The following is a 55,441-nucleotide window of genomic DNA, read 5'->3' on the forward strand; positions in this document are numbered from 1 at the left end:
AGGCAGATCAGCGACTCTGGGCCACTGCCTCGATGAACCGCTCCAGCACCAGGTTCGGCCGGCGGCCCTTGCGGGTCACCACGGTCAGCGGGATGTCGTAGTGGAAGCGCTCCGGCCGCAGCGCGCGCAGGCGGCCCTGGGCGACCCAGTCGGCGGCGTAGTGGTCGGGCAGGTAGCCGATGTAGCTGCCGGTGAGGATCAGGAAGGCCATGCCCTCGCGGTCGGAGGCGTTGGCGCTGCCGGACAGCTCCTGGTGGCGCTCCTGCGCCTCGGCCGGGATGCGGTAACTCGGCGCCACTGCGTCGCAGGCGTGGATTTCCGCCACCGTGATGCTCGCGTCGTCGCGCTCGAACAACGGGTGTTCCTGGCTGCAGAACAGCAGCGAGCGTTCTTCGTAGAGGGCGGAATACTCCAGCCCCGACAGCGGGCTGATGAGCGGCACCACCCCGACATGCAACCGTCCGTCGAGAACTCCCAACTCGATCTCGTTGGGCGTGGTCATGCCGATGTTGATCCGCACGCCCGGCCCGCTGGCTTTCAGCGCGCGCAGGGCGTGGGTGATGCGCATCTGCGGCAGGGTCACCAGGTTGTTGATGATGCCGATGTTCAGCTCGCCGCGCAGGTGCTGGTGCAACTCGTTCACTTCGGCGCGGAAGCCCTCCAGTGCCGCCAGCAGCGACTGGGTCGCGCGGTACACCTCGCGGCCCTCGTCGGTCAGCGCAAAGCCCGCCCGGCCGCGCTGGCACAGGCGCATCCCCAGGCGCTTCTCCAGGTCGCCCATGTGCAGGCTGATCGCCGAGCGGCTGATGCCCAGCGTGCTCTCGGCGGCCGAGAAGCTGCCGCACTCGACTATGGTTTTGAAGATGCGCAGCAGGCGGATCTCGAAGTCGCTGACCTGGCCCAGGGAAGGCGCTCGTTGTTTCGCCATTTTAGTTTTACCAATCCGAAACTGAACGTAAGAAGAATAAGCTTTAACTCACGTTAAGTCAGGCCCAATCTACGAGCATCGCACCAGGCCCGACGCGGCCTGCGCGCCCAACAAGACTGTCTTCGAGGACAAGCTGCATGAACCAGCAAGTGAACGTCACCCCGTCGGTGGCCAGCGAACTGAACCTGAAGGCCCACTGGATGCCCTTCAGCGCCAACCGCAACTTCCATAAAGACCCGCGCATCATCGTCGCCGCCGAAGGCAGCTGGCTGGTGGACGACCAGGGCCGCAAGATCTACGACAGCCTGTCGGGCCTGTGGACCTGCGGCGCCGGTCACTCGCGCAAGGAAATCGCCGACGCGGTGGCCAAGCAGCTGACCACCCTCGACTACTCCCCGGCCTTCCAGTACGGCCACCCGCTGTCCTTCAAGCTGGCCGAGAAGATCACCCAGCTGACTCCGGCCGGCCTCGACCACGTGTTCTTCACCGGCTCGGGCTCCGAGTGCGCCGATACCTCGATCAAGATGGCCCGTGCCTACTGGCGCCTGAAAGGCCAGGCGCAGAAGACCAAGCTGATCGGCCGCGCCCGTGGCTACCACGGCGTGAACGTCGCCGGCACCGCCCTGGGCGGCATCGGTGGCAACCGCAAGATGTTCGGCCAACTGATGGACGTCGACCACCTGCCGCACACCCTGCAGCCGGGCATGGCCTTCACCAAGGGCATGGCCGAGACTGGCGGCGTCGAGCTGGCCAACGAACTGCTGAAGCTGATCGAGCTGCATGACGCCTCCAACATCGCCGCCGTCATCGTCGAGCCGATGTCCGGTTCCGCTGGTGTGCTGGTACCGCCGAAGGGCTACCTGCAGCGCCTGCGCGAAATCTGCGACCAGCACAACATCCTGCTGATCTTCGACGAAGTGATCACCGCCTTCGGCCGCATGGGCAAGGCCACCGGCGCCGAGTTCTTCGGCGTGAAGCCGGACATCATGAACGTCGCCAAGCAGGTCACCAACGGCGCCATCCCCATGGGCGCGGTCATCGCCAGCAGCGAAATCTACGACACCTTCATGGGCCAGAACCTGCCGGAATACGCCGTCGAGTTCGGCCATGGCTACACCTACTCCGCGCACCCGGTCGCCTGCGCCGCCGGTATCGCCGCGCTGGACCTGCTGGAAAAAGAAAACCTGATTCAGCAGTCCCTGGAACTGGCTCCGCACTTCGAGAAGGCCCTGCACGGCCTGAAGGGTGCGAAGAACGTCGTCGACATCCGCAACTGCGGCCTGGCCGGCGCCATCCAGATCGGCGCCCGTGACGGCGACGCCATCGTGCGTCCGTTCGAAGCCAGCATGAAGCTGTGGAAAGAAGGCTTCTACGTGCGCTTCGGCGGCGACACCCTGCAGTTCGGCCCGACCTTCAATGCCAAGCCCGAAGACCTGGACCGCCTGTTCAGCGCCGTCGGCGACGCCCTTAACGGGGTGGCGTAAGTGAGCGAACGTCCGAAGGCCGTCCCGACGGTACAGATCGACAACGACAAGGTCCTGGTCACCGAGTGGCGCTTCGCCCCCGGTGCCGAGACCGGTTGGCACCGCCACGGCATGGAATACGTCGTGGTTCCGGTGACCAACGGCGAGCTGCTGCTGGAAACCCCCGAGGGCGAGCGCCGTGCGCCGCTGGTCCTGGGCGCGAGCTATACCCGCCAGATCGGTACCGAGCACAACGTGATCAACCCTTGCGATCACGAAGTGGCCTTCATCGAGATCGAGCTCAAGAGCGACGAACACTCGCACAGCCACTGAGCGCGCGGGCACGCGAGAAGGCATGCCGGCGGATGTCACCGTAGAGTGACCTTCCCGGCGAGCCTCGACGCCCGACCCGTGCACCGTACAAATCCCCTCTCCCTTCAGGGAGAGGGCTAGGGAGAGGGGCTCTTGAGAGGGCCCACCCCCACACTTTCAGCGAGAAGAGACTTCCCATGACCACCGTCAAGCACCTGATCGGCGGCGAGATGATCGCCGACACCGGCCGTACCGCCGACGTCTTCAACCCGTCCACCGGCGAAGCCATCCGCAAGGTCCCGCTGGCCAGCCGCGAAACCGTGCAGCAGGCCATCGACGCCGCCAAGGCCGCCTTCCCGGCCTGGCGCAACACTCCGCCGGCCAAGCGTGCCCAGGTGCTGTTCCGCTTCAAGCAACTGCTCGAAGCCAACGAAGCGCGCATCAGCCAGCTGATCAGCGAAGAACACGGCAAGACCCTGGAAGACGCCGCCGGTGAACTCAAGCGTGGCATCGAGAACGTCGAGTACGCCAGCGCCGCCCCGGAAATCCTCAAGGGCGAGTACAGCCGCAACGTCGGCCCGAACATCGACGCCTGGAGCGACTTCCAGCCGATCGGCGTGGTCGCCGGCATCACCCCGTTCAACTTCCCGGCCATGGTGCCCCTGTGGATGTACCCGCTGGCCATCGCCTGCGGCAACACCTTCATCCTCAAGCCGTCCGAGCGTGACCCGAGCTCCACCCTGCTGATCGCCGAACTGTTCGAAGAAGCCGGCCTGCCCAAGGGCGTGCTGAACGTGGTGCACGGCGATAAGACCGCTGTGGACGCGCTGATCGAGGCCCCGGAAGTCAAAGCCCTGAGCTTCGTCGGTTCGACCCCGATCGCCGAGTACATCTATTCCGAAGGCACCAAGCGCGGCAAGCGCGTGCAGGCCCTGGGCGGCGCCAAGAACCACGCCGTGTTGATGCCCGACTGCGACCTGGACAACGCCGTCAGCGCCCTGATGGGTGCGGCCTACGGTTCCTGCGGCGAGCGCTGCATGGCCATCTCCGTCGCCGTTTGCGTGGGCGACCAGATCGGCGACGCGCTGGTCGAGAAGATCGTTCCGCAGATCAAGGCCCTGAAGATCGGCGCCGGCACCTCCTGCGGCCTGGACATGGGCCCGCTGGTTACCGGCGCTGCCCAGCAGAAAGTCACCGGCTACATCGACGCCGGCGTCGAGCAGGGCGCGCAGCTGCTGGTCGACGGCCGCAACTACAAGGTGGCTGGTCACGAGAACGGCTTCTTCGTCGGCGGCACCCTGTTCGACAAGGTGACCCCGGACATGACCATCTACCAGGAAGAAATCTTCGGCCCGGTGCTGTGCATCGTGCGCGTGAACAGCCTGGAAGAAGCCATGCAGCTGATCAACGACCACGAATACGGCAACGGCACCTGCATCTTCACCCGCGACGGTGAGGCTGCCCGCCTGTTCTGCGACGAAATCGAAGTCGGCATGGTTGGCGTCAACGTACCGCTGCCGGTACCGGTGGCCTACCACAGCTTCGGCGGCTGGAAGCGTTCGCTGTTCGGCGACCTGCACGCCTACGGCCCGGATGGCGTGCGCTTCTACACCAAGCGCAAGGCCATCACCCAGCGCTGGCCGCAGCGCAAGTCGCACGAAGCGGCGCAGTTCGCCTTCCCCAGCAATGGCTGATGGTGAATAGCTGAAGAAAAAGGCCGGTCCGTTGACCGGCCTTTTTTGTTTCAAGCGGCAGAACTTGTAGATCAGTGGCGCTGAAAAGATGGTACGTAGTTAGGTACAATGTTGCCTCGCTCGCCACTGTTCGCCATCGGCGGCAAGGATGACCTTTCATGCAAGTACTCACCTTCACCCAGGCCCGCGCCGACCTGAAACAGACCATGGACGATGTGTGCCGGGATCACGAACCGGCGGTCATCACGCGCCAGCGTGGCGAACCGGTGGTGATGATTTCGTTGGAGGACTACAACGGCATGCAGGAAACCCTCTACCTGCTGAGTTCCACTGCCAACGCCAAGCGGTTGCGCGAGTCTATCGACGAAGTGCGCACCGGCAAGGCTCAGGTCAAGGAGCTGACCGTTGAACGTGAAGTCGAAAAGCCGTAACAAGACGACCGCCCGGGGCTCCATCAGCGTTGCCTTCACCAGCCATGGCTGGGAGGACTATCAGTTCTGGGAGCAGAGCGACGGCGAGGTGTTTCGCGTCCTCAACGAGCTGATCGAGGAATGCCGGCGGACGCCGCACAAGGGCACGGGTAAGCCGGAGCCGTTGAAGGGGGATCTGTCCGGGTTCTGGTCGCGGCGCATTACCCGTGAGCACCGGTTGGTGTATTTCTTCGAAGCGCAGGTACTGACGATCCTGCAGTGCCGTTACCACTACGACAAATAGGGCCGCTGAAGCGGCCCTTTTTCTTTTCCGGCTAGTCGGCCCAGGCAAGTCGGGGGACTTCTTCCCAGCGCATCCACAGGTCGCCTTGCCAGTTCAGCAGCATCAGGCGGCGGGCGTCCCAGGTGAGGAGGACGCGTTGCGGAGTGGTGGATTGCGGGGTGTGCTGGTCGCGCAGGGTGGGGAGGACGTCCTGGGTGAGCCAGCGGTCGAGGGATTCGAGTTCGGGGTGGCCGAAGCGGATGAGGGCCTTGTAGAGGGCGGCTTCGCTGAGCATCACGGTTTCTTCTTCGCTGCCGGTGCTGTAGGCAAGGCAAACGGTGCGTACTTCGTGGGGATAGCAGCGGTGGTGGATGCTGTGGGGGAAGCGGTAGGCGACGAGGCGGGCGATGTCGCGGGCGGCGAACCAGGGTTGGTTGTCGATCATCACGCCGCGCAGGGGGCGGTTGTGGCGGGTGAAGAAGGTTGGGGTGTAGGTGCTGTGCATAAGTGGAACTCCTAACGATTAAAGGAGCCGCATCCATGTCGCCAAACATAGGAGGCGGACCGCGCGGGGTTGGCGAACCGGACGTCAGGTCCCGGCAGACCCGGAGGTCTCCCCGCGCGATCCGCCATAAGCGTTGCAGAAATTTCTGCAGGGTGCGCGGGGGCCTACAAAAACATTCGCTGTTTTCGTAAGCACTTGTGGGCGCTATCGCGCCTGACGTCTCTGGGTCGCCAAACCCAGGTCACGGAGGTGACGGGGCGAGGATAGGAAGGGCAGGAATGCCCAACAAGAAGCCGTTTCCGGCGTGCGTGTAGGAGCGAGCTTGCTCGCGAACCTGCTGTGGCACGGTGCCTGTTCGTAGGAGCGGACTCCGTCCGCGATGTGTTTGCCTCGCGCCTTTGTTTCACGCGTCGCGACGGCGTGCGCGTGGGCTTCTTGTTTCGCCCCCTCGGGCGAGTCACTTTCTCAAACGCCAGAAAGTAACCAAAGGGCTTGCCCCTCCATCCGGTTTTTCGCTTAGGCGAAAAATTCCCCCGTTGAATCGAAGTTTCAGGGGCACGCGCTGACGGGCCATCCCTGGCCCGACAGCGCTCTCGCGGCATCCATGCCGCTCAACCCCTGAAACTCCGATTCAACGGGGCCTCCTGAAAGGGGCGGTTCGGCGTGCGTGGGTGTTTTTCTGGAAGTCTTTAAGAGCCAGAGCCAGAGCCAGGACGTAGGGCGAATAACCCGGAACGGGTTATCCGCCGCTAAGGCTCTTCTACCGGTGGGGCCGTGCCATTGCCGCCCCCTCACCCCAGCCCTCTTCCAAGGAGAGGGAGCCGTCTGTGCCGGCTGACGATGAGGTTTCATTCTGCTCCGAACGGTCCCCTCTCCCGCGTGCGGGAGAGGGTTAGGGTGAGGGGCTTTTGATCTTGTCGGCACGGACTCTGGTTGATCCGGCGAGGGCTGCGTTAGGCGGGTTCGCGAGCAAGCTCGCTCCTACAAGGGTCTCGACGCGGCAATCAGCCCAGGTGTTTCTTCAGGTAGATGCGCTGATGCCCCGGCGGGCAATCCTCCAGCACGCCCATGCGCTCGAAGCCCTGTTTCTCGTAGAAGCCGGGGGCCTGGAAGCTGTAGGTGTAGAGGAACAGGCCGACGCAGCCGCGGCGGCGGGCTTCGTCTTCGGCCAGCGCGATGAGCTGGCTGCCCAGGCCGCTGCCGCGCTGGTCGTCCTGCAGCCAGAGGTAGTCGATGTAGAGCCAGCCCATGCCGGACTGGCCGAACATGCCGCCGACCACTTCGCTTTCTGCGTTGCGCGCGTAGAGCTCGAAGTCGTCATAGGTGTTGCTGCGGCCCATCTGCCCGAGGTTGTAGGCGAGCAGGCCCTTGACCACGACGTCGCGCGCCTGCGGGTCGATGCCGAGGGTGAAATCGAATGGGGTTTGCATGGTGCCCTCCGGATTGGCGAAGGCCACCAGTCTAGGGAGATGCCGCCGCGATGGGTAGGCGCCTTTGGTAGCGGCGGGCGTGCTGGGACGAACAGTGCGGGAAGCTCAGAGCAGTTCTTTGCGCGACATGTTGATCGACAGCAGCTTGGTATCGCGGAAGAACAGATAACGATAGGCCCCGCCGCTGGGTCCGTACATCCAGGTTTCCAGTTGCGCTTCGCCAGCAATGAGCTTGCCGGTCGAGTCGCGCCGCGGTGGCCTGGGGGGGACGATCACGCGTTTGGCAGGCTCGCCACATTTGGCGAGCACCTCATCCATCGGGTCGCCTTCGTTGATCAGGCTGGTGCCGCAGCGCAGGGTGCCGGCGTGGGCGGTTCCGGCGGCCAGGGTCAGGAACAGTGCTATCAGCCAGGGGCGCATGGGTCGATTCCGGTGCGGGTTCGCTGCCCAGTCTAACGCCCGGCAATCGGTTGCTTCATTGAGCTGATGCAGGTTCAGCGCGTGCTGCCAACGTTGCGCACGTACAGGTCCTTGCCGCCCGTGCCACTGGTGCCCCGTGCCTGCAGTTCGAAACGCTTGGGGTGGCCCTTGATCAGGTCGCTGAGCTTCTTGAAGCCATACAGGCGCGGGTCGAACGCTGGCCGCAGCTTGCTGATGTTCTGCCCCAGAGCGCCGAGTTGCACCCAGTCGTCATCGTCGCCGTCGATGTCGTCGAGCACCTTGGCGATGAAGTCCAGCGGGACCTTCTGCGACTTGGGCTTGGCGGCGGGTTTGGGGCTGTCGTTGGCGCTGGGGGCGGCGGTCTTGTCGGTGACGGCAGGCTGCTCGGCTGGTGCTGCCGGCTCGGCGCGGAGGATCTCGGTGTAGATGAACTTGTCGCAGGCGGAGACAAAGGGTTTGGGCGTCTTCTCTTCGCCGAAGCCATAGACGGTCAGCCCTTCCTCACGCAGGCGCGCGGCCAGGCGGGTGAAGTCGCTGTCGCTGGAGACCAGGCAGAAGCCGTCGAAGCGCCGGGTGTAGAGCAGGTCCATGGCGTCGATGATCAGCGCGCTGTCGGTGGCGTTCTTGCCGCTGGTGTAGGCGAACTGCTGCATGGGCTGGATGGAGTGGTCGAGCAGCACCTGCTTCCACTTGCCCAGGTTAGGCTTGGTCCAGTCGCCGTAGATGCGTTTGACGCTGGCGACGCCGTACTTGGCGATCTCCTCGAACAGGCCCTCGACGATGGCGGCGGGGGCGTTGTCGGCGTCGATCAGCACGGCGAGGTGGGTCTGCTGGCGAGTGGCGGGGGACTTGTTGGCCATGCTGCATCCTTTGCTGGGGATCAGACGACCATAGTGCGCGAGGGCGGGCGCGACAACCCGGATGCACCGATAGAATCATTGCGCCATCATCGGAGCAGGCATATCCTCCGCCACCGTTCAGGGAGGAACGTGGCGCCATCATTCGATCGCGAACTGCCTGGGCGTCCCATCTGCCATCGAAGGAATGACCATGCTTCGCTTTCTCTGCGTTTCCCTTTTCGCGATCCTGCTGACCGGCTGCGCCTCTTCGGCGAAGGTCGAGAACATGCAGGTCAACGACCAGCAGGCGCACACCCAGGGCTACGATGCCGCGCTGCGCGACAACCTCCAGGTCGCCGACGTCGAGGGCGGCAAGAAGACCAACCCGCTGTGGACCTCGCAGATCGATGGCGCCGACTTCCGTGCTGCACTGGAGCAATCCCTGGGCAAGGCCGGCCTGCTCGGCCAGGGCGACAAGGCGGCCTATTCGCTGCGCACCAAGCTGGTCAGCCTCGACCAGCCGGTGTTCGGCTTCAACTTCACCGTGACCTCGACCGTCGAGTACAGCCTGGTGGAAAACGCCAGCGACCGCGTGGTCTGGCAGGAAACCGTCAAGGAGCCCTTCACCGCCGGCGTGGGTGATGCGTTCTACGGCGTGACTCGCCTGCGCCTGGCCAACGAAGGCTCGGCTCGCGCCAACATCAACACCCTGCTGCAACGCTTGGGTGGCCTGAAGCTGGGTGCCGGTCAGGTGTCGCTGCAGAACTGATCTCGCACCGCGAAAAAAGCCCGGCCATGGCCGGGCTTTTTTCTGGAGCTGCCGTTACGCGGTGGCGAACTCGCACTTGTCCCGCCCGCTGCGCTTGGCGTCCAGCAGGGCGGCGTCGGCGCGGCTGAGGGTCTGCGAGTAGCTTTCGCCCGGATGGTGCTCGGCGACACCGAAGCTGGCAGTGACGGACAGGGCGTTGGTGCCCACGCGTACGGCCAGGCAGCGGATATCGTTGCGCACCCGTTCGATGATCGCGGCGGCATCGCTCAGACGGGTGTCGGGCAGGATCAGCAGGAACTCCTCGCCGCCCCAGCGGCCGCAAAGGTCGTACTGGCGCAGGGCGGATTCCATGGCGCGGCCGATTTCCACCAGCACGCGGTCGCCCACTTCGTGGCCCCAGGTGTCGTTGACCTGCTTGAAGCGGTCGACGTCGAGCATGGCCAGGACGTAGGACTCACCGTGGCGCTGGGCGCGCTCGCTTTCCTCGCGCAGGCGCTCCATCAGCAGGCGGCGGTTGGCGATACCGGTGAGGGTGTCGTGGGTCGAGGCTTCCTTCAGCGCGATGTTGAGGTCGCGCATCATGTCCTGGTAGCGGTCGGAGATGCGCGCGACCTTTTCCAGCTGGCGCAGTTGCTTGTGGTAGCGCTCGGACAGTGTGCTGTTCTGCTGCCGGGCCATGGACTGGAAGCCGTCGGAAATCCGCGCGATGCGTTCCAGGCGCGCGAGCTGGTCGAGGGATTGCTGATGCTTCTGGTACAGGGCTTCGCGCAGGGGGTGCCCTTCGTACTGGGGGTCGGCCAGCAGGTCTTCGATCAGCAGGTCCAGCTCGCGCTCGCTAGTCATGGCACTTACTCGTCGTAGGCTTGGATGACGAACGGGAAGGTACAGTCCTCGCGGAATTCCTCGGCCAGTTCGGCGACGCGTTCGTTGCGTCGGTCGTAGTGCCACGCCACGCGGGTGCTGCGGCCCTGGCCGTGGGCTTCTTCGAGCAGGTCGAAGATGTCCATCATGGCCTTGATCGAGCTGGTGTTGAGGTACAGAAGGCGCAGGTCGAGTTCCAGCGGACGCTTTTCCTCGGTAAGGAAGCGTTCGACCCACTCGATGACCTGGCCAAAGAGTTCATAGGAGTTCTCCGGGTAGGAGTCGCCTTGCATTGCGAGGATGCCGGCTTGCCAGTCGCCGTGGATCTGTGGGGTGGATTGGGTTCCGGTGACGTTGAGATCGCTCATGTCGGGTCTTCCTGAATTTCGCGGTTCAGATCACGGCGCGCAGGCTGAAGAAGGCGCGGCCGTCGGGTTGTTCGGTGAGGGAGGTCTTGAGCGGCGCGCTGGACTTGCGGGCAATGTCCAGCAGGCCAAGGCCTGCGCCGGTGGAGGCTTCGGCGTCGCGCGGGCGGCGCAGCTGCTCCTTGTAGGCGGCCTTGAGCTGGGCCTTGTCGAGCCCTGCAATGGCTTCGATGCTGCGCACCAGACCCTGGCCATCAGCCAGTTCCACCAGGTTGCCGGCGGAGACCACATAGTGGCCTTCGTCATCGCGGGCAATCGCCACGGTGGCCGAGGCCTCCTGGTCGTTGTAGCCGCGCTGGGTGGCGTAGTGGCGGATGTTCTGGGTCATCTCGATGTAGACCGCGAAGACGTCCATCGCCTCGCTGGGGTGCGCCTGTTCGGCCTGCATGTAGTTGCGCAGCGCGTGGCCGATTTCCTCGATCAGGCTGCGCGAGATGGGCCCGTTGAAGCAGAGCAATATGCGTTGCCGGGTAAAGCTCTCGCGCATGGCCAACAGATCTAGCGATTCCATGGATTAACCCCTAGTCGAAGCGGAAAGAGAGAATGGTGATGTCGTCACGCTGCGGCTGCTCGCCTTGGTAGTGGGCGAGGGTAGCGGCGAACACATCGGCCTGCTCGGCCAACGGTCGGCGCGCGTGGTTGCGCAGCAGGTCGGCGAAGCGGCTGTTGCCGAAGCCGAAGCCGTGCTCGCCGCCGGCCTGGTCGAGGAAGCCGTCGGTGCACAGGTAGTAGGTCCAGCCGGCTTCCATCGGGATCGCCACGTCCTGATAGTCGCCCTGGCGCTTGTCGCCGATGGCGCGGCGCGCGCCCTTGTATTCGCGCACGTCATTGCCGTCGCTGGCGAACAGGGAAATCTTCGCACCGGAGAAGTGCAGCAGCTTGCGCTGGTGGTCGACGCGCACCAGGCCCGCATCCATGTTGGTGGCCAGCGAGTGGGTGAATTCTTCCTGGCCGAGCATGCCGCGCATCACGTGGTCGGTCTCGCGCAGGATGGCGGCCGGGTCGTGGCTCTTCACGCTGTCGATGGCGTGGTCGATGGCGGCCAGGGCGAGCATGGTCATCAGCGCGCCGGGCACGCCGTGGCCGGCGCAGTCGACCACGCCGATCAGGCTGTCGGCGGGGCCTTCTCGGTAGATGTAGAAGTCGCCGCCGACCACGTCGCGCGGTTTCCACAGGACGAAATGGTGCTCGCCCAGGGACGCCTGCAATTGGCGGTCAGGGAGGATGGCGCGCTGGATCAGGCTGGCGTAGTCGATGGAGTCGCCGATCTTCTTCTGTGCGGCGGCCATCTCGCGGTTGGCCGCTTCCAGGGCCTGGGTGCGTTGCTGGACCTTGTCCTCCAGTTCCTCGGTGTGCCGGCGGACCTGGTCGGCCATGCTGGCGAAGGCGCTGGAGAGTTCGCCGATCTCGTCCGGGCGGGTGCGCGGCAGCGGGCTGTCGTATTGCCCCGCGGCGATGGCCTTGGCCGATTGCTTGAGGCCGCGCAGCGGGCGCAGCACCAGCAGGTCGACGGTGTAGGCGAAGCCGATCAGCAGGATCGCCAGCAGCCCGGCGAGGGTGCCCACCAGCGGCCAGATCCAGCGGCTGTCGAGCACTTGCGCGGCGTGCAGGTCGATGGCACTGAGCACATGCCAGCGCAGCTGCGGGATGTAGGCGGTGGCGATCAGCTGTTCCTTGCCGTCGATGGTGCCCCACATGGTTTCCACTTCGCCGGGGTTGGTCTCTGCCTGGCGCAGGGTCTGGCGCAGCGCGGTGCGTTCCTGGTCATTGGCCAGCAGGTCGTAGACGTGGTGCTTGGCCTGGCCGCTGGAGCCGGAGTTATAGGCGATCAGGCGAGTGTCCGGGTGCGCCTGGATGGCGCCCTCGGGGTCGACGATCATCGGCGTCACCCCGGCCTCGCGGCGCGAGATGAACTGGTCGAGGAACTCGGTGAGGTCGAGGCCGCCGCCGGCGAGGCCGACTTTTTCGTTGCCGGCGCGCACCACCATGTTGAACCAGACCTTGGTGACCTTGAGCTTCTCGTTGTAGTCGACGTTGATGTTGTACAGCTCGTCGCGCGCGAGGGTATCGAAGTACCAGGAGTCCTTCGGGTCGTCCTGGCTCAGGGTGTAGCGCGGGGAGTTGGAGAGCGGCGAGCTGGAGTCGTTGAAGTAGTAGTGGCGCGAGGAGTCCACCACGACGAAGTAGGAGTAGTTGTGCTGGTCAGCGCGGAAGCCTTCGGCTTCGCGGAAGAACAGCGCACGCCGCGCCGGGTCGTTCTCGGCGAGCAGCCAGTCCTGTGTCACCACGGACTCGGCCAGGCGTCGCGAGAGCGCCAGCTCGCGAATCACCGGCGCAATGATCTTCTGCTGGTTGAGCAGCGTGAAGTTTCTCGCGAAGGCGAGGCCGAAATGCGTGCGGATGTCCTCCATGGCTTTCCAGCCCAGCATGACTGCCGGTACCAGCGCCAGGAGACAGGCGATGAGCAATGCCACCACCGATTTGCCGCGCAACCCCCATCTTGCCGCCATGGCTATCTTGTTTCCCCGTGTCGCCCGCCGTGTGCCGGTCTTTTGGCGAAAGCTCAATTGTGCATTTTGTATACGGGCACAATCAAACCAAATTGATATCGAATCGCCATATTATTGGCGCCGGTCAATTGGCCTGAGTCTAGACCCTGTGTGAAAAGCCGCTCGGCAGTGCGGTATGATTCCCGCAGAACTAGACGCGGTTCCCACTTCCGCTCTGGCGCGCCTGCTGTAGGAGCGAGTCTGCTATGCGCTCCAGCGGCAGGACTTCCTTCGCCGCACCCAGCTCCACCGCCTCGCGGGGCATGCCGTAGACCACGCAGGTGGCTTCGTCCTGGGCGACGGTGTGGCCGCCGGCCTGGCGGATCGCTTGCAAGCCGCGGGCCCCATCCTTGCCCATGCCGGTGAGCAGCGCCGCGATGAGGTTGCGCCCGGCGCAACGGGCGAGGGAGTTGAACATCACGTCCACCGCCGGCCTGTGTCCATTCACCGCCGCCTCCCGGTGCAGGCGAACCACGTAGTTGGCGCCGCTGCGCTGCACTTCCATGTGGTAGTCGCCGGGAGCGAGCAGCACGTGACCGGGGAGGATGCGGTCGCCGTCGCGGGCTTCGCGTACTGACAGGCGCGTCTGACGGTCCAGTCGGTCGGCGTAGGATTTGGTGAAGCCCGGCGGCATGTGCAGCGTGACCACCGTACCGGGGCAGTCCGGCGGCAGTCCCAGCAGGACTTCCTTGATCGCCTCGGTGCCGCCGGTGGAGGCGCCGATGGCGAAGATCTTTTCGGTGCTCAGCAACGGCGCACTGCTCGTCGCTGGTGCGCCGGTCGCAGCCGCAGGGCGCGCACGGGGCAGGCGCGCGCGGGCGGCGGCCTTGAGCTTGGCGCAGATTTCCTCGGCGTAGGCCTGCATGCCCTCGGCGATGCCCAGTCGGGGCTTGGCGATGAAGTCGATGGCGCCCAGCTCCAGCGCGCGCAGGGTGGCTTCGGAACCCTTCTCGGTGAGCGAGGAGATCATCAGCACCGGAGTCGGCCGGCCCTTCATCAGCTTGTCGAGGAAGGTCAGGCCGTCCATGCGCGGCATTTCCACGTCGAGGGTGATGACGTCCGGCGAGTGCTGCTTGATCAGGTCGCGGGCGACGAAGGCGTCGGGCGCCGCGCCCACCAGCTGCAGCTCCGGGTCGTTGTGGATGATGTCCTTGAGCAGGCTGCGAATCAGCGCCGAGTCGTCGACGATCAGGACCTTGACGGCCATCGGGCGTCCCTCCTTTCAGAACAGGTCGATGCTCCCGCCGCGCTCCCGACGGGACAGTTGCTGGCAGTACTGCCGCTCGCGCTGCAGTACCGTGTCGTTGGCCAGGGTGCGCAGCTTGCGCACCAGCACCCGGCCGCTGCCGGGGAAGAAATAGACCTTGCGCGGGTGCACGTCGAGCAGGTCCTGGGCGGCCAGTGGAATGTCCTCGTCCTCCAGATACTGCAGGACGAACTCGACGTTGCGCTGGCCGACGTCGGCGCTGAGGTTCTTCAGCACCGAGCCCCCGCCGAACACCTTGGCTTCGAAGTACCGGCGCTGGGCGCCGCGACGCATCAGGCCATTGATCAGCAGGTCCATGGCATGCACGCCGTAGCGCCCGGAGTTGGACAGCAGACCTTGCACACCCGTGTCGCCGGGCAGCATGAAGTGGTTCATGCCGCCCAGCCCGCTGCTGCGGTCGCGCAGGCAGACGGAAACGCAGGAGCCGAGCACCGTGACCAGCATGACCGGCTCGTCGGTGACGTAGCACTCGCCGGGCAGCAGCTTCACGGCCTCCATGCCGAAGCGTGGGTCGTAGTAGCGATTGGGTTGGTCCAGGGCTGCGCCCATCAGTGGCTCTCCACCGCCTGGTAGGTCGTACGCCCCACCGAACGCACCAGGTGGCTGGCGTGGACGAAGTTTTCCGAGTGCCCGGCGAAGAACAGCCCACCGGGCCGCAGCAGGCGCACCATGCGTTCGAGCAGGCGGGTCTGGGTCGGCTTGTCGAAGTAGATCATCACGTTGCGGCAGAAGATCGCGTCCAGGCCGCCGGCAATGCCCCAGTCGCGGTCGAGCAGGTTGATCTGCCGGTAGTCGATCATCTGCCGCAGCTCGCGCACCACCCGTGCCTTGCCGGCGTTGCCGCCGGTGCCACGGAGGAAGAAGCGCTTCTTCTGCGCCGGGCTCAGTGCCTCGATGCGCTCCAGTGGATAGATGCCCTGGCGTGCCTGGCCGAGCACGCCGGTGTCGATATCCGAAGCGATCAGCTCGATGGGCGGGGCGAAGCTGCCCAGCGCGTCCACCAGCGTCATGGCCATGGAGTAGGGCTCCTCGCCGGTGCTCGAGGCGGTGGACCAGAACCGCAGCGGCTGATGGTCCTGCACCTGCTCGGCGGCGAAGCGGCCGAGGTGGTCGAAGTGGTGCTTCTCGCGGAAGAAGGCGGTGAGGTTGGTGGTCAGTGCGTTGACGAATTGCTGCCACTCTTCCTCGTGGCTCTCCAGGTAGGCGAAGTACTCGGCGAAGCTGCCCAGGCGCAGGCTGCGCAGTCGCCGTGACAGGCGGCTGTAGACCAGCTGCTGCTTGTTCTCCGAGAGGCTGATGCCGGCATGCTGGTACAAGCGCTCGCGCACCTGCTGGAAGTCCCGGCGGGTGTAGTGGAATTCGTGCTCGGGGGCGGGCAGGTGGATCGACATCGGTTGGTCTCGGTGGTAGGCGGATTGCGTAGGGCTGATAACGCCTGTGGCGTTATGCGCCCAACTTCATGCGCTGGATCGGGACAGCTCCGTAGGATGGGTGGAGCGCAGCGATACCCATGCTGCTGCGGTGGGATGCATTGATGGGTATCGCTGCGCTCCACGCCATCCTACGCAGGCGTCAGATTTGCAGGTCGGTACAGGAGCTCGCCTCGGGCAGATTGAAGCGAGCAGAATGGGGCGCGCATCCGTGGCCATCCCTGGCCCGCCCGCGGCGGCCGACCCTCCCATTGCTCCGGCCACCGCCATCCTTCAGCCCCGCCCGATCAGAACTCTTCCCAGTCGTCTTCCTTGCCCTTGGCGCGCACCGCCTTGGCCACGCCACGGGCGGCGCGCGAGGTGTGCGCGGCCGGCTCGGCGCGGGCCGGGCGGGCGGAGGCCAGCGGCACCACAGTGGCCGCGATGGACTCGAGCTTGAACACCCCGACCTGCTGGTTGAGCATGCCGGCCTGCTCCTGCAGGGCCTCGGCCGAGGCGGCGGCTTCCTCCACCAGCGCGGCGTTCTGCTGGGTCATCTCGTCCATCTGCGACACGGCGCCGTTCACTTCCTCGATGCCGCTGCTCTGCTCGGCGGATGCAGCGGCGATCTCGGCCATGATGTCGGTGACGCGCTTGATCGCCACCACGATGTCACTCATGGTCTGGCCGGCCTGGGCGACCAGGGTGTTGCCGCTCTCGACCTTGTCCACCGAGTCGTTGATCAGCGTCTTGATTTCCTTGGCGGCGGCGGCGGAGCGCTGCGCCAGGGTGCGCACCTCACCGGCCACCACGGCGAAGCCGCGGCCCTGCTCGCCGGCGCGCGCCGCTTCCACGGCGGCGTTGAGCGCGAGGATGTTGGTCTGGAAGGCGATGCCGTCGATCACCCCGATGATGTCGGCGATCTTGCGCGCCGAGTCGTTGATCGCCGACATGGTGCCCACCACCTTCTGCACCACGCTGCCGCCTTCGGTGGCGACTTCGGAGGCGTTCACCGCCAGCGAGTTGGCCTGGCGCGCGTTCTCAGCGTTGAGCTTCACGGTGCTGGTGAGCTCTTCCATGCTCGAGGCGGTTTCTTCCAGGCTGGAGGCCTGCTGCTCGGTGCGGGTGGAAAGCTCGGCGTTGCCGCTGGCGATCTCGCTGGCGGCGGTGTGGATGGTGTCGGCGGCTTCGCGGATCTGCCCGAGCATCCGCGACAGGCTCTGCGCGGTCTCGTTGGCGTAGTCCTTGAGCTCGCCGAAGGTGCCCTGGTAGTCGGCGTCGATACGCTGGGTCAGGTCGCCCTGGGCCAGTGCGCCGAGCACGCGGGTGACGTCACGCAGGCCCTTGTCGGCGGTGTCCACCAGGTTGTTCAGGCCGGTGGCGATCTTCAGGAAGAAGCCCTCCTTGTTCGAGGCCTCGATGCGCTTGCTGAAGTCGCCGGCGACGGCGGCGTCCACCAGTTGCGAGACCTCCTGCTCGGCACGGAACTCCTCGGTGCGGTCGGTCCACTGCACGGCCGAACCCAGGCGCTCGCCGGCATCGTTGAACACCGGCACCACGTCCAGGGCGAAGCGGCGGCCGCCCAGGTTCAGTTCGGCCTTATGCCGCGCGGTCAGGTGCGCGAGCATGCCGCGCTGGTGCGCCGGGTTCTTGTGGAACATGTCGATGTTGGCGCCCATCAGGCGGCTGGCGTTGAAGTTCGGCAGCTGCTTGCGGATGTCGGCCTCGGCGTTGCCGAGCATCTCGGTCACCGTGCGGTTCATGTAGATGATCTCGAGGTCGTTGTTGGCGATCATCACGTTGGCCGACACGTTATCCAGTGCGCTCTTGATTCGCGCGTTGTACTCGGCGGCATCGGCGTTGGCCTTGAGGCTGTCGCGCACGCCGTCGATGGCCTCGGTGATGATGGCCTTCTTGCCCGGCAGACGATCCATGTCCACCGAGTAATCGCCCTTGCCGTAGGCGGTGACGGTGGCGACGACTCGCATCTTCACCGCGATGTGCGCGGCGACCAGGTCATTGATGCCCTTGGCAATGCGTGCCGGGCGGCCGGCGAACTTGTCCACCGGGATCACCTCGTCGATCCAGCCCAGCTCATGCTGGCGGGTCATCTCCACCAGGCCGGCTTCCAGGGCTTCCACCTGGGTCTGCTCGGCGCGCTGCTCGCGCAGGTTGCGCTGGATGCTGCGCAGGCCGTCGTAGAGACGCTCGTAGCCAGCGGCTGGCGCTTCGCCGATGGCGACGTCGAGGTTGCCGTCCACCAGGCTGTGGAGGAGGGCGGTGATGCGGTCGGCGCGTTGCTGCGCCACGGCGTGTGCGTTGAACAGACCCATGTTGTTTGTCCTCGGTCGCGATCAGGCGGCGGTTTCGTCGACCAGCGCCATTTCACGGCTGGTCATGAGTTTTTCGATGTCCACCAGGATGAGCATTCGCTCACCGGCGGTGGCCAGGCCCAGCAGGTACTCGGTGTCGAAGCTGGCGGCGAATTCGGGGCGCGGCTTGATCTCATCGCCGGCCAGGGCGATCACGTCGGAGACCGAATCCACCACCGCACCGACGATGCGCCGGCCGACGTTGAGGATGATCACCACGGTGAACTGGTCGTAGCTGATGTCGGCCAGGTTGAACTTGATGCGCAGGTCGACGATGGGAACGATGGCGCCGCGCAGGTTGATCACACCCTTGATGAAGGCGGGGGCGTTGGCGATCGCCGTGACCTGGTCGTAACCCCGGATCTCCTGCACGCGCAGGATGTCGATGGCGTATTCCTCGCGGCCCAGGGTGAAGGTCAGGTATTCCTGCACCGGGCTGCTTGCGGCGCTGGCTTCAGCTGCGCTCATGGGTGGATTCTCCTTGTGCTGCCAGACGCGGCAGGGCATCGACGTCGAGGATCAGGGCGACGCTGCCGTCGCCCATGATGGTGGCGCCGGCGATCCCGTCGATCCGGCGGAAGTTCTGTTCCAGGCTCTTGATCACTACCTGCTGCTGGCCGACCAGTTCGTCCACCTGCAGGGCGAAACTCTTGCCCTCGGATTCGAGGATCACCACGATCCCCTGTTCCGGCGGCACGGGTGCCGCGCCGATGCGCAGCAGCTGGTTGAGGGAGAACAGCGGCAGGTACTCGCCGCGTACGCGGATCACCGTCGATTCCTCGCCGGCCAGGCCGCGCACGTCGTCGGCGCGGGCCTGCAGCGATTCGACGATGTAGGTCAGCGGCACCACGTAGTTGACCTGCTCCACGGCGACGATCAGGCCGTCGAGGATGGCCAGGGTCAGCGGCAGGCGGATGCTCATGCGGGTGCCCATGCCAGGTGCCGAATCGATGTCGATGCGCCCGCCCATGGCCTGGATGTTGCGCCGCACCACGTCCATGCCCACGCCCCGGCCGGACAGCTCGGTGACCGCCTCGGCGGTGGAGAAACCCGGCATGAAGATCAGCTGCCAGACCTCTGCATCGGTCATCCCGTCGTGCACCGGCAGGCCCTTCTCGCGAGCCTTGGCGAGGATGCGTTCGCGGGACAGGCCACGGCCGTCATCGGAGATCTCCACCACCACACTGCCGCCTTGATGGCTGGCGGCGAGCTTCACCGAACCCTGGGCCGGCTTGCCGGCGGCCAGGCGTTCGGCGGGTGTCTCGATGCCGTGGTCGATGCTGTTGCGGACGATGTGGGTGAGCGGGTCGCTGAGCTTTTCAATGACGCTCTTGTCCAGCTCGGTGTGCTCGCCCTGGAGGATCAGTTCGACCTGCTTGCCCAGGCGTGCGGAGGTGTCGTGCACCAGGCGCGGGAAGCGGCTGAAGATGAAGCTGATCGGCAGCATGCGGATCGACATCACCGATTCCTGCAGGTCGCGGGTGTTGTGTTCCAGCTGCGCCAGGGCCTGCTGCAGGCGCTCGAAGTGCGTCGGATCGAGGTCTTCGCTGAGCTGGCTGAGCATGGCCTGGGTGATCACCAGCTCGCCGACCAGGTTGATCAGGCTGTCGATCTTCTCGACGCTGACGCGGATCGAGCTGGATTCGCTATCGGCGCGGACGGCCGGCTTGGCGGCGGCAGTGAGCGCGGCCTTGGGTTGTTCACTGGGAGCCGCGACGGCAGCGGCCGTGGGGGCGCCCGGTGCCTTGTCGAAGATGCCGTAGGGTTCGACGGTCGTAGCGTCCGGCGCGCCGGGGGCGTCGTCGAAGAAGCCGAAGTCGTCGTCGCTGCTGGCGCTGCTGGCGCTGCTTTCGCTGGCGCCGGGAGTGCCGGGCGCTTCGTCGAAGAAGCCGAAGGCATCGTCGTCGCTGGCGCTGCTTTCAACCGCTGCGGGAACAGCGTCGAACAGGCCGAAGCCGTCATCGGCGGCAGCCGCGACGGGTTCTGCCAGCCAGGCGCGCAGGCGTTCCACGGTGGCGGCCACGGGTACGTCCGGATCGGGTACCTGGCTGCGGTGCGCATCGAGCAGGCGCTGCAGGACGTCGCGGGCTTCGAGGAACACGCCGATCATGTCCACGTGCAGGGCGGTCTGCCCGCAGCGGATGCGGTCGAGCAGCGTCTCCAGCTCGTGGGTCACGGCGGTCAGGTCATCGAAGCCGAACATGCCGCTGGAACCCTTGATCGAGTGCGCCGCGCGAAAAATGCCATTGAGCGTCTCGGCGTCAGGCTGATCGAGGTCGAGCCCGATCAGCAGGAGTTCGAGGGTCGCCAGGTGTTCGTCGGTTTCCTCGAAGAACACCTGGAGGAATTGCTCCATACCAGTCGCCATTCCGGGTTCCCCTAGGGCAGGACCTTGCGGGTCACTTCCAGCAGTTTCGGCGGGTCGAACGGCTTGACCAGCCAGCCGGTGGCGCCGGCGCTCTTGCCCTGCTGCTTCATGGCATCGCTGGATTCGGTGGTGAGCATCAGGATCGGCGTGCTGCGGTAGCCGGCCATGTCGCGCAGGCTGCGGATCAGCGACAGGCCGTCCATGTTCGGCATGTTCTGGTCGGTGAAGACCAGGTTGTAGGACTTGCGCTGGGCCTTGCCCAGGCCGTCCTTGCCGTCCACGGCCTCGTCCACCTCGTAGCCGGCGGACTTGAGCGTGAAGCTCAGCATCTGCCGGATCGAGGCCGAGTCATCGACGATCAGAATCTGCTTTCCCATTGCGTTGTTTCTCCTCGGATTGCAATGCGTTTGTTGTCGCCAGGCGCACAGAAACTCGCGCCATCCCGGCGCGCGGAATTGGTGTGGGGGGCTCAGCCGATGAGGGCGAGGTTGGCCAGGTATTCGAAGACGGACTGCAGCATGTCGGGACTCCTGCCTTGCCTTCAGTTCAGAACAGTTCGACCTCGCCAGCGCTGAGGCTGGTCTGGGCGACCGGGTTGCTCAGGGGGCGGTCGAGTTCGCTGACCTCGCCGCGCAGACGCTCGCCCCACTCGCCGGGCTCGCGGCCATCCAGCGCGCCCAGGCCGACGGCGAGGGCGCCGAGGCGGGCGCTGTGCTTGCCGATCTGCCCGAGCAGCTGGCTGCTCATGTCCTGGAACTGCAGGGCGGTGACCGCGGCGTTGACGCCGTCGCCCACTTCCAGGGAGATACGGTCCAGCTCCTGCACCACCTTCACGGTGTGCTGGTTCATGGCGTCGAGGTCGTCGAGCATGGTCTGGATCTTCTTGCGCGAATCCAGGGCGAAGGTCATGTCCTTGTCGGCCAGCTGGCTGATGGCGCCCTCGGCGTCCTTGATCTCGTGGTAGACCACGTCGACGTGTTCACGGATGGCCTGCGAGAAGTGCGTGGAGCGGGTGGACAGCGCGCGCACTTCGTCGGCCACCACGGCGAATCCGCGGCCGCTCTCTCCGGCGCGGGCGGCCTCGATGGCGGCGTTGAGGGCCAGCAGGTTGGTCTGCTTGGCGATGGCGTCCATGTCCTGGGTGGACTGCAGGATCTCGGCGATCTTGTGGGTCACTCGGTCCATGCGCTCGACCAGTTGCTGCGAGGTGCGGCTGGTCTCCAGGGTGGCTTCGACGAACAGCCCGAGGGTTTCCTGGGTGGCGTGGATGAAGCGCTGGAAGTCGATGTCGCCGTCCAGGTGGCCGCGACCGTCGTAGCGCTCGATCAGCGAGTGGGACAGGCCGCGCTGGGTGTCGATGCGCTCGGCAAGGGCATGGAAGCTGTCGGTCAGCTGACGGATAGCCTGGTGCAGGAGGTTGTCGATCTGGTGGGTGTGGCCGTTGAGCGAGGCCAGGTGGCCTTCCACGCCTTCCTGCAGCGGACGCCAGCGCGGCAACTCGTCGGCCTGCAGGGCAACCGCCTGTGCATTGACGCTGACCTTGTTGGCGCCGCACAGCAAGCTGCACAGCACCAGGCTGGAAACCCAACCGATCGGCAGCATCCACCAGAACGGCACGCCGACCGCGCAAAGCCCGGCGACGACCGCCCACGGCAGGGTCTGGATGATGAGGCGCCGCGGCCAATCCTGGCCGGCTTCTTGAACCGCCTGGGGGTTCAACTGTGAATCGCGCATTGAAGTGCACTCCATTGCCGGGCGCCGGTAACCGGGCCAAACGGCTGCTGACAACGTCTTGAGCAGGAATTCGGCCTGGCGATTTAAAACTAGAGTGCCAAAGCGTGATGTCAAACTGACGGCATATTCCCGTCACAGGGGATAGACCCTTGATCTAGAGGGGTTTTCAGTGAATGACCGTTCATCCTGGTTGCTTGGATGGCGACGGGCGGTAGTGCGCAGCCCTTGTGTGGCGCGGGTTGTGGCGATTTTTCGATGGCAAAACGTGCCCGCCGGAATGGCATCCGGAGCCACGCTTCGAGTGTGGAGGGAAGGTCTGTCGGCGGATAACGCTGGCGCGTTATGCGCCTTTCAGGAGCAGACGTTCTGGTTGCTCCGATGAGAGGTCGGGGTACAGGGGATCGTAGGATGGGTGGAGCTTGCGATCCCCATCGGCCTTACCAGCCACGCTTCGATGGGTATCGCTTCGCTCCACGCCATCCTACGAAAAGCAGGTTGCGGGGTTGTGGGGGATTACAGGGTGCCGAGCAGCTTGCGCGCCGCCTGGGTGTGGTCGGCGATCAGGCGCTTGAGGTCGAGGCCTTCGACTTCACCGTCGATGACTCGCCAGGTGCCGCCAATCATGATCCGGTCGGCCTTGTCGGCGCCGCACAGCAGCAGGGCCGACAGCGGATCGTGGCTGCCGGAGAAGCGCAGTTCGTCAAGCTTGAACAGCGCCAGGTCCGCCTGCTTTCCCGCGGCCAGCTCGCCGATGTCGCTGCGGCCGATGAGCTTGGCCGAACCCTTGGTCGCCCAGCCCAGCGCGCGTTCCGGGGTGATCTGCTCGGCGCCATAGCGCAGGCGCTGGATGTACAGGGCCTGGCGGGCTTCGAGGATCATGTTGGAGGCATCGTTGGAGGCCGAGCCGTCCACGCCGATGCCCACCGGCGCGCCGGCGGCTTCCAGCGCCACGGTGGGGCAGATGCCCGACGCCAGGCGCATGTTCGAGCTGGGGCAATGGCAGACGCCGGTGCCGGCTTCGCCCAGGCGACGGATTTCCTCGTCGTTGAAGTGGATGCCGTGAGCCAGCCAGGTGCGCGGGCCGAGCCAGCCGACGCTGTCCAGGTAGTCCACGGTGCGCTGGCCGAAACGCTGCAGGCAGAAGTCTTCCTCGTCGAGGGTTTCCGCGAGGTGGGTGTGCAGGCGCACGTCCTCGCGCTCCGCCAGTTCAGCGCTGGCGCGCATGATTTCCGGGGTCACCGAGAACGGCGAGCAGGGCGCCAGGGCGATCTGCACCTGGGCGCCTTCGCCGCGTTGGTGATACTCGCGGATCAGCCGCTGGCTGTCGTCGAGGATGGCCTCGGCGCTCTGCACGGTCTGCTGCGGCGGCAGGCCACCGTCGGCTTCGCCCAGGCTCATGGAGCCACGGGTGAGCATGGCGCGCATGCCCAGCTCCTGGACCACGCCGGCCTGCACATCGATGGCCTGCTCCAGGCCGTCGGGGAACAGGTAGTGGTGGTCGGCGGCGGTGGTGCAGCCCGACAGCAGCAGTTCGGCCAGCGCTACCTTGGTGGCCACGCCGAGTTGCTCGGGAGTCAGGCGCGCCCACACCGGGTAGAGGGTCTTCAGCCAGGGGAACAGCGGCTGGTTCACCACCGGCGCCCAGGCGCGGGTGAGGGTCTGGTAGAAGTGGTGGTGGGTGTTGATCAGGCCGGGCGTCAGCACGTGCTGGCTGGCGTCGAAGGTCTGCTGGACGGGAGCCGAGGGCTGCTGGCCGGCGGCGACCAGTTCGACGATGCGGCCGTCTTGGACGACGATGCCGCCACGGGCGTCCTGATCGTTAGCGGTGAAGATGGCCAGCGGGTTGCGCAGCCAGAGACGCGGGGAGGACATGGATGAATTCTCCAAACGGACGGAGCCGTTCGTTCGAGTCGGCTCCATGGGGTCATGGGAAGCCAGCTCAGTGTTCACCCTGTCTGCTGATCCAGGTTCGCTGACTCGGAAGTCAGGCGTGGGCGCATGGTAGCGCCCACGGCGCTGCTCGTCACCAGTCGATCGTCGCTCCCTGGTAATCCAGGTAGAACTGCCCGCCACGGCCGGCGTGGCCATCGACCTGGTCGACGAGGCCTTTGGCGCTGGTCTGCACGTCCAGCGGCGCGGACTCCCCACCCATGTCGGTGCGCACCCAGCCCGGATGCAGGTTGAGTACCGTGATACCGGTATCGCCCAGTTCGACCACGAAGCTGCGGGTGAGCGAATTCAGCGCTGCCTTGCTCGCGCGATACAACGCCATGCCGCCGGAGACGTTGCCAGCCACGCTGCCCAGCTCGGAGGTCATGAAGGCCAATACACCGCGCTCGGAGTCCAGACGCGGCAGCAGGCGCTCGGCCAGGCGCAGCGGGGCGATGGCGTTGACCATGAACAACTGGCCGACGTCGGCGAGGCTGGCGTCGATGGCCGACTGGTGCGCCGGGCCGTAGATGCCGGCGTTGATGTAGATGAGGTCGAAGCGCGAGCCGGCCAGGGCTTCGGCAAGACGGTCCTGGGAGTGGATGTCGTCCAGCAGCAGCGTTTCCACGCGCACCGGCAGGTTGGCCAGCTCGCCGGGATGGGCAGCATCGCGCACGGTGGCGGTGACGTCCCAGCCGCGGTCCAGCAACTCGCGCACCAGGCCCAGGCCGAGGCCGCGCGAGGCGCCGATGATCAGGGCGGATTTCGGGGTGGTCATGGCAGGGCTCCAGCAGGTGACGGAAGGGTCAAGGATAACCCACCCGGATGACGGCACTGATCGTGTAGGAGCGAGCTTGCTCGCGAACCGAGTCCGCAGCGGCGTTTGTTCGCGAGCAAGCTCGCTCCTGCAGACGGCGAAGCGCTCAAACGACAAGGCCCGGCATGTGCCGGGCCCTGTGGATAAAAAGCCCCGGAGAGTGTGCGCCGGGGCCTGGGCAAGGAGCCCAATCAGTCGGTGGTGATCTTCGAGTGCTTCTGGGTGTCCTTCATGGTCACGTAGACCAGCAGCGAGCAGGCGATGCACGCGGTGACGTACCAGTAGAAGCCGCTCTCCATGCCGATGCTCTTGAACCACAGCGCCACGTACTCGGCGGTGCCGCCGAAGATCGATACGGTCAGCGCGTAGGGCAGGCCCACGCCCAGGGCGCGGATCTCGGTGGGGAACAGCTCGGCCTTCACCACGGCGTTGATCGAGGTGTAGCCGCTGACGATGACCAGCGCGGCCATGATCAGGAAGAACGCGCCCCACCAGGTATCGATGGTGTGCAGGGTGCTGAGGATCGGGTAGGTGAAGACGGTGCCCAGCACGCCGAAGGCGATCAGGATCGGGCGACGGCCGATCTTGTCCGAGAGTGCGCCGACGATGGGCTGCAGCAGCATGAACAGGAACAGGGTGGCGGCCGAGATCATGGTCGAGTCGTTCTTGCTCATGCCCACGGTGTTCACCAGGTACTTCTGCATGTACGTGGTGTAGGTGTAGAAGGCCAGGGTGCCGCCCATGGTCAGGCCGACCACGGTGAGCACTTCCTTGGGATGGCGCATCAGCGAGCGCATCAGGCTTTCCTTGGGCTCTTCCTTCTTGGTGGAGAAGGACTCGGTCTCTTCCATGCCGCGACGCAGGAACATGGCGACGACCGCGCAGAGCGCGCCGATGAAGAACGGAATACGCCAGCCCCAGCTTTCCAGCTGCTCGACGGTCAGGGTCTGCTGCAGCACGATCAGCACCGCCAGGGCGATGAGCTGGCCGGAGATCAGGGTGACGTACTGGAAGCTGGAGAAGAAGCCGCGCTGCTCCCTGTTGGCCATCTCGCTCAGGTAGGTCGCGGATGTGCCGTATTCGCCGCCGACCGACAGGCCCTGCAGCAGGCGCGCGAGCACCAGCAGGATCGGGGCGCCGACGCCGATGGTTTCATAGCTGGGGGTCAGGGCGATGATCAGCGAGCCGAAGCACATCAGCAGCACCGAGGCCAGCAACGCCGCCTTGCGGCCCTTGCGGTCGGCATAGATACCCATCAGCCAGCCGCCGATCGGACGCATGAGGAAGCCCACGGCGAAGATCGCGGCGGTGTTCAGCAGCTGGGCGGTCATGTCGCCCTGGGGGAAGAACGCCTTGGCGAAGTACAGCGAAAAGGCGGCGTAGACGTACCAGTCGTACCACTCGACCAGGTTGCCGACCGAGCCACTGAAGATCGACTTGATGCGCTGGGAAGTCGTGCGAGGTGCGGCAGAAGCGGAGACGGCGCTTGCGCTATCCATGGGTATTCCTCTTGTCGTTGTTGTCGTCAGGCGTGCGGACTACTTGTAACGTCACGCCGGCGCGCCGCGAGGGCGGCGCAGTGTCGAGGGCGATAGCAGGCAGCGTGCCAATAAGCGAAAGCAGCGTGGCACTAAGCGTTGAGCGATTTCTTGGGTGGCGCTGGCAGGCGAAGCGGCGCCGATTGGCGAGGGTGTTGAGCGGAAATCCGCCGATGCTCAGGTTGACCTGTAGGAGCGAGCTTGCTCGCGAACGGATTACCCGGCGGCACTCGCGCTTGGCAGTTCGCGAGCAAGCTCGCTCCTACAACAGCAGCCTTGGCGGATGGGTGCTGTTCAGCGCTGGCGGAACAGGTCGCCCGGGGTAAAGCCGAACAAGCCCTTGAACGATGCGATGTACGCCGAGGTGGAGTCGTACCCGCAATCCAGCGCCGCCGCCGTCACGCTATCGCCGGCCTCGAGCGAGCCGAGGGAAGCGAGCAGGCGCTGGCGCTGGCGCCACAGGCGGAAGGTCATCCCGGTCTCGCGCTGGAACAGTCGCGACAGGGTCTTCTCCGAGGTGCCGATGCGCTGGGCCCAGTCGCCCAGGGTGTGGCTGTCGGTCGGGTGGTCGATCAGCGTCTGGCACAACTGCAGCAGGCGGCCCTCCTGCGGCATCGGCAGGGAGAAGGCGACTTCCGGCAGGTCGCGCAGTTGGTCCAGCAGCACTTCCACCAGCCGCGATTCGGCGCTCTCGCCCTGTGGATAATCCACCGGCAGTTCGCAGAAGCTCTTGATCAGCTCGCGGGCCAGCGGCGTCACCTCCAGCACCCGGCAGCGATCCGGCGCCCAGCGGCAGGCGTCATCGCGAATGTACAGGCTGCGCATTTCCGCCTGGGTCGAGGTCACCACTTCATGGTCGAGGAAGGCTGGAATCCAGATCGCCCGCTGCGGTGGTGCGAAGAAGCTGCCTTCGGCCGTGTGTACACCCAACACCCCGGTGATGGCGTAGGACAGCTGCACCCAGGCGTGATGGTGCTTGCTGGTCCAGGAGCCCGCGCGTAAACGCTCGGCGCGCGCATAGACCGGCCGCGGCAGGCGGTCGAGTACCGGGATCAGGCGCTGCAGTTCGGGGGCTTGTCCTTTCATCGGTATAACTTTGGAAAGTATCGCTGGAGCATCGGAGTCTGGCAGGCCGCCCCCTTCGCCTCAAGCCAGTTAACCGATGTTGTCGGTCCGAACGACGGCGTTCGAGCCCTGAAGGAAGCATCCGACAGCGCGACCGCCCAGCGGCCCGAGGCACTCTGACAGGTGTGGTGAAGGCCCTTGTCTGGCATTATCCGCGCCCGGAAAAACGCGTGGTGTGTTCCGACGGCTGTTGTGTAGATTTCCCACAGGATAGTTGTATACACAATTTGTGTTGATTCGTTTCAACACAAGTTTTTCATGTATCCAATCTTCTGGTCGGCGATCGCCATTTCAGTGCTTGCTGCTGGGGCCGATGCCCTCGAAACAGGCGAAGTTGTCCTGTGAGTCAGGAAATGGCCCGTCCCGTGCACCTGCGTCTTCCCTGCCAAAGGAGCGGACCTGAAAGGGTCCGTCATAAAAGTGGAACATCTGATCAGGATTGGCGCCAATCTTGCTTTTCCTCGCCAGGCCTGACCGACCGGACAGGTTCCACCGACAATTAAAAACGCAACACGACTGCACTGATTAGGAGCAACGCATGACTCGCACTCTCGCATCCCTGCTGCTCGCCGGCGGGCTGCTCGCGGCCGGGCAGGCCATGGCTGGCGGTGAAGACCTGGAGCCGGCCAAGGCCGTCAACGATGGCCCGCTGATCTGGCACAACGAAAGCCTGTCCTACCTGTGGGGCAAGAACTTCAAGGTAGATCCGCCGATCCAGCAGACCTTCACCTTCGAGAGTGCGAGCGCCTGGACCTGGGGCGACATCTGGTTCTTCGTCGACCAGATCAACTACAACGGCAAGGAAAGCGCCACCAACGGCAAGAACACCTACTACGGTGAGTTCAGCCCGCGCCTGTCGTTCGGCAAGATCACCGGTACCGACCTGTCCTTCGGCCCGGTCAAGGACGTGCTGCTGGCGACCACCTACGAGTTCGGCGAAGGCGACGTCGAGTCCTACCTGGTCGGTCCGGGCTTCGACCTGGCGCTGCCGGGCTTCGATTACTTCCAGCTGAACTTCTACTACCGCAAGCCCGACGGCAACCGCGTACCGTCCGGCGCCTGGCAGATCACCCCGGCCTGGGCGATCACCATCCCGGTGGGCAACTCCGACATCCTGTTCGACGGCTTCATGGACTGGGTCGTGAACAACAAGGACGCCAGCTCCAGCCACCGCAACCAGTCGGATTATCACGCCAACCTGCACTTCAACCCGCAGGTGAAATACGACCTGGGCAAGTCCCTGGGCTACGAGGCCAAGCACCTGTACGTGGGTATCGAGTACGACTACTGGTCCGACAAGTACGGCATCAAGGATTCTCAGTACTTCACCACCGACCAGAACACCGTCAGCGCGTTGGTCAAGTACCACTTCTGATGTTCCCCACCGACCCCGCCACCTGGCGGGGTCGGTCTTTTCAGGCTTCGTCGGCAAATTCTTGAGCCTGCAGCAATGTCAGCAAATCTTTCGGAAATTGCCGACAGGCCATCCGGCTCGCAGCCCATTGGTCGAACCCTTGCCAGCCTCTAGCTTTGCATCTCTTTTGCTTCACCTAGGAGATGTGAGCCATGAAGAAACTGTTGATCGCGGCCATTGCCGCGAGCCTGGGCACCCCGGTATTGGCGGCGCCTCTCGGGCACCCCAGCATTCCCGCGACCGAAGTGCACGACGAAACCCATGCGGGCGGCTTCTATCAGGACGTCATTACCCGTTCCCAGCCGGCGCCGGTGAAAGAAGAGCCGAAGGAAGAACAGAAGGCCGTGGTCGCCACCAACGATTGTGCGCCGCTGTGGGGCGGCGGTGCGAAAGACCAGCAGGATCAGGCCCGGGCCGCGAACGCAGCTGACAAGGACGACAAGGATCGTGCCGGCGCGATCGTTCCGCTGCCGCCGACCTGCTCCGGCATGGGCCTGGCCACTCCGCTGTACGGCCAGCTGACCGTCGGTGAGGCTGTCGGCATCGGTGCCGCGGTCGTCGCGATTGGCGCTGCCATCGGCAACCACGGCGGTGGCGGTGGCCACCACAGCTCCGGGACCACCGGTACCACCAAGTGATGCCGTGCCCCCGGTCCATTTCCGGGGGCTGTCGTGGCTGGGGCAGGGACCGCACCGCCTGGCGATGCCGGTTCCTGCCCTTTTTCTCGCCTTGCGCTTGAATCCCGCTACCCGCCTGGGTTATCCATGCAGCGCCCCCGCAAAATGCACGGACATCCCGCATGACCCTCCAGGTACCCGCCCATACCGCGCCCAACGGCGAAAAGCCCGCCGGTCGCATTCGCCAGAAGAACGAGGAAGCCATCCTCGCCGCCGCCGAGGAGGAGTTCGCCCGCCACGGCTTCAAGGGCACCAGCATGAACACCATCGCCCAGCGCGTCGGCCTGCCCAAGGCCAACCTGCATTACTACTTCAGCAACAAGCTGGGGCTGTACGTGGCGGTGCTGAGCAACATCCTCGAACTGTGGGACAGCACCTTCAACCATCTGACCGTGGACGATGACCCGGCCGTGGCGCTGGCCGCCTACATCCGCGCCAAGATGGAGTTCTCCCGCCGTTACCCGCAGGCCTCGCGGGTGTTCGCCATGGAGATCATCAGCGGCGGCGAATGCCTCTCCCAGCACTTCAGCCAGGACTACCGCACCTGGTTTGCCGGCCGCGCCGCGGTGTTTCAGGCCTGGATCGACGCCGGCAAGATGGACGCCGTGGACCCGGTGAACCTGATCTTCCTGATCTGGAGCAGCACCCAGCACTACGCTGACTTCGCCACCCAGATCGGCTTCGTCACTGGCCGCAAGCGCCTGTCCAAGCAGGACTTCAGCGAAGCCAGTGACAACCTCATCCGCATTATCCTCAAGGGTTGCGGGCTGACGCCCCCGCCGGCCTCGGCATGAGTTTCACCCTCGCCGGCCCCGCGGTTTACGAGGAAGACATCCGCAAGAGCCGCTTCCACTGCGTCGCCGCCCCTATCGCCAGCGAGGTCGAGGCCCAGGCCTTCCTCGCCGCTCACCGCGACGCCAGCGCCGGGCACAACTGCTGGGCCTGGAAGCTGGGCAACCAGTACCGCTTCAGCGACGACGGCGAGCCCGGCGGCACCGCCGGCCGGCCCATGCTGGTCGCCATCGAGGGGCAGGACATGGACCGCGTGGTAGTCGTCGTCAGCCGCTGGTTCGGTGGCATCAAGCTCGGCACCGGCGGCCTGGTCCGCGCCTATGGGGGCTGCGCGGCGAAATGCCTGCAGGACGCCGAACGCATCGAACTGGTGCCCAGCAGCCGGCTGGCGTTCGATTGCAGTTTTGCCGAGCACGCGCTGTTCAAGGCGCGGGTGCTCGCGCTCGGCGCCAGTGTCGAAGACGAAGCTTTTGGTGCGGAAGGTGTGCGCATGACGGTGAACCTGCCGACCACCCAGGTCGAGCCTCTGCAGAGGCTGTTGAGCGACCTCAGTCGTGGTCGCGTCCAGGCGCAATGGCTGGACGCCTGATTTTTCTCCCCAAACTCCGTGGAACCGCCTGTGGATAACCTGTGGCAGGACCTCTGCTGCTCAGGTATTCCGCAGCCTTCAGCGCGTCGCTCATTTTCTGATCAAACGCCCTTGTGCCTGTTGAGTGAAATATGAACAAGCTGTGGAAAAGGTGTGGGTGAAACTCCCCGGGAACATGGTTAAACACCACTTCTGACCGGTCGGTAAGTTATTCATCGGATTGATGCAGGGCTTGCAGGGCCTGGGCTCGGGCTTTTCGCCAGTTGAGCGGGCGGCGCCGTGGAGGTTGGGGGCAAGTCTCTGGACAATCTGTGGGCAACTTGTGGGCAAGGTGTCTCGCTGGCGAGACACTTCGTGCGCTGATCGGCCGTCACCACCCACCGGCCATGGCGAAAAGGCTGCCGCTTCGCTTGGAAAATCTGTGGGTAACTCTGGGGAAAAGGCGCCGGCACAAGGTCGGCGCCGGAACAGCTCAAAGGCGGAACTGCGCCATCTGCCGCGCCAGGTCATCGGCCAGGTTCCGCAACTCGCGGCATTGCTCGCGGCCGTGCTGCACTTCGCGGGTGGTGGCGTGAGCGAGATCGGCGATGCCCTGCACGTTGCGATTGATCTCCTCGGTCACCGCCGACTGCTCCTCGGTGGCCGTGGCGACCTGATGGTTGATATCGCTGATGCGCTCCACCTGATCGGCGATGGCACCCAGCGAGGCGCCCGCCTGTTCGCTGGCGGCCAGGCTCTGGCCGGTGGTCTGCTGGCTGGACTGCATCGAGCGCACCGCAGCCTCCGCGCCGCCCTTCAGGCGCTGGATGATCGTGAGGATTTCGTCGGTGGAGCCCTGAGTGCGGCTGGCCAGCGTGCGTACCTCGTCGGCCACCACAGCGAAGCCACGGCCCAGTTCACCCGCACGCGCCGCCTCGATGGCGGCGTTGAGGGCGAGCAGGTTGGTCTGCTCGGAAACGCCACGGATCACCGCCAGCACCTGGTCGATACTTGCCACTTGCCCGGCCAACTCACCCACGGCGCCGGCGGCTTCGCCGATCTCCCCGGACATGCGCTGGCCGACCTGCAGCGAGCCGCCGACCACGCGGCGCGCTTCACCGGCCTCTTCCCTTGCCTGCTGCGAGGCACTGGCGGCCTGCTCGGCGTTACGGGCGATTTCCTGCACGGTGCTGCCCATCTCGTTGACCGCCGTGGCGACCATGTCGGTCATTTCCTGCTGGCGGCCGGCGCGGTCGGCAGTGTTGTCCACCACCTGCGCCACTTCGCCGACGGTACGCAGTAGTTGCTGGCTGGTGCCGAGCACGGCGCCGATCAGCGCGCGCTGGCCCTCGAGGAAGCGGTTGAAGCCGCGTGCCAGGTCGCCCAGCTCGTCGGCGCGGCTGTCGTCCAGGCGGCGTGTGAGGTCGCCGCCGCCACCGCCAATTTCCAGCAACGCCCGGGTCACCTGGCGGATCGGCCTGGCCAGGCTGCGCGCCATCAGCACCACCAAAGCCAGGCAGAGCAGGGCGACCACAGCCCCGGCCAGGCCGGAGAAGGCCAGCGCCTCGCGGGCGTCGGCGTAGATTTCCGCTTCCGGCACCTCGCTCACCAGGGTCCAGCCCAGGTCATGCAGCGGCAGGCTGGCGGCCAGGTAGTCCTCGCCGCCACGCTCGAAGCGAGCGCTGTGGAAGCCCTGCTGGCCGAGCAGCGCACTGGCGGCGTCGGCGCCGATCAGGTCGCCGAGGATGCGTCCCTTGGGCAGCGAGGCGTCGGGATGGATCTGCACCTGGCCGTCGTTCTTCACCAGGTACACGCGACCGGACTGGCCGAAGCGGAAGTCGCGGATCAGCGTCGACAGCTCACGCATTTCCAGGCCCAACCCGGCGATGCCCAGCAGCTTGCCGCCCTGCTCCACACGCTGGTCGATGAACAGCGCCAGTTCGCCGGTGCTGCCGTCGGTGTCGATGTTCCACATGCGCGGCTTGCCGCTGTCGATGAACTGGAAGTACCAGCTGTCCTTCGGCTCGCTGCGGCTCAGCGTGCGTTCCTTGCCCTTGTCGCTGTAGTAGGCGCCGCTGGCGTTGGAGGTGATCAGCGCAGAGAAGGCCTTCTGCGAGGCGCGGATGCCACCCAGGTAGCGGGTGAACTCGGCAAGCTGTTCGGGCTTCTCGCCGGCCGCCAGCCAGTCCTGCACCAGGGTGTTGTCGGCGATGCCGGCCGCCGCGGTGATGGGGCCGGTGAGGCGCTTCTCGAAGTCGTTGGCAATCGCCTGGATGCTCGCCGGCAGCGCCTGTTCAAGCAGGTAGCGCTCGCTGAGGCGATTGACCAGCACGGCATACAGGCCGAGGACGATGAGCAGGCTGATGAGCAGGGCAGCGCCCATGCTGAGGATGAGTTGGGTCTGGATACTTCGCAGGCGCATGTTCTTGTTTTCCTCCGAACGCACAACGACACGCCCGACAGTGACGGGCGAAGAGACGGGGTCGTTGAGTGTATCGGCGGCGGCAGAAAAAACTGTTGTCCCACTGGTCAGGTTTTTTGTGTTTCCGGTGTGCCGCTGCACGAGCCTTCACTGCACAGCTCGGCCCATTCCACCCCTTCTCGCGTCTGCCGGGCGGGGGCGTCCTGGTGATAGCGGGCGATGACCTGGGCAGCGACCGAGATGGCCACTTCCAGCGGGCGTTTGCCGGGTACTTCGGCCAGGCCGATGGGGCAATGTATCTGCGCGATCACCTCCTGTGGATAACCGTGCTGCTCCAGCCTCATCTGGAAGCGCCGGGCCTTTGTGCGCGAACCGATCATGCCGAGGAAGCCGGCGTCGCCGCGCTTGAGTACCGCCTCGGCGATGGCGTAGTCCAGCGGGTGGTTGTGGGTCATGACCAGGAAGTAGCTACCCGGCGGCGCCTCGTGCACGGCATCTTCCGGCTCCTCCAGCAAACGCATGTGCACGCCCTCGGGAACGGACTGGGGGAACTCCGCTGCGCGGCTGTCCACCCACTCCAGGCGCAGCGGCAGCCCCGCCAGCAGCGGCGCGAGCGCTCGGCCCACGTGGCCGGCACCGAACAGCACGACCTGCGGCCCGCGTGCGGCGAAGCATTCGAACAGCAGGCTGGCGCGCCCGCCGCAGCATTGGCCCAGCCGCGCGCCGAGGGGGAAGTGTTCCAGCGCCTGGCTGTTCTTGCCGGCCAGCAATAGCTGGCGGGCGTGCTCGATGGCGGCAAATTCCAGATGGCCACCGCCGATGGTGTCGAAGGTTTCCCCGGCGGTGACCAGCATCTTGCTGCCGGACTCGCGGGGCGTGGAGCCCTGCACGCCGATCACGGTGATCAGCACGTAGCGCTCGGCGCTGTCGCGCAGGCGGGCGATGGCGTCCATCCAGGTCATGGCCTGAACTCCTCTGCTGGCTGTTCACCCTCTCCCCAGCCCTCTCCCTGAAGGGAGAGGGGGCGGTTCGGTGCAGGATAGGAGGATGGTCTTTTCACGGACAGCGCAACTGCCGGCTGAAGACCCGGAGGAGCGTCGCGCCGGTCGGCCCCCTCTCCCGCCTGCGGGAGAGGGCTGGGGAGAGGGTGCTCTTGCTGGCGCATCGCCTCACAGGCCCAGAGTACCCGCTCCGGCGTCGCTGGCGTATCCAGGTCGGGGCTCAGCCGGTAATCCGCGAGGCTGGCGATGGCGTCGCGCAGCGCCGACCACACCGAGATCGCCAGCATGAACGGCGGTTCGCCCACCGCCTTGGACAGGTACACGCTGTCCTCTTCGTTGGGACGCTCGAACAGTGCCACGCGGAAGTCTTCCGGCGCGTCGCTCACCGCCGGGATCTTGTAGGTGGCCGGCCCCACCGTGAGCAGCTTGCCCGCGTCGTCCCAGCGCAGCTCCTCGGTGGTCAGCCAGCCCATGCCCTGGACGAAGCCGCCTTCGATCTGGCCGATGTCGATCGCCGGGTTCACGCTGCGGCCGACGTCGTGGAGGATGTCCACGCGAAGCACGCGGTACTCGCCTGTCAGCGTGTCGACTTCCACCTCGGAGACCGCCGCGCCATAGGCGAAGTAGAAGAACGGGTGGCCCTGGCCCTTCTCGCGGTCGTAGAAGATTTTCGGCGTGCGGTAGAAGCCGGTGGCGGAGAGCTGGATGCGCGCGAAGTAGGCCGCCTGGATCACCTCGGTGAAGCCCAGGTGCTGCGCCCCGGCGGTCACGCCGCCGTGCTCGAAACGAACCTCCTGCGGCTTCACGCCATCCCGTTCGGCAAGGAAGTCGGCCAGGCGCTTCTTCAGCGTGCGCGCGGCATCGCGGGCGGCCATGCCGTTCAGGTCGGTGCCGCTGGAGGCGGCAGTGGGCGAGGTGTTGGGCACCTTGTCGGTGCGCGTGGCGGTAATCACCACACGCTCCAGCGGCACCTGAAATTCCTCGGCGACTATCTGCGCGACCTTGGTGTTCAGGCCCTGGCCCATTTCGGTGCCGCCGTGGTTCAGTTGGATGCTGCCGTCGGTGTAGAGGTGGATCAACGCGCCCGCCTGATTCAGATGCTGCGCAGTGAAGGAAATGCCGAATTTCACCGGCGTCAGCGCCAAGCCCTTTTTCAGCACCGGACTCTGTGCATTGAAGTCGCGGATGCCCGTGCGACGTGCGGCGTACTCGCTGCTCTGTTCCAGGCGTGCGATCAGTTCTCCCAGCAGGTTGTGCTCGACCTTCTGGTGGTAGGGCGTCAGTTCCCTTCCCATTCCTCCATAGAGGTTGAGCTTGCGCACCTCCAGCGGGTCCTTGCCCACTGCACGGGCTATGTCGTCCATGGCGCGCTCGATGATCATCATCCCCTGCGGCCCGCCGAAACCGCGGAATGCCGTGTGCGAGACGATGTTGGTAAAGCTGCGGTAGCCGGAGATGGCCACGTCGGGGATGAAGTAGGCGTTGTCGGCATGGAACATCGCGCGGTCGACGATGGCGTCGGAGAGGTCCGGCGAATGGCCGCAGTCGCCCACCACTTCAAGCTGCGCGGCGAACAGTCGGCCCTCGTTGTCGAAGCCGATGCGGTAGCGGTTGTGGAAGGGGTGGCGCTTGCCGGTCAGGCGCATGTCGTCGGCGCGCGGCAGACGCAGTTTCACCGCGCGACCGGTCTTGTGCGCGAGCAGCGCAGCGAGGCAGGCGAAGGGCGCGGCCTGGGTCTCTTTGCCGCCGAAACCACCGCCCATGCGCCGCACTTCCACGGTGACCTTGGCCAGCGGGATCGCCAGCACTTCGGCGACCAGTTTCTGTACTTCGCTTGGGTGCTGGCTGGAGGTGTGCACCAGCATGCCGCCGTCGTCGCTGGGCAGGGCGAGCGAGGCTTGGCCTTCGAGGTAGAAATGCTCCTGGCCGCCGATGAACTGGCGCGCTTCCAGTATGTGCGGAGCGCTCTCCAGTGCAGCCTGCGCATCGCCCCGGCGAAGGTGGTGCGGTGGGCGCACGAAGCGTTCCTCGGCCTTGGCCCGCAGCGGGTCGATCAGCGGAGCTTCCTTCGCGTACTCGACCTTCGCCAGGCGTACCGCCCGGCGCGCCTGGATGAGGCTTTCGGCGGCGACCGCGAACAGTGCCTGACCGTGGTATTTCACCCGCTCGCCAGCGAGCAGCGGGTCGCCGGGGAACACCGGACCGATGTCGGTGTGGCCCGGCACGTCGTCCAGGGTCAGCACGGCCACCACGCCGGACGCGCTGCGCACGGCATCGAGATCGAGCGAGAGCACGGCGCCGCAGGCGATTTCAGTCAGGCCGACAGCGGCGTGCAGCAGCTCGCGTGGTTCCTTCAGGTCGTCCACGTAGCGCGCGGCACCGCTCACGTGCAGCGTGGCGCTATCGTGTTCGCGGGGCTTTCCCGCGCTGTGGATGGCAACTGCGACGCCGTTGCTGGCCAGCGGTGGCAGGCTACGCATGGCGCACCTCCGCAGGGCATTCGGACCATTCCAGTAGTGCGCGCTGCAACAGGTTCTGCGCCACCTTCAGCCGATATGCGGCGCTGGCGCGCAGGTCGTCGATGGGCTGGAAATCCTGGGGGATCGCCGCTTGTGCGGCGGCCACGGCAATGGCGTCGAAAGGCCTGCCGCGCAAGGCTGTTTCGGTGTACGCACCGCGCACCGGCGTGGCCGCCATGCCTCCGCAGGCAAGGCGCGCGTCGGTGACGGTGCCGGCCTCGTCGAGGTCCAGGCGCAGGGCCAGGCAAACGGCGGAAATATCGTCGTCGCGGCGCTTGGATACCTTGTCGACGCGGAACCGCTGGTTCTCGCGCAGGTGTGGAATCAGCAGCGCCTCGATGTATTCGCCGGCTTGCAGGAGCGTCTGGCGGTAGCCGGTGAAGAACCCGTCGATGGGGACTTCGCGCACGCTTCCCGCCTTGCGCAGGCGCAGCCGGGCATCCAGTGCGAGCAGCAGCGGTGGCATGTCGCCGATGGGGGAGGCGTTGGCGATGTTGCCGCCCAGGCTGCCGCGCTGGCGGATCTGCAGGGAGCCAAGGCGTTCGAGCAGGGCGGCGACGCCGGGAAACTCCCGCAGCGCTTCAAGGCAGTCGGCATAGGTTCGCGCGGCGCCGATCAGCAGGTGGTCGGCATGGACCTCCAGGCGCTGGAGTTGGTCGATGCGGTCCAGGTGGATCAGTGCAGGGAAGGCCTTGAGATTCTGCGTGGCTTCCAGCGCCAGGTCGGTGCCGCCGGCAATCAGACGTGCCTGCGGATGACGCTGCAGCAGGGTATCCAGTTCCTCCAGCGAGGCGGGCAACCAGGCCTGCGCCTCGCCGTCGCGCAACGCGCCGGCTGTAGGTATTTCCCGAAGACGGGTGACGGTGAGGGTCGTGTTGTGCGCGAACTGGTCGTGGCAGGGCTGCCCGGCGATCTGCGCGGCGGCGTCGAGGATCGGCCGGTAGCCGGTGCAGCGGCACAGGTTGCCGGAGAGCGCGGTCAGCGCCGTCTCGCGATTGTGTGGCGGCGGCGAGTGGCGCCAGGCGAACAGCGACATGACGATGCCCGGTGTGCAGAAGCCGCACTGCGAGCCGTGGCAGTCCACCATTGCCTGCTGCACCGGATGCAGTGCGCCGGGCTCGCCGAGGTGCTCCACGGTCAGCACCTGGCGCCCGTGGATCGCGCCCAGCAGCGTGATGCAGGCGTTCACCGCGCGGTAGCGCAGCGCTTCGCCCTCAGGTTCGGCGAGCACTACGGTGCAGGCGCCGCAGTCGCCCGAGGCGCAGCCCTCCTTGGTACCGGTGCGCGCACGGTGGATGCGCAGGTAGTCGAGCAGGCTGGTTTCAGGCGCGAGTCCGTCAACCTGGATGGCCTCATCGCCGAGCAGGAACTGGATCATCGGGAGTCCTCGTCGTCAGGCGTGCGGCGTACCGCTTCGCGAAGGCTGTCCGGAATGCGCGAGAGCCCCCCGGCAGCAGCTCTCAGGCACAAGCATAGGCTCGTGGGCGGGCAGGGCAAAAAAGGCGAAGGCCGGGAGAGGGTACAGGGGACCGTACGTCGCATCCGCCGTTGCCCTCCAGTGGCTTTCGCGCCAAGGTGACAGGACCGGTGCTAGCCGCCGGACTCAGGGGGTAGGGCTTGAAGCCGCCAGGCAGAGCCCTCGAAGCGGATATCCAGGCGTAGGATGCAGCGCTTCGCTTGATAGGAAACTTCTTCCTTCTATAAGTATTCCCATAGAAAGACTCAATATTCCTAATGCCCTAAATCAATGGGCCTTTTCTGTCATCAGACGATAATCTTCTACCTGTCGAATTTCTAACGATCGACCCACTCGATTAAACGACAACTCTCTACGAGGAATTGCCTAATGAACCTGATCAACACCCAAGTCCAACCGTTCAAGGTCAACGCTTTCCACAATGGCAAGTTCATCGAAGTCACCGAGCAGTCCCTGAAGGGCAAGTGGTCGGTACTGATCTTCATGCCGGCAGCCTTCACCTTCAACTGCCCGACCGAGATCGAAGACGCCGCCAACAACTACGCTGCGTTCCGTGACGCTGGTACCGAGGTTTACATCGTGACCACCGACACCCACTTCTCCCACAAGGTGTGGCACGAAACCTCCCCGGCTGTTGGCAAGGCTCAGTTCCCGCTGATCGGCGACCCGACCCACCAGCTGACCAACGCTTTCGGCGTGCACATCCCGGAAGAAGGCCTGGCCCTGCGCGGCACCTTCGTGATCAACCCGGAAGGCGTGATCAAGACCGTCGAAATCCACTCCAACGAGATCGCTCGTGACGTCGGCGAAACCCTGCGCAAGCTGAAAGCTGCCCAGTACACCGCCGCTCACCCGGGCGAAGTCTGCCCGGCCAAGTGGAAAGAAGGCGAGAAGACCCTGGCTCCGTCCCTGGACCTGGTCGGCAAGATCTAAGAACGGCCGGGAAGCGGTTGCGCGGTGGCTCCCGCCGCGCCACCTCCGGGCGCTCGCCCGACGGCTTCCCCCACCGTTTTGCAACACCCCGAGGATGCCTACCGGCATCCTCCCTACCTAAAGCCAAAAGCGTGTGTAGGGTGGGCCAGAAGGCTCGCCGGGGAACCCCTTTGCTCAAATTCCGAGGATCTGGATCATGTTGGACGCCACGCTTAAAACCCAGTTGAAGGCCTACCTGGAAAAGGTCCAGCAGCCGTTCGAGATCGTCGCTTCCCTCGATGACAGCGACAAATCCCGCGAGCTGAGCGAACTGCTGCACGACATCGTCGGCCTGACCGACAAGATCACCCTGCGTGAAGACGGCAGCGATGCCCGCAAGCCTTCCTTCGCGCTGAACCGCCCCGGGGCGAACATCGGCCTGGCTTTCGCCGGCATCCCCATGGGCCACGAATTCACCTCCCTGGTGCTGGCGCTGCTGCAGGTCGGCGGCCACCCGTCCAAGCTCGACGCGCAAGTGATCGAGCAGATCAAGGGCATCCAGGGTTCGTTCGAGTTCGAAACCTACTTCTCGCTGTCCTGCCAGAACTGCCCGGACGTGGTCCAGGCGCTGAACCTGATGGCCGTGCTCAACCCGAACATCCGCCACGTCGCCATCGACGGCGCGTTGTTCCAGGAAGAAGTCGAGCGCCGCCAGGTGATGGCTGTACCGAGCCTCTACCTCAACGGTGAAGTGTTCGGCCAGGGCCGCATGGGCGTGGAGGAAATCCTCGCCAAGATCGACACCGGCGCCGCAGCCCGCGAAGCCGAGAAGCTGTCGGCGAAAGAAGAATTCGATGTACTGGTCGTCGGCGGTGGCCCGGCCGGTGCTGCGGCCGCCATCTACGCCGCCCGTAAAGGCATCCGTACCGGTGTCGCGGCCGAGCGCTTCGGCGGCCAGGTGCTGGACACCATGGCGATCGAGAACTTCATCTCGGTGACCGAGACCGAAGGCCCGAAACTGGCTCGCCAGCTGGAAGAGCACGTCAAGCACTACGACGTCGACATCATGAACCTGCAGCGCGCCAGTGCGCTGATTCCGGCGAAGACCGCCGGCGGCCTGCACGAAGTGCAGTTCGAGGGTGGCGGCAGCCTGAAGGCCAAGTCCGTGATCCTGGCCACCGGCGCCCGCTGGCGCGAAATGGGTGTGCCGGGCGAGAAGGAATACAAGGCCAAGGGTGTGTGCTTCTGCCCGCACTGCGACGGCCCCCTGTTCAAGGGCAAGCGCGTGGCGGTGATCGGTGGCGGTAACTCCGGCGTCGAGGCGGCCATCGACCTGGCCGGTATCGTCAGCCACGTGACCCTGCTGGAGTTCGACAGCAAGCTGCGCGCTGACGCCGTATTGCAACGCAAGCTGTTCAGCCTGCCGAACGTGGAAGTGATCACCAGCGCACTGACCAGCGAAGTGAAAGGCGATGGCCAGAAAGTCACCGGGCTGGTCTACAAGGACCGCAACTCGGAAGAGTTCAAGTCCATCGAGCTGGAAGGCATCTTCGTGCAGATCGGCCTGCTGCCCAACAGCGAATGGCTCAAGGGCACCATCGAGCTGACCCCGCGCGGCGAGATCATCGTCGACGCTCGCGGTGAAACCTCGCTGCCGGGCATCTTCGCCGCCGGTGACGTGACCACCGTACCGTACAAGCAGATCGTGATCGCGGTCGGCGAAGGCGCCAAAGCGTCGCTCTCCGCCTTCGATCATCTGATCCGCTCCTCCGCGCCAGCCTGATGACCTCGCGCTAGAGAAAGAAACGCCCGGTTCACGAGAGTGAACCGGGCGTTTCTTTTGTGCGGTGCGTGTCTGTCGGTTCAGGCGCTTGGATTAGCGCCCTCTCCCTAACCCTCTCCCTGAAGGGAGAGGGGACTGTTCGGCAGGCGCTGATATCTCTGCGCTTTCCGGCTGACTTCGAAACATGTCGCGGCAGAGGACGGCTCCCTCTCCCTTCAGGGAGAGGGCGGGGGAGAGGGCCAGCCCCCGCTCCAAACCTTCAAAGAATCGGCGACACCAGCCGTGCCACCCGCATCCCCAACTGCTGCAGCCGATGCACGCGCTTGCGGTCGTCCAGGGTCATCTCCACCGACTGGGCGAAGTCCTCTTCCAGCATGCTCTCCACGTCGCGAGCGAAGCCTTCGTCGACGGTGATCACCATGATCTCGAAGTTCAGGCGGAAGGAGCGGTTGTCCAGATTGGCGCTGCCTACGGCGGCGCTGTCGTGGTCGATCAGCACCACCTTCTGGTGCAGGAACCCGGGCTGGTAGCGGAACACCCGTACGCCAGCGCGCACGGCCTCCAGCGCGTAGAGGCTGGAGGCGGCGTAGACCGTCTTGTGGTCCGGCCGCGAGGGCAGCAGGATGCGCACGTCCACGCCGCGCAGCACCGCCAGGCGCAGGGCGGCGGCGACGGCTTCGTCGGGGACAAAATACGGCGTGGTGATCCACACCCGCTCCACCGCCGCGTTGATCGACTCGACGAAGAACAGCGAGCAGGTTTCCTGGGTGTCCGCTGGCCCGCTGGGCACCACCTGGCAGAGCATCCCGGCATCGTCGTAGCCATCGGGCAGGATCAGCGTCGGCAGCGCATGAGTGGCCCAGAACCAGTCTTCGGCGAAGCACTCCTGCAAGCAGGCCACCGCTGGGCCGTGCAGCTCGATGTGGGTGTCGCGCCAGGGTGCCAGCGGCGGCTTCTCGCCCAGGTATTCGACGCCAACGTTGTGTCCGCCGACGAAACCGCGTACGCCGTCGACCACCACGATCTTGCGGTGGTTGCGGAAGTTGACCTGGAAGCGGTTGATCATCCCGCTGCCGGTGCTGAAGGCATGGACCTGCACGCCGCCCTGGCGCAGTTTTTCCACATAGCGGCGCGGCAGCGAATGGCTGCCGATGCCGTCATACATCAGGAACACATCCACACCGTTGGCGGCGCGCTCCATCAGCAGTTGCGCCAGGCGCTGGCCAAGGGCGTCGTCGCGGATGATGAAGAACTGCACCAGGATGACTTTCCGCGCGCTGGAGATCGCCTCGAACATCGCGTCGAAGGAGGCCTTGCCGTTCACCAGCAGGCGCACCTTGTTGTTCGCCAGCGTCGGCATGCGCGCCAGGCCAACCATGGCCTTGAGCGATTTGTAGGCATGGTACTGGCGGGCGGCGAGGGCTTCTTCCACCCAGGGGCGCCAGTCCAGCTCGGCGGCGGCCACGTGCATTTCCTCGTTGGCCTGCCGGCGCGCGCCGATGTAGGCGTCAAAGCGGCTGCGGCCGAAGACCAGGTAGGGCACCAGGGTCAGCAGTGGCATGAACACCAGCGAAGTGGCCCAGGCGATGGCGCCCTGAGCGGTGCGCACGCTGAGCACGGCGTGGACCGCGGCGATGATTCCCAGCAACTGGATGACCACCAGGAAGTGGGCGATGTAGGCGGAGTAATGCATGGGCGCGCGATCGGTTCCTTGTGCTCGGCGTTGGCTTTGAGCCTAGTTGACTCCCGGCGGCTGCGGCCAGTGGTGGATCGGGCCTCGCCAGTGTTCGTAGGCTTTTCCCAAGCGCAGCACAGTGATGTCGGCGAAGCGCGGGCCGACGATCTGCAGGCCGATGGGCATGCCGGCGCTGGTGAAGCCACAGTTGATTGAGAGTGCCGGTTGCTCGGACATGTTCCAGGGTACGGTGAAGCCGATGTGCTCGAAGGGCAGCGCCGGGTCGTTGGTGGGCGAGGCCCATTCGGCCGGGAAGGCGGAGACCTGGTTGGTCGGCGAGAGCAGGAAGTCTACTTCGTGGAATTGCTCGGCAGCCCGTCGACGCATGTCGAAAGTGCGGTTGTAGCCGCGCACCGCGTCGGCGCCGCTGACCGAGGCGCCGCCCTCGGCCCACTGGTAGATGTAGGGCAGCACCTTGGCCTGGCGCTCCCGGGGCAGGTTTTCCAGCTCGGCCCAGAGGCGTGCGCGCCAGAACTTGTCGAGGCCGTCGAGCAGCTCGCGATCGAGGATCGGTCGGACTTCGACGATTTCCGCGCCCGCATCGGCGAAGCGCCGTGCGGCTGCCTCGACGGCGTCGCGCACTTCGGGTTCGGGCTGCAGGCCGCAGCCGGGATCGAGTTGCAGGCCGATGCGCAGGCCCTGCACGTCCAGCGGCTCGATGTGCCAGTCCAGTTCCTCCGGCGGCAGGGACGTGGCGTCGCGCCAGTCCGGGCGGACGAGGTGCTTCATCATCAGCGCCGCGTCATCCAGGGTGCGGGTCATGGGCCCGGCGCAGCGCCCGGTGTAGTAGGGGTCGATGGGAATACGCCCGAAGCTCGGCTTGAACCCGATCAGGCCGCACCAGCCCGCCGGCAGCCGCACCGAACCGCCGATGTCGGTGCCGATGTGCAGCGGCCCGTAGCCGGCGGCGGCGGCCGAGGCGGCGCCAGCGCTGGAGCCGCCGGGGTTCATGCGCAGGTCCCAGGGGTTGCGCGCCAGTTCGTGGAAGCTGGAGAGCCCGGAGGAGAGCATGCCGAAGTCCGGCACCGTGGTCTTGCCCAGCAGGATCGCGCCGGCCTCGAACATCCGCGCGGCGGGCGGTGCATCGCCGGTGGAAGGTTGCAGCAGGGTGGCGGCGCAGCCCTGGGGAATCGGGTCGCCACGGGTGGCGATCAGCACCTTGATGGTCACCGGCACGCCATCCAGTTCGCCACAGGGCGCGCAGCGAATCCAGCGCGCCTCGGAGCGCCGCGCCTGCTCCATCGCCCGCTGCGGATCGAAGGCGAAGAGCGCGCAAAGCTGCGGTTCCCAGCGGTCGATGTGAGCGATCAGGTGTTCCAGGTACTCGACGGGGGAAAGCTGGTGCGAGCGGTACAGGGCCAGCAGTTCGACGGCGGACAGGTCGTGCAACGGGGGCATGGCGGTCTCCGGCGTGGGGCTATGCCTCACCCTAGCCGAATCCGCGCCGCGATGGGATAGGCGCGGTCGTCACACCGCGCTCCATGCTCCGGTCGTCAGAGGTCGGAATCAGGCGCGCTGGCGCGATTGCTGGTCGATCAGGTACTGCAGGCGATAAAGATGACGGTAGCCCGATTCCCAGGCGCCGTGGCCGGATTTCACGTTGATGTGCCCGGCGGACGGCAGGATCACCGTCTCGGTGCCCCAGGCGCGGCCGAGGATCAATGCGCGCTGCGGGCTGCAGGCAGCGTCGTTGTCCGAACCCACCAGCACGGCGGGGAAGGGCAGCGCCTGCGCGGCGATGGGGGCGAAGTTGCGCAGCGCTTCGTGGCAGGTTTCCCGTTCCACGTCGGCCGGGGCGACCAGCAGGGCGCCGGCGACCTGGGCGAGGGTGCGGCGGTCGGCGCGGGCCGCCCAGGAGGCAACGGTGACGCAGCCCAGGCTGTGGGCTATCAGCACCACGCGGCCGGGTTCGCGGCGGATTTCGCGGTCCAGTTCGGCAACCCAGTCGTGGTGCTGCGGGGTGATCCAGTCCTGCTGCTGCACCCGCGCGGCGTTCGGCAGGGCGCTCTGCCAATGGCTCTGCCAGTGGGCGTCGTCGGATCCGTGCCAGCCCGGCACGATCAGGTAGCGGATGCGTTCGTTGCGCATGAAGCGGCCCTCTCGAATCGTCATGAGAAGGCATTCTAGGGAGGGTTTTAATGTTCGTTAAGGAATAAGAAATTCTTTGCTTATGCAGTATTTAAGCTAAACGAATCGCTATAAGCCTTCATTCCTGCGCCCGGCGCAACGGACAGCAGCGCGCCAGGATGCCTTCCAGGTTGAGGTCGGGCATGGCGTAGTCGCGCAGTGCCTTGGCGGTCTGCTCGACGTAGTCGCGGGTGGTGCCGAAGTGGCCCTGGGCGCTGTCGAGTACGTGCTGGACGATGTTGTCGGGCAGGGAGCCTGCGTAGCTGGGCAAGTGGCGTTCGAGGACGAAGCCCAGGGCGCGCACGCGGCTGCCGTCGTCGAGGCGGCAGTTCAGCCATTCCGGGCGGTAGGAGGCATAGGGCATTTCCCGTTCCCAGAGCGCGTAGAGATTGGCGTCGAGGTGGTCTTCCGGCAGGCGGAAGGCGAAGCCCGAGCAGGAGCCGCCACGGTCCAGGCCCAGCACCAGGCCCGGGGCTTCCGGGGTGCCGCGGTGGGTGAGGGACCACAGGTAGAGCCCGCGGTGGTAGCCATGTACCCGCGCGCGGCGTGCCTCGGCCACCGGGAATTCCGGACGCCAGATCAGCGAGCCGTAGGCGAACAGCCACACCGGGCCGGCGCCGTGTTCGCTCATGGTGATGTCGAGCGAGGCGCGCAGCTGTGCGGGTGTGAAACGTTCCGGCACCCCCAGTGTCGGTGGATAGAACGGGCCTTCCGAAGCGGGAGACGATGTCATGCGGTACCCCTCAGGTCTCCTAACTGTCATCAACTTAGTAGAACTGCGGCGGCCACGGAAGGGCCTGAAAGGCATAGGTTTATTGCCGAGGTGGGGATGACGACGAACGGCGGTGGACGGATCAGGGGCGGTTCGCGAGCAAGCTCGCTCCTACAAAGAGCGCTCCGGCTCAAACCTGTAGGAGCGAGCTTGCTCGCGAACCCGACATCCGGCGGATGTCGAAGCCGGGCATAAAAAAAGGCCGCTCACCCCTGCCTGAGTATTGGGAGAGCGGCCTTGAAGCTCGGTACGTTGTGGAGGTCCCTTTCTACACCCGCTCTGTTTCAGGTGTCTTACAGGTGCCTCAGCGCGCGGTGATCACCGCCAGCTTGGTAATGCCCGCCTTCTCGATGGAGGCCATGGCCTTGGCCACCTGGCCGTAGTTCACGTTCTCGTCGGCCTGCAGCTGCACACGCACTTCTGCGTCCCTGGCCTTGGCCGCCTGCAGGTTGCCTTGCAGGAGTTCCGGCTGAATTTCGTCCTTGTTGATGAACCACTTGCCGGCGCCGTCGATGCTCACCACCAGCGGGTCCTTCTGCTCCGGCGGGGCGACCGCCTCGGTCTTGGGCAGGTTGATCGGAATGGCGTTGGTCAGCAGTGGCGCGGTGACGATGAACACGACCAGCAGCACCAGCATCACGTCCACCAGCGGGGTCACGTTGATCTCGGAGAGAACCTCGTCGCTGTCCTGGGTCGAGAAGGCCATGTCAGCTCGCCTCCTTCACGCTGGCGCCGGCAGCCGGTTTGCGCGCGGCGGTGGGCAGGGTGACGACGCGGAAGGCGCTCTTCTGCGCGAGGCTGTAGAAGTCGTGGGCGAAGTCGTCGAGGTCGGCCGCCGTGAGCTTCAGGCGGCGGAGGAAGTAGTTGTAGACCAGCACCGCCGGCACGGCGACGGCGATACCCACGCCGGTGGCGATCAGCGCGCTGCCGATCGGGCCGGCGACGGTTTCCAGACTGGCCGAACCGGCCGCGCTGATGCCCTTGAGCGCTTCCATGATGCCCCACACGGTGCCGAACAGGCCGATGAAGGGCGAGGTGGAACCGATCGAGGCGAGCACCGCGAGGCCGGATTCCAGGGAGCGGCGCTCACGCTGGATCTGCTGGCGCAGGGCGCGCTCCAGGCGGTCCTGGTGGTTGATCGACTGGGCGAGGTCCGGCTGGCCGTTGTCCTGCACCTGGATGGCGGCGAAGCCGGCCTGGGCGACACGGGCGCCGGCGCCGGGCTTGCCGGCGGCCTGGTCACCGGCCGATTCGAGGCTGGTGGCGCTCCAGAACTGCTTCTGGAAGCGCTTGTCCTGGGACTTCTGGCGGGTGAACTGGACGCCTTTCACCAGGGCCAGGGCCCAGGTGACGACGGAGAAGCCGACCAGCAGCCAGATGACTGCGCCTTCGACGGATTCCAGGGGGTTCAGGGGCAGACTCATGGGTGTTCTCCTTCCGCGTTTCTCGTGCGGCTGATCTGGGCAAGTTGAATCAATGCAATTTGAAATCGATGGGTACGCTGACCCAGCCGTCCTGGGCTACGTCGCCGCGCTTGGCGGGGACGAAGCTCCAGCGTTTCACCGCGCGCACCGCCGCATCGTCCAGGGCGTCGCGGCCGCTGCTCTTCTGCACCTGGATCTCGTTCGGGCTACCGCTGGCGAGGACATGCACCCGCAGCAGCACGGTGCCTTCCCAGCCACGGCGCTGGGCCAGTGGCGGGTATTCCGGCGCCGGGTTCTTCTGGTAGCCGGCGTTGGCCGAGGGCGGCGTCAGCGGAGCCGGAGCCGGCGCTGGCGGAGCGGGTGGTGCCGGTTGCGGCGGCGGGGTTTCGGCCTTGGGCGGCGTGGGCTGCTCGACCGGCTTGGGCACGGGCTTGGGGACCGGTTTCGGCTTAGGTTTCGAGACGGGTTTGGGGATCGGCTTGGGCGGCGGCGGTTTCACCGCGTTCTCGTCCACCACCGGGGGCGGCGGCTCCTGCACCACCGGCTCGGGAATCGGCTCGGGCGGTGGTGGCTCGACCACGGGCGGAGTGGGGGCGGTGAATTCGATGGTCATCGGCGGCACCTGCGGCGGCACTTCCGGCAACTGCGGAGTGGGCTGCTGGCTCAGCCAGTAGATCACCGCGCCGTGTAGCGTCAGGGTGAACAGACCGAGCAGGACGGCTTCGCGGCGGCTCAGCGCACGGGCTTTTGCCGGCACGTGGCGGCCCAGCTCCAGCGCGTGACGCAACGGGCGTCCGAGATCGACCAGGTCGCCGCCGGGCACGTGGCGCAGGAAAGCATCCGGCGCGAGGGCATGCTGGGGTTGAGCCATGAACGATCTCCTTGCAGGTCTGCGCGGCTCTACGTCGCGCTTGAAACGGACCTGCATGATTGGCGGAGCGTCTTAGCTCTTGAAGTGATTGTTTCTCTTATTTAAATAACTTTCAGTGCTATGTGTTTTTGGAGAATCGCTGCAGGCCACGCCGTACGGGCCTTTGCGTGATTTCGCAAAAAACCGATGCCTTTGCGGCATGAAAAATATGCAGGAAAGGTTGGTGAAAAATTGCTCAATGCGCCGTGATAGAGCGGCCGGCGGAAGGCTGTAGGAGCGAGCTTGCTCGCGAACGGTGCTCGCCGATGGCAGCGGCGCTGGGTGGGTTCGCGAGCAAGCTCGCTCCTACAAAAGCCAAAAGCCGGAAACGAAAAAGCCCGGTCATTCGACCGGGCTTTTTTGAGCGTCAGCTTCGCGGCGATCAGAAGGCCGGAACGACGGCGCCCTTGTACTTCTCGAGGATGAACTGCTTCACCTCGGGGCTGTGCAGGGCGGCGGCCAGCTTCTGCATGGCGGCGCTGTCCTTGTTGTCCGGGCGGGCAACCAGGATGTTCACGTAGGGCGAATCGGCGCCTTCGATGGCCAGCGCGTCCTTGGTGGGGTTCAGCTTGGCTTCCAGGGCGTAGTTGGTGTTGATCAGGGCGAGGTCGACCTGGGTCAGCACGCGCGGCAGGGTGGCCGCCTCCAGCTCACGTACCTTGATGTTCTTCGGGTTCTCGACGATGTCCTTCGGGGTGGCGGTGATGGACTTGTTGTCCTTGAGCTTGATCACGCCGGCCTTGTCCAGCAGCAGCAGGGCGCGGCCGCCGTTGGTGGCGTCGTTGGGGATCACCACGGTGGCGCCGGAGGGCAGCTCTTCGAGCTTCTTGAACTTGGTGGAGTAGGCGCCCAGCGGCTCGATGTGCACGCCGGTGACGGCGATCAGGCTGGTGCCCTTGGTCTTGTTGAACTCATCCAGGTACGGCTGGTGCTGGAAGAAGTTGGCGTCCAGGCGCTTCTCGGCGACCTGGGTGTTGGGCTGCACGTAGTCGGTGAATTCCTTCACCTTCAGCTCCACCCCTTCCTTGGCCAGGATGGGTTTGACGAAGTTGAGGATCTCGGCGTGCGGCACTGGGGTGGCGGCGACGGTCAGGCTCTCGGCGGCCTGGGCCAGCGGGGTGGCGATGACTGCGGCGGCAGCGAACGCGGCGAACAGCTTCTTCATGGTTGGCTCCTTGGTCGGCCCGCATCCGGCGGGCCTTGTGGTTATTTGCGCGAGTAGTGGACCACCAGCTTGTCGCCGACGGTCTGCAGGATCTGGACGAGTACCACCAGCATCACCACGGTGAGCAGCATCACGTCGTCCTGGAAGCGTTGGTAGCCGTAGCGGATCGCCAGGTCGCCGAGGCCGCCGGCGCCCACCACACCGGCCATCGCGGTGTAGGACACCAGGGTGATGGCGGTGACGGTGATGGCGGCGATGATGCCCGGACGGGCTTCGGGCAGCAGCGCGTTCCAGATGATCTGGCGGGTGCTGGCGCCCATCGCCTGGGTGGCTTCGATGATGCCCTTGTCCACCTCGCGTAGCGCGGTTTCCACCAGGCGCGCGAAGAACGGCGTGGCACCCACCACCAGCGGCGGGATGGCCCCGGCGACGCCCAGCGAAGTACCGACCAGGATCACCGTGAGCGGGATCAGCACGATCAGCAGGATGATGAACGGCAGCGAGCGCAGCACGTTGACGATGAACGCCAGCACGCCGTAGATGCCGCGGTTGGCGAACATCTGCTTGGGCCCGGTGAGGAACAGCAGCACGCCCAGCGGCAGGCCGAGGATGACGGTGAACAGCAGCGAACCGCCGAGCATCCAGAAGGTGTCGAGGCTGGCCTGGAGGATTTCCGACCAATCGATGTTTACGAAAAAGTCGCTCATGAGCGCAGCACCTCCACATGGACCTCGGCGGCGTTGAGTTGCGCCATGGCGGCCTCGATGTCGCCGCCCACCAGGGACAGGGTGAGCTGGCCGTAGGGCTGGTCCTTGATGCGGTCGATACGCCCGGCAAGGATGCTGTAGTCGACGCCGGTCTGGCGCGCGACGGTGCCCAGCAGTGGCGCGTAGGTCGCCTCGCCACGGAAGGTCAGGCGCAGGATGCGGCCCGGCACGTGGGCAAAGTCATCGTGCTGCTCGTCCTCGTCGACGCGCTCGGCCTCGAAGACGAAACGTCGGGTGGTGTCGTGCTGCGGATGGAGGAACACGTCGGCGACCTCGCCCTGTTCGACGATGCGCCCAGCATCCATCACTGCCACCTGGTCGCAGACGCGGCGGATCACGTCCATCTCGTGGGTGATCAGGACGATGGTCAGCTTCAGCTCGCGGTTGATCTCGGCCAGCAATTGCAGGACCTGGCCGGTGGTCTGCGGGTCGAGGGCGCTGGTGGCTTCGTCGCAGAGCAGGATGGTCGGTCGGCAGGCCAGGGCACGGGCGATGCCGACGCGCTGCTTCTGGCCGCCGGAGAGCTGCGCGGGGTATTTGCGGGCGTGGTCCTTGAGGCCGACGCGCTCGAGCAGTTCGTCCACTCGCGCGGTGATCTCGGCGGCGCTGAAGGTACCGGCGAGCTTCATCGGCATGGCGATGTTGTCGGCGACGGTCTTGGAGGCCAGCAGGTTGAAGTGCTGGAAGATCATCCCGACGCGCTGGCGGAAGCGGCGCAGGCCGTCGGCGTCCAGGGCGGTGATGTCTTCGCCATCGATGACGATGCGCCCGCCGCTGGGCTCTTCCAGGCGGTTGATCAGGCGCAGCAGGGTGCTTTTACCGGCGCCGGAATGGCCGATCAGGCCGAACACCTGGCCGCCCTCGATGGACAGGCGGGTCGGCTGCAGGGCCGGGATATCGCGTCCGGCGACGCGATAGGTCTTGTGGACGTCGTGGAATTCGATCACTTAGCGAACCTTGTGGGTACGGGGAGGCGCCGCTCGCTGCCGGAGCCGTCGGATGAACAGGCGTAGGCAACGAGCGTAGGCGGTCAGCCAAAACCGCGCATTTTAACCTGCTTTTTTATGGCTGATTAATCTTTGTTCAGCTAAGCACGGAACAAAAGGAAATAACGGGCGCCGCGAACGGGCGCCCGCGGGCTTACGGTGTGCAGGTCGGCTGAGGGGCCGGGGCTGCTGGCGCGGCGGGCTTCTGCAGGCCGCTCACGTCGGCGGCCACGCCGGGCGCGCGGGGCATCAGCGAGCGGGCGCGGGTCAGGGCGGTGGTGGCGCCATTGACGTCGCCCTTGGCCAGGGCTTCGCGGCTGCGCTCCAGGTACGCGTCGGCCAGGCGCTTGCGGCGCTCGGCGAGCTGGGTGGTGTCTTCCTGTTCGGAGCCCAGCGCGAGCTGCGCGGATTCCAGACGGCCGGCGGCCAGTTCGGTCTCGAAGCCACTGCTGCTGGGCGGTTGGCTCGCGGTGCTCTGGCAGGCCGCAAGGGCCAGCGCCATGGCCATCAGCGCGAACAGGCGGATGACGAACGACTTCATGCGTCAGGGTCTCTTTTGATCAAAAAATCGCCAAATTCTACACCGTCCGGCGCGGCAGGACAAAACTCAGCAGGAACAGGGCCGCCGCGCTGACCACGATGGAGGGGCCGGCGGGGGTGTCCTTGAACCAGGACAGCGAGAGCCCGGCACACACCGCCACCAGGCCGATCAGACTCGCGCCGAAGGCCATTTGTTCAGGGCTGCGCGCATGCCGTTGGGCGGCGGCGGCGGGGATGATCAGCAGCGAGGTGATCAGCAGCACGCCGACGATCTTCATGGCCACGGCGATGACGATGGCGATCAGCAGCATCAGCGCCAGGCGGATGGCGGTGACCGGCAGGCCTTCGACCCGCGCCAGTTCCTCGTGCACGGTGATCGCCAGCAGCGGTCGCCACAGCCAGCAGATCAGCCCGAGCACCAGGGCGCTGCCGGCAATGATCCACAAGAGGTCGGCCTGGCTGACGGCGAGCAGGTCGCCGAACAGGTAGGCCATCAGGTCGACGCGCACTTCCTTCATGAAGCTCAGGGTCACCAGGCCCAGCGACAGCGTGCTGTGGGCGAGGATGCCCAGCAGGGTGTCGGCGGCCAGTGGCTGGCGCTGCTGCAGGGTGACCAGCAGTACGGCGAGCAGTACGCAGCCGACGGTCACCGCCAGCGTCGGGCTGACGTCCAGCAGGAAGCCGAGGGCCACGCCGAGCAGGGCGGCGTGGGATAGGGTGTCGCCGAAATAGGCCATGCGTCGCCAGACGACGAATGAGCCCAGGGGCCCGGCGACCACCGCCAGGGCCAGCCCGGCGAGGAGGGCGTTGAGCAGAAAATCAGCCATGGTTGCAGTCGGGGCCGTGCTGGTGGACCGGGGTGAAGCGGGTGCCCGCGGGGAAGGCGGGTTTCACCACCTCGCCGTGCAGGTCGTGGGAATGGTCGTGGTGGTGGTGATAGACCGCCAGGCTGCGGGCATCCTGGCCGAACAGCTCGACGAAGGCCGGGTCGCCGCTGACCTGTTCCGGGTGCCCGGAGCAGCAGACGTGACGGTTCAGGCAGACCACCTTGTCGGTGGCACTCATCACCAGATGCAGGTCGTGGGAGACCATCAGCACGCCGCAGCCGAGGCGGTCGCGCAGGCGGCCGATCAGGCGGTACAGCTCGGCCTGGCCGGCGACGTCGACGCCCTGCACGGGTTCGTCGAGCACCAGCAGTTCCGGCTTGCGCAACAGGGCGCGGGCCAGCAGCACGCGCTGCAACTCGCCGCCGGAGACACTCTGCAGCGGCTTGTCGATCACGTGGGCGGCACCGACTTCCTTCAGCGCGTCGAGCGCGTGGGAACGCTGCACACCGGGGACCAGGCGCAGGAAGCGGAAGACCGTCAGCGGCAGGGTCGGATCGACGTGGAGCTTCTGCGGCATGTAGCCGATGGACAGCTTCGGCTGGCGCCAGACGCTGCCGGTATCGGGCTTGAGCAGGCCGAGCACGCTGCGCACCAGGGTCGTCTTGCCGGCGCCGTTGGGGCCGATCAGGGTGACGATCTCGCCCGGAGCGATGGTCAGGTCGACGTTCTGCAGCACCGCCTGGCCGGCGTAGCTGACGCCGACGCCTTGCAGGCGAATCAGCGCGTCGCTCATCACGCCTCCCGCTGGCCGGGGGCGCAGGCGCCGCAGAGGCCGACGATCTCGACGGTCTGGGTTTCCACGGCGAAGCCGACGCTCCTGGCGCCGTTGACGATGGCCTCGCTGATGGCCGGCTGCTCCAGCTCGATGGCGGTATGGCAGGCACGGCAGATCAGGAACTGGCCTTCGTGGGCGTGCTCCGGGTGGGCGCAGCCGATGAAGGCGTTGAGCGAGGCGATGCGGTGTACCAAACCGTTTTCCAGGAGGAAATCCAGGGCGCGGTAGACCGTCGGCGGCGCCGCCTTGCGGCCGTCCTCCTCGCTCAATACGGCGAGGATGTCGTAGGCACCCAGCGGCTTGTGGCTCGCCCAGACCAGCTCCAGCACGCGCCGGCGCAGTTCGGTCAGGCGCACACCCTGGCGCGCGCACAGCGCGTCGGCGTCGGCCAGGGCGCTGGCCACGCAGTTGGCGTGGTCGTGCGGACGGCAGGCGAGGGGAGTCTTGGGGGCGATCTTGTACATGCGCGGCGACGCTCGGGTTCAGAGACGTTATTATATTACTCTTTCATGTCTCCCCTGTGTGAGTGCTGCCGTGTCCTTCCGTCCCGTCGCCCTGCTGACTGCCGCCTGCGCGCTGCTGTTCAGCCTTCCCGTACGTGCCGAGGTCAGCGTGCTGACCAGCATCAAGCCACTGCAACTGATCGCCGCCGCCATCCAGGACGGCGAGGGCGCGCCGGACGTGCTGCTGCCGCCAGGCGCCTCGCCGCACAGCTACTCGCTGCGCCCGTCCGACATCCGCCGCGTGCGCGACGCGCAGCTGTTCTATTGGGTCGGCCCGGACCTGGAGAACTTCCTGCCCAAGGTGCTGGAAAGCCGCAAGGGCCCCAGCGTGGCCGTGCAGGACCAGGCGGGCATGCACCTGCGCAAGTTCGCCGACTTCAGCGCGTCCAACCACCCGGACCATGACGATGACCACGATGACCTGGGCCACGATCATGATCACCGCCCCGGCATGATCGACGCCCACCTCTGGCTGCTGCCGGCCAACGCCCAGGTGATCGCCGCGCGCATGGCCGAGGACCTGGCCATCGCCGATCCGGCCAACGCCAGCCGCTACCAGGCCAACCTGAAGGCCTTCGACGAGCGCATGGACCAGCTCAATACCCGCCTGCAGCAACGTATCGATCCGCTCAAGGGCAAGCCGTTCTTCGTCTTCCACGAGGCATTCGATTACTTCGAGGAGGCCTACGGTCTGCGGCACACCGGCGTCTTCGCCGTGTCCGCCGACGTGCAGCCAGGCGCCCGCCATGTCGCCATGATGCGTGCTCAGCTGCAAAAGGCCGGGCCGTCCTGCATCTTCAGCGAACCGCCGATCCGCCCGCGCCTGGCCGACACCCTGAGCCAGGGTCTGCCGGTGCGCCTGGCCGAGCTGGACGACCTGGGCGTGGGCGTGAAGGTCGACGCGCAAGGCTACGAGCATCTGCTGGGCAACCTGGCGGATGAGTTCGCGGGGTGCCTGGAGAAGCTCTGACCGGGCTTCTCGGGACGTTTCTGTAGCGGGGGTTGCCCTCGCCCCCAGCCCTCTCCCTTGTAGGAGCGGGCCATGCCCGCGATCGCGCGCATGGCGCGCTCCTACAGTTCACATGTCCGCACCGGGCGCGGCACTGTGCCATCGCCGCGCCTGATCGTCGCACCGCTCCTGCCTGAAATTTCCTCACCTTTTCCCCATCAATGCCCCGCCAATCGTCGGCTGCACCGCTGTTTTTCTGCGTCCACCGCGCAACCGTCTATCGTGTGTAATGGTGTGAGGTAGGCACAACATATTGATGCCGATCATTCTTCTGTGCCTACATATTGGGTCTACTCGCGCCCCATTGCGCCCTGCCACCCAACCGACAGGAGGTTATTTTCGGATGGCCAAGACCGATGCGCGCCAACGCGGCGCCAACCCAGGAGTTCTCGCCCTGCAGCCTGCCTCGCAGGATATCTGGGACAGCAAGTACCGCCTCAAGCACAAGAGCGGTGACCCCATTGACGGCAGCGTCGACGAGACCTGGCAGCGCGTCGCCCGCGCCCTCGCCGACGTCGAGGCCAACAAGGCTCTGCGCGAACACTGGTACGAGCGCTTCCTCTGGGCCCTGCGCAACGGCGCCATTCCGGCCGGGCGGATCATTTCCAACGCCGGTGCCCAGGGGCACAAGCCGGCCACCTCGACCATCAACTGCACGGTCTCCGGGATCATCCGCGACTCCATGGACGACATCCTGGAGAAGGTCCACGAGGCCGGGCTGACGCTCAAGGCCGGCTGCGGCATCGGCTACGAATTCAGCACCCTGCGCCCGCGCGGCGCCTATGTCTCCGGCGCCGGCGCGCATACC

At 65.8% G+C, this 55,441-nt stretch carries 53 protein-coding genes and 1 pseudogene (1 of these 54 running past the window's edge); 14 read left to right on the plus strand and 40 right to left on the minus strand.

The features are described from left to right. Positions 1-7 precede the first annotated feature (7 nt). Entirely contained in the window at positions 8-928 is a 921-nt protein-coding gene (locus ACKI1H_RS05470) for a LysR family transcriptional regulator (RefSeq protein ID WP_440467844.1), read from the minus strand. 137 nt (positions 929-1,065) lie between these two features. Between ACKI1H_RS05470 and ACKI1H_RS05475 the strand changes: the two genes are divergently transcribed. The 5 genes from ACKI1H_RS05475 to ACKI1H_RS05495 all read left to right on the plus strand — a co-directional run bounded on the left by ACKI1H_RS05475 (position 1,066) and on the right by ACKI1H_RS05495 (position 5,111). Beyond that, complete coding sequence (locus ACKI1H_RS05475; protein WP_138519936.1) at positions 1,066-2,412, plus strand: aspartate aminotransferase family protein; 1,347 nt, start codon at positions 1,066-1,068, stop codon at positions 2,410-2,412. Then, positions 2,413-2,724: a cupin domain-containing protein gene (locus ACKI1H_RS05480; RefSeq protein ID WP_440467845.1), complete on the plus strand. Its 312-nt coding sequence runs from the start codon at positions 2,413-2,415 to the stop codon at positions 2,722-2,724. 176 nt (positions 2,725-2,900) lie between these two features. After that, positions 2,901-4,397: a CoA-acylating methylmalonate-semialdehyde dehydrogenase gene (locus tag ACKI1H_RS05485; protein WP_024766243.1), complete on the plus strand. Its 1,497-nt coding sequence runs from the start codon at positions 2,901-2,903 to the stop codon at positions 4,395-4,397. A gap of 158 nt (positions 4,398-4,555) precedes the next feature. After that, on the plus strand, positions 4,556-4,828 hold the full coding sequence (locus tag ACKI1H_RS05490; protein ID WP_440467846.1) for a type II toxin-antitoxin system Phd/YefM family antitoxin: 273 nt from the start codon (positions 4,556-4,558) through the stop codon (positions 4,826-4,828). Further along, positions 4,803-5,111, plus strand: coding sequence for a Txe/YoeB family addiction module toxin (locus ACKI1H_RS05495; protein WP_440467847.1), 309 nt, complete (start codon positions 4,803-4,805; stop codon positions 5,109-5,111). Before ACKI1H_RS05490 ends, ACKI1H_RS05495 begins: the two co-directional genes overlap by 26 nt. A gap of 31 nt (positions 5,112-5,142) precedes the next feature. Here ACKI1H_RS05495 and ACKI1H_RS05500 read toward each other — a convergent pair whose 3' ends face one another. From ACKI1H_RS05500 to ACKI1H_RS05515, 4 genes are all read right to left on the minus strand, one after another. Beyond that, on the minus strand, positions 5,143-5,595 hold the full coding sequence (locus ACKI1H_RS05500; RefSeq protein ID WP_440467848.1) for a BRO-N domain-containing protein: 453 nt from the start codon (positions 5,593-5,595) through the stop codon (positions 5,143-5,145). 1,004 nt (positions 5,596-6,599) lie between these two features. Beyond that, entirely contained in the window at positions 6,600-7,025 is a 426-nt protein-coding gene (locus tag ACKI1H_RS05505) for a GNAT family N-acetyltransferase (protein WP_440467849.1), read from the minus strand. Positions 7,026-7,130: 105 nt separating this feature from the next. Then, positions 7,131-7,445: a DUF2845 domain-containing protein gene (locus ACKI1H_RS05510; protein WP_440467850.1), complete on the minus strand. Its 315-nt coding sequence runs from the start codon at positions 7,443-7,445 to the stop codon at positions 7,131-7,133. A gap of 74 nt (positions 7,446-7,519) precedes the next feature. Next, a complete protein-coding gene (locus ACKI1H_RS05515; RefSeq protein ID WP_138519931.1) occupies positions 7,520-8,326 on the minus strand; it encodes an NYN domain-containing protein in 807 nt (268 codons plus the stop codon). 190 nt (positions 8,327-8,516) lie between these two features. Between ACKI1H_RS05515 and ACKI1H_RS05520 the strand changes: the two genes are divergently transcribed. Next, positions 8,517-9,074: a hypothetical protein gene (locus tag ACKI1H_RS05520; RefSeq protein WP_440467851.1), complete on the plus strand. Its 558-nt coding sequence runs from the start codon at positions 8,517-8,519 to the stop codon at positions 9,072-9,074. Positions 9,075-9,128: 54 nt separating this feature from the next. On the opposite strand, the gene siaD is transcribed toward ACKI1H_RS05520, so the two are convergent. The 16 genes from siaD to ACKI1H_RS05600 form a co-directional block, all read right to left on the minus strand. Then, positions 9,129-9,917, minus strand: coding sequence for a biofilm regulation diguanylate cyclase SiaD (siaD, locus tag ACKI1H_RS05525; RefSeq protein ID WP_440467852.1), 789 nt, complete (start codon positions 9,915-9,917; stop codon positions 9,129-9,131). A gap of 5 nt (positions 9,918-9,922) precedes the next feature. Further along, positions 9,923-10,303 (minus strand): biofilm regulation phosphoprotein SiaC, encoded by a 381-nt coding sequence (gene siaC / locus ACKI1H_RS05530; protein ID WP_138519929.1) that lies wholly within the window; start codon positions 10,301-10,303, stop codon positions 9,923-9,925. A 25-nt stretch (positions 10,304-10,328) separates the two neighbouring features. Beyond that, positions 10,329-10,871 carry a biofilm regulation protein kinase SiaB gene (siaB, locus tag ACKI1H_RS05535; protein ID WP_138519928.1) on the minus strand — a complete coding sequence of 181 codons (543 nt, stop codon included), beginning with the start codon at positions 10,869-10,871 and terminating at the stop codon, positions 10,329-10,331. A gap of 10 nt (positions 10,872-10,881) precedes the next feature. Continuing rightward, the gene (gene siaA, locus ACKI1H_RS05540) at positions 10,882-12,870 is read right to left on the minus strand and encodes a biofilm regulation protein phosphatase SiaA (protein WP_440467853.1); all 1,989 of its coding nucleotides are present in this window, start codon (positions 12,868-12,870) and stop codon (positions 10,882-10,884) included. A 190-nt stretch (positions 12,871-13,060) separates the two neighbouring features. Then, positions 13,061-14,116, minus strand: coding sequence for a protein-glutamate methylesterase/protein-glutamine glutaminase (locus tag ACKI1H_RS05545; RefSeq protein ID WP_440467854.1), 1,056 nt, complete (start codon positions 14,114-14,116; stop codon positions 13,061-13,063). Positions 14,117-14,131: 15 nt separating this feature from the next. Continuing rightward, positions 14,132-14,725 carry a chemoreceptor glutamine deamidase CheD gene (gene cheD, locus ACKI1H_RS05550; protein ID WP_440467855.1) on the minus strand — a complete coding sequence of 198 codons (594 nt, stop codon included), beginning with the start codon at positions 14,723-14,725 and terminating at the stop codon, positions 14,132-14,134. After that, the gene (locus ACKI1H_RS05555; RefSeq protein WP_440467856.1) at positions 14,725-15,567 is read right to left on the minus strand and encodes a CheR family methyltransferase; all 843 of its coding nucleotides are present in this window, start codon (positions 15,565-15,567) and stop codon (positions 14,725-14,727) included. Before ACKI1H_RS05555 ends, cheD begins: the two co-directional genes overlap by 1 nt. A 326-nt stretch (positions 15,568-15,893) precedes the next feature. Continuing rightward, positions 15,894-17,918 (minus strand): methyl-accepting chemotaxis protein, encoded by a 2,025-nt coding sequence (locus tag ACKI1H_RS05560; protein WP_440467857.1) that lies wholly within the window; start codon positions 17,916-17,918, stop codon positions 15,894-15,896. Between the two features lie 21 nt (positions 17,919-17,939). Then, the gene (locus tag ACKI1H_RS05565) at positions 17,940-18,425 is read right to left on the minus strand and encodes a chemotaxis protein CheW (protein WP_138519922.1); all 486 of its coding nucleotides are present in this window, start codon (positions 18,423-18,425) and stop codon (positions 17,940-17,942) included. Beyond that, positions 18,412-20,325: a chemotaxis protein CheA gene (locus tag ACKI1H_RS05570; RefSeq protein ID WP_440467858.1), complete on the minus strand. Its 1,914-nt coding sequence runs from the start codon at positions 20,323-20,325 to the stop codon at positions 18,412-18,414. Before ACKI1H_RS05570 ends, ACKI1H_RS05565 begins: the two co-directional genes overlap by 14 nt. Before the next feature lie 11 nt (positions 20,326-20,336). Beyond that, complete coding sequence (locus ACKI1H_RS05575) at positions 20,337-20,702, minus strand: response regulator (RefSeq protein ID WP_138519920.1); 366 nt, start codon at positions 20,700-20,702, stop codon at positions 20,337-20,339. 169 nt (positions 20,703-20,871) lie between these two features. Continuing rightward, a complete protein-coding gene (locus ACKI1H_RS05580) occupies positions 20,872-22,074 on the minus strand; it encodes a methyl-accepting chemotaxis protein (protein ID WP_440467859.1) in 1,203 nt (400 codons plus the stop codon). A gap of 498 nt (positions 22,075-22,572) precedes the next feature. After that, on the minus strand, positions 22,573-23,931 hold the full coding sequence (locus ACKI1H_RS05585; RefSeq protein ID WP_440467860.1) for an 8-oxoguanine deaminase: 1,359 nt from the start codon (positions 23,929-23,931) through the stop codon (positions 22,573-22,575). Positions 23,932-24,082: 151 nt separating this feature from the next. Further along, the gene (locus ACKI1H_RS05590; RefSeq protein ID WP_440467861.1) at positions 24,083-24,766 is read right to left on the minus strand and encodes an SDR family oxidoreductase; all 684 of its coding nucleotides are present in this window, start codon (positions 24,764-24,766) and stop codon (positions 24,083-24,085) included. Positions 24,767-24,996: 230 nt separating this feature from the next. Beyond that, positions 24,997-26,304 carry an MFS transporter gene (locus ACKI1H_RS05595; protein ID WP_440467862.1) on the minus strand — a complete coding sequence of 436 codons (1,308 nt, stop codon included), beginning with the start codon at positions 26,302-26,304 and terminating at the stop codon, positions 24,997-24,999. Positions 26,305-26,637: 333 nt separating this feature from the next. Further along, the gene (locus ACKI1H_RS05600) at positions 26,638-27,435 is read right to left on the minus strand and encodes an AraC family transcriptional regulator (protein ID WP_440468826.1); all 798 of its coding nucleotides are present in this window, start codon (positions 27,433-27,435) and stop codon (positions 26,638-26,640) included. 571 nt (positions 27,436-28,006) lie between these two features. Here ACKI1H_RS05600 and ACKI1H_RS05605 point away from each other — a divergent pair. From ACKI1H_RS05605 to ACKI1H_RS05620, 4 genes are all read left to right on the plus strand, one after another. Then, positions 28,007-28,843 carry an outer membrane protein OmpK gene (locus ACKI1H_RS05605; protein ID WP_138519914.1) on the plus strand — a complete coding sequence of 279 codons (837 nt, stop codon included), beginning with the start codon at positions 28,007-28,009 and terminating at the stop codon, positions 28,841-28,843. A 191-nt stretch (positions 28,844-29,034) separates the two neighbouring features. Beyond that, positions 29,035-29,520 (plus strand): hypothetical protein, encoded by a 486-nt coding sequence (locus ACKI1H_RS05610; protein WP_138519913.1) that lies wholly within the window; start codon positions 29,035-29,037, stop codon positions 29,518-29,520. 161 nt (positions 29,521-29,681) lie between these two features. Further along, the gene (locus tag ACKI1H_RS05615) at positions 29,682-30,353 is read left to right on the plus strand and encodes a TetR family transcriptional regulator C-terminal domain-containing protein (protein WP_440467863.1); all 672 of its coding nucleotides are present in this window, start codon (positions 29,682-29,684) and stop codon (positions 30,351-30,353) included. Beyond that, complete coding sequence (locus ACKI1H_RS05620; RefSeq protein WP_440467864.1) at positions 30,350-30,940, plus strand: IMPACT family protein; 591 nt, start codon at positions 30,350-30,352, stop codon at positions 30,938-30,940. The genes ACKI1H_RS05615 and ACKI1H_RS05620 overlap by 4 nt, the downstream gene beginning before the upstream one ends. 472 nt (positions 30,941-31,412) lie before the next feature. On the opposite strand, the gene ACKI1H_RS05625 is transcribed toward ACKI1H_RS05620, so the two are convergent. The 5 genes and pseudogenes from ACKI1H_RS05625 to xdhA form a co-directional block, all read right to left on the minus strand. Beyond that, positions 31,413-32,150 carry a methyl-accepting chemotaxis protein gene (locus tag ACKI1H_RS05625; protein WP_412548196.1) on the minus strand — a complete coding sequence of 246 codons (738 nt, stop codon included), beginning with the start codon at positions 32,148-32,150 and terminating at the stop codon, positions 31,413-31,415. A gap of 129 nt (positions 32,151-32,279) precedes the next feature. Next, positions 32,280-33,341: pseudogene (locus ACKI1H_RS05630) on the minus strand (HAMP domain-containing protein); the annotation flags it as partial. Positions 33,342-33,448: 107 nt separating this feature from the next. Beyond that, complete coding sequence (gene xdhC / locus ACKI1H_RS05635; protein WP_440467865.1) at positions 33,449-34,303, minus strand: xanthine dehydrogenase accessory protein XdhC; 855 nt, start codon at positions 34,301-34,303, stop codon at positions 33,449-33,451. Then, positions 34,300-36,822 carry a xanthine dehydrogenase molybdopterin binding subunit gene (gene xdhB / locus ACKI1H_RS05640; RefSeq protein WP_440467866.1) on the minus strand — a complete coding sequence of 841 codons (2,523 nt, stop codon included), beginning with the start codon at positions 36,820-36,822 and terminating at the stop codon, positions 34,300-34,302. The genes xdhC and xdhB overlap by 4 nt, the downstream gene beginning before the upstream one ends. Beyond that, positions 36,815-38,239, minus strand: coding sequence for a xanthine dehydrogenase small subunit (gene xdhA / locus ACKI1H_RS05645; RefSeq protein WP_440467867.1), 1,425 nt, complete (start codon positions 38,237-38,239; stop codon positions 36,815-36,817). The genes xdhB and xdhA overlap by 8 nt, the downstream gene beginning before the upstream one ends. Before the next feature lie 468 nt (positions 38,240-38,707). Here xdhA and ahpC point away from each other — a divergent pair, with 468 nt between their 5' ends. Continuing rightward, positions 38,708-39,271: an alkyl hydroperoxide reductase subunit C gene (ahpC, locus tag ACKI1H_RS05650; RefSeq protein ID WP_037016170.1), complete on the plus strand. Its 564-nt coding sequence runs from the start codon at positions 38,708-38,710 to the stop codon at positions 39,269-39,271. Positions 39,272-39,467: 196 nt separating this feature from the next. Beyond that, positions 39,468-41,033, plus strand: coding sequence for an alkyl hydroperoxide reductase subunit F (ahpF, locus tag ACKI1H_RS05655; protein WP_138519906.1), 1,566 nt, complete (start codon positions 39,468-39,470; stop codon positions 41,031-41,033). Between the two features lie 259 nt (positions 41,034-41,292). Here the strand turns inward: ahpF and cls are convergent, their stop codons facing one another. The 14 genes from cls to zur form a co-directional block, all read right to left on the minus strand. Beyond that, on the minus strand, positions 41,293-42,726 hold the full coding sequence (gene cls / locus ACKI1H_RS05660; protein WP_138519905.1) for a cardiolipin synthase: 1,434 nt from the start codon (positions 42,724-42,726) through the stop codon (positions 41,293-41,295). Positions 42,727-42,768: 42 nt separating this feature from the next. After that, a complete protein-coding gene (locus ACKI1H_RS05665) occupies positions 42,769-44,166 on the minus strand; it encodes an amidase (protein ID WP_440467868.1) in 1,398 nt (465 codons plus the stop codon). 108 nt (positions 44,167-44,274) lie between these two features. Beyond that, entirely contained in the window at positions 44,275-44,856 is a 582-nt protein-coding gene (locus ACKI1H_RS05670) for an alpha/beta hydrolase (protein ID WP_440468827.1), read from the minus strand. A 118-nt stretch (positions 44,857-44,974) separates the two neighbouring features. Further along, complete coding sequence (locus ACKI1H_RS05675; RefSeq protein WP_138519903.1) at positions 44,975-45,628, minus strand: gamma-glutamylcyclotransferase; 654 nt, start codon at positions 45,626-45,628, stop codon at positions 44,975-44,977. Between the two features lie 343 nt (positions 45,629-45,971). Then, positions 45,972-46,373 (minus strand): ExbD/TolR family protein, encoded by a 402-nt coding sequence (locus ACKI1H_RS05680; RefSeq protein WP_138519902.1) that lies wholly within the window; start codon positions 46,371-46,373, stop codon positions 45,972-45,974. 1 nt (position 46,374) lies between these two features. Beyond that, the gene (locus tag ACKI1H_RS05685) at positions 46,375-47,091 is read right to left on the minus strand and encodes a MotA/TolQ/ExbB proton channel family protein (RefSeq protein WP_081518836.1); all 717 of its coding nucleotides are present in this window, start codon (positions 47,089-47,091) and stop codon (positions 46,375-46,377) included. A gap of 49 nt (positions 47,092-47,140) precedes the next feature. Further along, entirely contained in the window at positions 47,141-47,962 is an 822-nt protein-coding gene (locus ACKI1H_RS05690; RefSeq protein ID WP_440467869.1) for an energy transducer TonB, read from the minus strand. A 421-nt stretch (positions 47,963-48,383) separates the two neighbouring features. Next, complete coding sequence (locus ACKI1H_RS05695) at positions 48,384-49,166, minus strand: MetQ/NlpA family ABC transporter substrate-binding protein (RefSeq protein ID WP_138519900.1); 783 nt, start codon at positions 49,164-49,166, stop codon at positions 48,384-48,386. Between the two features lie 41 nt (positions 49,167-49,207). Then, a complete protein-coding gene (locus ACKI1H_RS05700) occupies positions 49,208-49,873 on the minus strand; it encodes a methionine ABC transporter permease (protein ID WP_024766991.1) in 666 nt (221 codons plus the stop codon). Continuing rightward, positions 49,870-50,880: a methionine ABC transporter ATP-binding protein gene (locus ACKI1H_RS05705; RefSeq protein ID WP_440467870.1), complete on the minus strand. Its 1,011-nt coding sequence runs from the start codon at positions 50,878-50,880 to the stop codon at positions 49,870-49,872. Before ACKI1H_RS05705 ends, ACKI1H_RS05700 begins: the two co-directional genes overlap by 4 nt. Positions 50,881-51,073: 193 nt before the next feature. Further along, positions 51,074-51,460: a hypothetical protein gene (locus ACKI1H_RS05710; RefSeq protein WP_138519898.1), complete on the minus strand. Its 387-nt coding sequence runs from the start codon at positions 51,458-51,460 to the stop codon at positions 51,074-51,076. 37 nt (positions 51,461-51,497) lie between these two features. Further along, positions 51,498-52,286: a zinc ABC transporter permease subunit ZnuB gene (gene znuB, locus ACKI1H_RS05715; RefSeq protein WP_440467871.1), complete on the minus strand. Its 789-nt coding sequence runs from the start codon at positions 52,284-52,286 to the stop codon at positions 51,498-51,500. After that, positions 52,279-53,079 (minus strand): zinc ABC transporter ATP-binding protein ZnuC, encoded by an 801-nt coding sequence (gene znuC, locus ACKI1H_RS05720; protein WP_081518832.1) that lies wholly within the window; start codon positions 53,077-53,079, stop codon positions 52,279-52,281. The genes znuB and znuC overlap by 8 nt, the downstream gene beginning before the upstream one ends. After that, positions 53,079-53,585, minus strand: a complete 507-nt coding sequence (gene zur / locus ACKI1H_RS05725; protein WP_138519896.1) for a zinc uptake transcriptional repressor Zur — start codon at positions 53,583-53,585, stop codon at positions 53,079-53,081. Before zur ends, znuC begins: the two co-directional genes overlap by 1 nt. A gap of 70 nt (positions 53,586-53,655) precedes the next feature. On the opposite strand from zur, the gene znuA reads away from it, so the two are divergent. Both znuA and ACKI1H_RS05735 read left to right on the plus strand, forming a co-directional pair. Beyond that, positions 53,656-54,594 (plus strand): zinc ABC transporter substrate-binding protein ZnuA, encoded by a 939-nt coding sequence (gene znuA / locus ACKI1H_RS05730; protein WP_440467872.1) that lies wholly within the window; start codon positions 53,656-53,658, stop codon positions 54,592-54,594. 382 nt (positions 54,595-54,976) lie between these two features. Further along, positions 54,977-55,441: the beginning of an adenosylcobalamin-dependent ribonucleoside-diphosphate reductase gene (locus tag ACKI1H_RS05735; RefSeq protein ID WP_440467873.1), read on the plus strand. Its footprint extends 1,683 nt past the window's final position; the window shows 465 of its 2,148 coding nt (coding positions 1-465); the start codon lies at positions 54,977-54,979; its stop codon lies beyond the right edge, outside the window.

The sequence above is a fragment of the Pseudomonas sp. YH-1 genome (genome assembly GCF_051990045.1).
Classification (GTDB): domain Bacteria; phylum Pseudomonadota; class Gammaproteobacteria; order Pseudomonadales; family Pseudomonadaceae; genus Pseudomonas; species Pseudomonas nicosulfuronedens.

Excerpts from the sequence above, each read along its gene's own strand:
- ACKI1H_RS05570 (WP_440467858.1), bottom strand. The coding sequence starts at position 20,325 with ATGGCGACTGGTATGGAGCAATTCCTCCAGGTGTTCTTCGAGGAAACC.
- siaB (WP_138519928.1), bottom strand. The coding sequence starts at position 10,871 with ATGGAATCGCTAGATCTGTTGGCCATGCGCGAGAGCTTTACCCGGCAA.
- ACKI1H_RS05605 (WP_138519914.1), top strand. The coding sequence starts at position 28,007 with ATGACTCGCACTCTCGCATCCCTGCTGCTCGCCGGCGGGCTGCTCGCG.
- cheD (WP_440467855.1), bottom strand. The coding sequence starts at position 14,725 with ATGGGCGCAGCCCTGGACCAACCCAATCGCTACTACGACCCACGCTTC.
- ACKI1H_RS05505 (WP_440467849.1), bottom strand. The coding sequence starts at position 7,025 with ATGCAAACCCCATTCGATTTCACCCTCGGCATCGACCCGCAGGCGCGC.
- ACKI1H_RS05595 (WP_440467862.1), bottom strand. The coding sequence starts at position 26,304 with ATGGATAGCGCAAGCGCCGTCTCCGCTTCTGCCGCACCTCGCACGACT.
- ACKI1H_RS05470 (WP_440467844.1), bottom strand. The coding sequence starts at position 928 with ATGGCGAAACAACGAGCGCCTTCCCTGGGCCAGGTCAGCGACTTCGAG.
- ACKI1H_RS05685 (WP_081518836.1), bottom strand. The coding sequence starts at position 47,091 with ATGAGTCTGCCCCTGAACCCCCTGGAATCCGTCGAAGGCGCAGTCATC.
- xdhC (WP_440467865.1), bottom strand. The coding sequence starts at position 34,303 with ATGACCTGGATGGACGCCATCGCCCGCCTGCGCGACAGCGCCGAGCGC.
- xdhA (WP_440467867.1), bottom strand. The coding sequence starts at position 38,239 with ATGATCCAGTTCCTGCTCGGCGATGAGGCCATCCAGGTTGACGGACTC.
- xdhB (WP_440467866.1), bottom strand. The coding sequence starts at position 36,822 with ATGCGTAGCCTGCCACCGCTGGCCAGCAACGGCGTCGCAGTTGCCATC.
- ACKI1H_RS05500 (WP_440467848.1), bottom strand. The coding sequence starts at position 5,595 with ATGCACAGCACCTACACCCCAACCTTCTTCACCCGCCACAACCGCCCC.
- siaD (WP_440467852.1), bottom strand. The coding sequence starts at position 9,917 with ATGACTAGCGAGCGCGAGCTGGACCTGCTGATCGAAGACCTGCTGGCC.
- ACKI1H_RS05620 (WP_440467864.1), top strand. The coding sequence starts at position 30,350 with ATGAGTTTCACCCTCGCCGGCCCCGCGGTTTACGAGGAAGACATCCGC.
- ACKI1H_RS05690 (WP_440467869.1), bottom strand. The coding sequence starts at position 47,962 with ATGGCTCAACCCCAGCATGCCCTCGCGCCGGATGCTTTCCTGCGCCAC.
- ACKI1H_RS05515 (WP_138519931.1), bottom strand. The coding sequence starts at position 8,326 with ATGGCCAACAAGTCCCCCGCCACTCGCCAGCAGACCCACCTCGCCGTG.
- ACKI1H_RS05615 (WP_440467863.1), top strand. The coding sequence starts at position 29,682 with ATGACCCTCCAGGTACCCGCCCATACCGCGCCCAACGGCGAAAAGCCC.
- ACKI1H_RS05585 (WP_440467860.1), bottom strand. The coding sequence starts at position 23,931 with ATGTCCTCCCCGCGTCTCTGGCTGCGCAACCCGCTGGCCATCTTCACC.
- cls (WP_138519905.1), bottom strand. The coding sequence starts at position 42,726 with ATGCATTACTCCGCCTACATCGCCCACTTCCTGGTGGTCATCCAGTTG.
- ACKI1H_RS05675 (WP_138519903.1), bottom strand. The coding sequence starts at position 45,628 with ATGACATCGTCTCCCGCTTCGGAAGGCCCGTTCTATCCACCGACACTG.
- ahpC (WP_037016170.1), top strand. The coding sequence starts at position 38,708 with ATGAACCTGATCAACACCCAAGTCCAACCGTTCAAGGTCAACGCTTTC.
- znuB (WP_440467871.1), bottom strand. The coding sequence starts at position 52,286 with ATGGCTGATTTTCTGCTCAACGCCCTCCTCGCCGGGCTGGCCCTGGCG.
- ACKI1H_RS05670 (WP_440468827.1), bottom strand. The coding sequence starts at position 44,856 with ATGCGCAACGAACGCATCCGCTACCTGATCGTGCCGGGCTGGCACGGA.
- ACKI1H_RS05575 (WP_138519920.1), bottom strand. The coding sequence starts at position 20,702 with ATGGGAAAGCAGATTCTGATCGTCGATGACTCGGCCTCGATCCGGCAG.
- znuC (WP_081518832.1), bottom strand. The coding sequence starts at position 53,079 with ATGAGCGACGCGCTGATTCGCCTGCAAGGCGTCGGCGTCAGCTACGCC.
- ACKI1H_RS05590 (WP_440467861.1), bottom strand. The coding sequence starts at position 24,766 with ATGACCACCCCGAAATCCGCCCTGATCATCGGCGCCTCGCGCGGCCTC.
- ACKI1H_RS05490 (WP_440467846.1), top strand. The coding sequence starts at position 4,556 with ATGCAAGTACTCACCTTCACCCAGGCCCGCGCCGACCTGAAACAGACC.
- ACKI1H_RS05700 (WP_024766991.1), bottom strand. The coding sequence starts at position 49,873 with ATGAGCGACTTTTTCGTAAACATCGATTGGTCGGAAATCCTCCAGGCC.
- ACKI1H_RS05565 (WP_138519922.1), bottom strand. The coding sequence starts at position 18,425 with ATGAGCGCAGCTGAAGCCAGCGCCGCAAGCAGCCCGGTGCAGGAATAC.
- ACKI1H_RS05580 (WP_440467859.1), bottom strand. The coding sequence starts at position 22,074 with ATGGAGTGCACTTCAATGCGCGATTCACAGTTGAACCCCCAGGCGGTT.
- ACKI1H_RS05560 (WP_440467857.1), bottom strand. The coding sequence starts at position 17,918 with ATGGGTCTGTTCAACGCACACGCCGTGGCGCAGCAACGCGCCGACCGC.
- ACKI1H_RS05520 (WP_440467851.1), top strand. The coding sequence starts at position 8,517 with ATGCTTCGCTTTCTCTGCGTTTCCCTTTTCGCGATCCTGCTGACCGGC.
- ACKI1H_RS05625 (WP_412548196.1), bottom strand. The coding sequence starts at position 32,150 with ATGACCGACATGGTCGCCACGGCGGTCAACGAGATGGGCAGCACCGTG.
- ACKI1H_RS05510 (WP_440467850.1), bottom strand. The coding sequence starts at position 7,445 with ATGCGCCCCTGGCTGATAGCACTGTTCCTGACCCTGGCCGCCGGAACC.
- ACKI1H_RS05680 (WP_138519902.1), bottom strand. The coding sequence starts at position 46,373 with ATGGCCTTCTCGACCCAGGACAGCGACGAGGTTCTCTCCGAGATCAAC.
- ACKI1H_RS05610 (WP_138519913.1), top strand. The coding sequence starts at position 29,035 with ATGAAGAAACTGTTGATCGCGGCCATTGCCGCGAGCCTGGGCACCCCG.
- siaA (WP_440467853.1), bottom strand. The coding sequence starts at position 12,870 with ATGGCGGCAAGATGGGGGTTGCGCGGCAAATCGGTGGTGGCATTGCTC.
- ACKI1H_RS05545 (WP_440467854.1), bottom strand. The coding sequence starts at position 14,116 with ATGGCCGTCAAGGTCCTGATCGTCGACGACTCGGCGCTGATTCGCAGC.
- ahpF (WP_138519906.1), top strand. The coding sequence starts at position 39,468 with ATGTTGGACGCCACGCTTAAAACCCAGTTGAAGGCCTACCTGGAAAAG.
- ACKI1H_RS05475 (WP_138519936.1), top strand. The coding sequence starts at position 1,066 with ATGAACCAGCAAGTGAACGTCACCCCGTCGGTGGCCAGCGAACTGAAC.
- ACKI1H_RS05665 (WP_440467868.1), bottom strand. The coding sequence starts at position 44,166 with ATGCCCCCGTTGCACGACCTGTCCGCCGTCGAACTGCTGGCCCTGTAC.
- zur (WP_138519896.1), bottom strand. The coding sequence starts at position 53,585 with ATGTACAAGATCGCCCCCAAGACTCCCCTCGCCTGCCGTCCGCACGAC.
- ACKI1H_RS05555 (WP_440467856.1), bottom strand. The coding sequence starts at position 15,567 with ATGTCGATCCACCTGCCCGCCCCCGAGCACGAATTCCACTACACCCGC.
- ACKI1H_RS05485 (WP_024766243.1), top strand. The coding sequence starts at position 2,901 with ATGACCACCGTCAAGCACCTGATCGGCGGCGAGATGATCGCCGACACC.
- ACKI1H_RS05710 (WP_138519898.1), bottom strand. The coding sequence starts at position 51,460 with ATGAAGTCGTTCGTCATCCGCCTGTTCGCGCTGATGGCCATGGCGCTG.
- ACKI1H_RS05695 (WP_138519900.1), bottom strand. The coding sequence starts at position 49,166 with ATGAAGAAGCTGTTCGCCGCGTTCGCTGCCGCCGCAGTCATCGCCACC.
- siaC (WP_138519929.1), bottom strand. The coding sequence starts at position 10,303 with ATGAGCGATCTCAACGTCACCGGAACCCAATCCACCCCACAGATCCAC.